This window comes from Pseudomonas sp. Lb2C2, from assembly GCF_052112205.1.
In the GTDB taxonomy this organism is placed as follows: domain Bacteria; phylum Pseudomonadota; class Gammaproteobacteria; order Pseudomonadales; family Pseudomonadaceae; genus Aquipseudomonas; species Aquipseudomonas kilonensis.
Genome location: NZ_JAUTYW010000008.1, coordinates 284,958 through 342,628 on the forward strand (window position 1 = coordinate 284,958; position 57,671 = coordinate 342,628).

The following is a 57,671-nucleotide window of genomic DNA, read 5'->3' on the forward strand; positions in this document are numbered from 1 at the left end:
CGACGATACGGCTGCGCAGCACCAGGTGGCGCTGGCTGACCTGCGCAAAGGCCTCGCGCAAGACCTCGACCTGCAACTCGCCGCGCAAGGTCAGGGCGAATGGCATGTGGTACTCGCGGGACTCCGGTACCAGGCGGCTGAGCATCCAGAACCGGCGTTGAGCCAGGCCCAGGGGCAATTGCGCCGGGCGCGGGTGTGCGCTGATCGACTCACCGGGCATGGCCGCGCGCAGATGCTCGGCCAGGGCCGCGACCGTCGGTTGGGCGAACACCAGCGGCAAGGGCAGGGAAACCCCCAGGCGTTCACGAACCCGGCTGACCAGGCGGGTGGCCAGCAAGGAATGGCCGCCGAGTTGGAAAAAGTTGTCCTCGATGCCGACTTCCGAACCACCCAGCACTTCGCTGAACAGTTCGCAGAGCACGGTTTCAGTGACCGTGCGCGGCGCGGTGCGCGGCTGGTCGCTTTGGCCCTGTGGCAGCGGCGTGGCGGCCAATGCCTTGCGGTCGAGCTTGCCGTTGCTGTTGAGCGGCAGGTGGTCGAGCTGCACGAACACGCTTGGCTGCATGTGCGCGGGCAGGCTGTCGCTCAAGTCGGCACGCAGGGTGACCTCATCGGCGTCACCGCACCAGAAACTCACCAGACGCTGGTCCAGCAACAAAGTGGCGGCGTCGCGAACACCGGCCTGCGCCAGCAGCGCAGCGTCGATTTCCCCCAGCTCGATGCGTTGACCGCGCAGCTTTACCTGATGGTCGAGACGCCCCAGGTATTCGATGTTGCCATCGGCCAGGAAGCGGCAGCGGTCGCCGGTGCGGTACAGGCGATCCCCGGCCACGAACGGGCTGGCGAGGAAGCGTTCCTCGGTCAGGTCCGGGCGTTTCAGGTAACCCCGGGCCACACCGACGCCGCCGATGTACAGCTCGCCGATGCTGCCAATCGGCAATGGCTGCATGGCCTCGTCGAGGATGTACAAGCGCAGGTTGGCGATGGGCTTGCCGATTGGCACGATCACATCGTCCGCCGAGCAGCGCCAGACCGAGACGTCGATGGCCGCTTCGGTCGGGCCGTACAGGTTGACCAGCGCTGCCGGGTGTTGACCCATGAAGCGTCGCACCAGGTCCACCGGCAAGGCCTCGCCACTGGCGAACACCTGGCGCAGGCTCTGGCAATCGACCAGGCTCGGCTCTTCGACAAAGGCACGCAGCATCGACGGGACGAAGTGCAAGGTCGTGACCCGTTCCTGCTGGATCAATTGGCTGAGGTAGGCCGGGTCGCGATGCCCGTCTGGACGGGCAACCACCAGGGTCGCGCCGGTGATCAGCGGCCAGAAGAACTCCCACACCGACACGTCGAAGCTGTACGGGGTTTTCTGCAAGACGCGGTCGTTCGGGCCAATCGGGAAGGCGTCCTGCATCCAATGCAGACGGTTCATCAAGGCGCCGTGTTCGTTCATCACGCCCTTGGGTTGGCCGGTGGAACCGGAGGTGTAGAGCACGTAGGCCAGGTCATTGGCTTCGACGTTGATCGGTTCGAACGCGGGGGCCTGGGGCAAAGTATCGAGGGTCCAGGCCTGATGCCCGACCGGCAGGCGCGACAGCCATTGCGCTTGGGTCAAGGTGACCCGGGCGTCGGCGTCTTCGATCAGGAATGCCAGGCGCGCGGCAGGCAGTTCCGGATCCAGCGGCAGCCATGCGGCGCCGGCATGGACGATGCCGAGCAAGGCCACGACCATCTCCACCGAACGCTCCATGCACAGCGGCACGATGCTGTCGGTGCCTATACCGGCGGCGCGCAGGGCACGGGCGACGGCTTGCGCCCGCTGGTCCAGCTCGGCATAGCTCAGGCGCTGGCCTTCGAACACCAGCGCCGGGGCGTTGGGGCTCAGTGTGGCCTGCTGGCTCAGGGCGGTGTGCAGGTTGGTTGGGCCGCTGTAGTGGCGCTCGGTGGCGTTCCACTCGATCAACTGGCGATGACGCTCGGCCGCTGGCAACGGTGTCCAATCCCTGAGGCGGGTTTGTGGCGTTTCGAGCATGGCTTCCAGCAGTTGTTGCCATTGTTCCAGCCAGCGCCGGGCCGTGGTTTCGCTGAACAGCGCGGCGCGGTATTCCAGCAACACCGACAGCACCTCGCCGTCGTGCACTTCCCAGTTCAGGTCGTACTTGGTGGCCTGGGCGGTCACGGCGCGTTCGCTGACCTGCAACTGCGGCCATGGCTGGCTCGACGAGTCGGCGTTCTGCATGGCGAACAGCACTTGGAACAGCGGCGTCTGGCCGAGGCTGCGCGAAGGCTTCAAGTGCTCGACGACCTGCTCGAACGGCACGTCCTGATGCTGCTGGGCATCCAGCACACGGTTGCGCACCTGGTCGAGCAAACCTTCGAAGTCCAGCGCCGGATCAAGGTCGGCACGCATGACCACGGTGTTGACGAAGCAGCCGATCAGCGGCTGCAGCTCGGCGAATGGACGCTGGGCCACCGGGCTGCCGATCCGCACGTCGCGCTGGTTGGCATAGCGGCCCAAGAGCAATTGCGCGGCACCGAGCATGAGCATGTACAGCGTGGCACCGCGTTGCTGGGCGAACTGTCGCAGGCGTTCCACCAGAACGGGCGGCAATTGCAGTTGGACCGCGCCGGCCGCCGGGGCGAGCTGGTTTGGCCGGCCCTGTTCGGTTGGCAGGTCCAGCAGGTAGTCGCCGTCCTCCAGTTGGTTGCGCCAGTATTCCAGTTGGCTGCTGAACGCGGTCTGTTGACCGGGTTCGCGCTGCCAGATGGCGTAATCGGGGTATTGCAGCGCCAGCCCTGGCAGTGCTGCCGGGGCGCCCTGGCACTGGGCGGTGTAGAGCTGTCGCAGTTCATCCAGCAGGTTCTGGCTGGAGGCATCATCGGTGGCGCAGTGGTGCACGTTGAGCAACAGCAGCGACTGGGCGGCGCCGCTGCGTTGCAATAGCGTGGCACGGACGGGTACTTCGACCGCGAGATCGAAGCGGCGGCCGGTTTCTGCGTGGATCGCCGCGTCGGTCAGTTGCAGCCATTGCTCGTCGCTGGTCGCTTGCAGTGCCGTCACCTGCAGGCTGATATCGACCTGGGGTTCGATCACCAGCGCCAACTCGCCGTCGCTATCGCGCACGATGCGGCTGCGCAGGATCTCGTGGCGTTGGACCACGCTGTTCAGGGCCGTGCGCAGGGCCTGGACGTTGAGTGCGCCGTCCAGTTGCACGGCGCTGACCACGTTGTACTCGCCACCGCCGGTGCTCAGTTGTTCAAGGAACCACAAGCGTTGCTGTTCGAACGACAGCGGCAGGCGGCTGGGCCTTGACACTCCGGTCCAAGTGGAGGCGGGAGTATCCAAAGGATCGCCGAGCTGGCTCGCGAAGGCAGACAGTGTCGGGTTTTCAAAAAGACTACGCAGTGGGGGCACCCGAGTGAACCGTTGACGCAAGCGGGTAAACAGCATCGCGGCCAACAGCGAGTGACCGCCAAGGCTGAAGAAATTATCGTGGACGCTGACATCCGAGCGTTCCAACACTTCGCAGAACAGCCTACTCAGCACCGTTTCGGTGGCGTTACGCGGTGCCACATGAGGTTGGCTGTCGTCGATGTTTGGCAGTGCGGTAGCCGCCAGGGCCTTGCGGTCGAGCTTGCCGTTGCTGTTGAGCGGCAGGTGGTCGAGCTGCACGAACAGGTTTGGCTGCATGTGCGCGGGCAGGCTGTCACTCAAGTCGGCACGCAGGGTGACCTCATCGGCGTCACCGCACCAGAAACTCACCAGACGCTGGTCCAGCAACAAGGTGGCGGCGTCGCGAACACCGACCTGCGCCAGCAGCGCAGCGTCGATTTCCCCCAGCTCGATGCGCTGGCCGCGCAACTTCACCTGATGGTCGAGACGCCCCAGGTATTCGATGTTGCCATCGGCCAGGAAGCGGCAGCGGTCGCCGGTGCGGTACAGGCGATCCCCGGCCACGAACGGGCTGGCGAGGAAGCGTTCTTCGGTCAGGTCTGGGCGTTTCAGGTAACCCCGGGCCACACCGACGCCGCCGATGTACAGCTCGCCGATGCTGCCAATCGGCAACGGTTGCATCGCCTCGTCGAGGATGTACAAGCGCAGGTTGGCGATGGGCTTGCCGATTGGCACGATCACATCGTCCGCCGAGCAGCGCCAGACCGAGACGTCGATGGCCGCTTCGGTCGGGCCATACAGGTTGACCAGCGCTGCCGGGTGTTGACCCATGAAGCGTCGCACCAGGTCCACCGGCAAGGCCTCGCCACTGGCGAACACCTGGCGCAGGCTCTGGCAATCGACCAGGCTCGGCTCTTCGACAAAGGCACGCAGCATCGACGGGACGAAGTGCAACGTCGTGACCCGTTCCTGCTGGATCAACTGGCTGAGGTAGGCCGGGTCGCGATGACCGTCCGGGCGGGCAACCACCAGGGTCGCGCCAGTGATCAGCGGCCAGAAGAACTCCCACACCGACACGTCGAAGCTGTACGGGGTTTTCTGCAAGACGCGGTCGTTCGGGCCAATCGGGAAGGCGTCTTGCATCCAGTGCAGGCGGTTCATCAAGGCGCCGTGTTCGTTCATCACGCCCTTGGGTTGGCCGGTGGAACCGGAGGTGTAGAGCACGTAGGCCAGGTTATTGGCTTCGACGTTGATCGGTTCGAACGCGGGGGCCTGGGGCAAAGTATCGAGGGTCCAGGCCTGATGCCCGACCGGCAGGCGCGACAGCCATTGCGCCTGGGTCAAGGTGACCCGGGCGTCGGCGTCTTCGATCAGGAACGCCAGGCGCGCGGCAGGCAGTTCGGGATCCAGCGGCAGCCACGCGGCGCCGGCATGGACGATGCCGAGCAAGGCCACGACCATCTCCACCGAGCGCTCCATGCACAGCGGCACGATGTTGTCGGTGCCTATACCGGCGGCGCGCAGGGCACGGGCGACGGCTTGCGCCCGCTGGTCCAGCTCGGCATAGCTCAGGCGCTGGCCTTCGAACACCAGCGCCGGGGCGTTGGGGCTCAGGGCGGCTTGCTGGCTCAGGGCGGTGTGCAGGTTAGTTGGGCCGCTGTAGTGGCTCTCGGTGGCGTTCCAATCAATCAGCGTGCGCTGATGCTCCGCAGCGCTGAGCAGAGGCAACTCGGCGATTGGCCGTTGTGGTGTAGCGATCATCCCCTCAAGTAACTGCTCCAGACGCGCCAACATTTGGCGGGCGCTGTCGGCAGAGAACAAATCCAGCGCGAACAACAGATTCAGCTGGATCGGTGCGTTGGCCGGGCACAGCACGTGCAGATCCAGGTCGCATTCGGAGTGCCGCAGCGGTGTGTCCAGGGCTTCGAATGCCAGACCGGGGAAGCGCAACCGCGACTCCATGGCCAGTTGCTGGGCGACCATCACCTGGTACAGCGGCGCATGGCTGAGGCTGCGTGGCAGTTGCAGGCTGTCCACCAGTTGCTCGAAGGGCAGGTCCTGGTGCAGCAGGCCACTGCGCAGACGCTCGGCCACTTGTTTGACCAGGACAGTGAAGTCCGCTTGCGGCTCGAAGTCCGCGCGGATCGCCAGATTGTTCAACAGGATGCCCAGCAGGCCTTCGGTGCCCGGTTGTTCACGGTGAGTGACCGGGGTGCCGACCAGCACCGTGGCGTCGCCGCTCAAGCGGTGCATCAACACGGCAAAGCCGGCGAACAGGACGGTGAACGGTGTAGTGCCGAGGCGACTGGCGAAGGCTTGCACCCGGGCGCTGAGGTCGGCGCTGAGTTCACGCGGCACGATGCCGGCGCGGTAGCTTTGTACCGATGGTCGCGGATGATCGGTGGGCAAGGCCAGCAGCGGGCTGGCGTCGCTGTCGCGCCGGTCCAGGGTGGTGGTCCAGTAATCGAGCTGGCGCTTGAGTTCGGCGCCTTGCAGGTGTTCGCGCTGCCAGAGGGCGAAGTCGGCGTATTGCAGCGGAAGGGTCGGCAGTTCGGCGGGGGCGCCGTTGCAACGGGCTCCATAACCCAGGGCCAGCTCGCGCAGGGCGATGGTGGCCGACCAGGCGTCCGAGACCAGGTGATGCAGGGCGATGCCGAGCACGTGTTCATCCGGCGCCAGGCGCAGCAAGCGCGCACGCAGCAGCGGTGGGCAGGTCAGGTCGAACGGCTGCTCGAAGGTGTCTTGCAGGGCAGTGAACTGCGCGCCAGCGCGAGCGGTGGCGGTCAGGCCCGACAAGTCTTCGAAGGGCAGCGCGATGTCCAGCGCTGGGCTGATGCGCTGGCACGGCGCGCCGTCGGTGCTGTGGATGCCGGTGCGCAGGATTTCGTGGCGCACCAGCAGGTCGTTCAGGCTGGCGTGCAGCGCCTCGACGTTGAGTTCACCCTTGAGGTGCAGGGCGAACGGGATGTTGAACAGGGTGGTGCCCGGCGTCAGTTGCTCGATGAACCACAGGCGTTGTTGCGAGAACGACAGCGGCAGCAGCGTCGGGCGTGGCTGGGCCTTGGGCACGCTGATCGTGTTGGCTTGCGGCGCGGCGGCCTCGGCCTGGCGGGCGGCGATGGCCACGGCCAGCAAGGCCACGGTCGGCTGTTCGAACAGCACCCGCAACGGCAGGTCGAGCTTGAACTGAGTGCGCAGGCGGGCAACGATCTGGGTCGCCAGCAGCGAGTGTCCGCCGAGGGTGAAAAAGTTGTCTTCCACGCCCACCGTATCGCGTCCCAGGACCTCGGCCCAGATCGACGCGACGGTGGTTTCCAGCGCGTTGCGCGGGGCGACGCTTTGCTGGGTGTCGGCCTGCCAGTCCAGCTCCCGGGCGGCCAGGGCTTTGCGATCGACCTTGCCGTTATTGTTCAGGGGCAGTTTGTCCAGGCAGACGAACGCCGCCGGCACCATGTACGGCGGCAGTTGCGTGCGCAGGTGTTCGCTCAGGCCGTCGCTGCCCAGGGTTTCGTCATGGGCCGACCAGTACGCCACCAGCCAGGCTTCGCCGACGGTATTTTCCCGCAGCAGGACGGCGGCTTCGCGTACGTTGGGGTGCTGGGCGAGACGGTGTTCGATTTCCGTCAGTTCGATCCGGTGCCCGCGCAATTTTACCTGCTGGTCGCGGCGGCCGAGGTATTCGATCACCCCGTCTGCACGCCAGCGTCCCAGGTCACCGGTGCGGTACAGGCGACCTTCGAGTTGAGGGTGGTCGATAAACGCGTCAGCGGTGCGCTGCGGGTCGAGCAGGTAACCGCGGCCAACGCCGACGCCACCGACGCAGATTTCCCCGGCCACGCCCACCGGCACTGGGCGCAGGGATTCGTCCAGCACATACAGGCGGTTGTTGGCGGTCGGCTGGCCGATGGGCATGTGGCTGACCTCGGCCCCCGGTGCGGCGAAGATCGGCTGGAAGGCCACGTCGTCGGCGCATTCGGCCGGCCCGTAGGCGTTCATCAGGGCGATGTCGGGGAACCGTGCGAACCAGTCGCGGGCCACGGTCGGCGGCAGGGCTTCGCCGGTAGGCAACACCCAGCGCAGGTCCGGCAGTTGCAAGTCGCACGGGCACAGCGCGAGCAAGGTGCGCATCAGGCTCGGGACGATTTCCAGCACGTTCAGGCGCTCGCTGGCGAGCACTTGCAACAGGCGTTGTGGGTCGTGGGCGACTTCATCCGGAAGAATGTGCACGGTGGCGCCGAGCACCGGCGCGGCGAGGAACTGCCACACCGAAATGTCGAACGCCACCGAGGCGGTCTGGGGAACCCGGTCGGCGGCGCTGAGCCCCAGGGCCGGTACTTTGCCGAAGATGTTGTTGAGCATGCCGCGCTGTTCGATCATCACGCCCTTCGGCGTGCCGGTCGAACCCGAGGTGAACAGCACGTAGGCGAGGCTGTGGGGGCCTGCGAGCATCGGCAGTGACGCGTCGTTGCCGGACGTCCAGCAGGCTTCGGCGAACAGCGCCTCGGGTGCCTGGTCGAGGCCGCTGAGCAGTTGATCGAGCAGGCCGCTGCAGGTTTCACTGGCGACCAGGAGTGGGGCGCGGGACAGCCCGAGGATTTCCCGCAGGCGCTCGGGCGGGTGATTGACTTCAAGGGGCAGCATCGCCGCACCGGCCTTGAACACCGCCAGCATCATGCTCAACAGCGCCAGGCCACGGGGGGCCACCAGCGCGACCAGTTGGTCTTCAGCAGCGCCGGCCTCCCGCAGGGCATGGGCCAGGCGCGTGGAGCGCAGGTCCAGCTCGGCGTAGGTCAGCGACTCCCCGTCGCAGGTCGCGGCGATCTGTCCTGGGCGCTGGGCGACTTGGGCGGCAAACAGCTCGGCGTAGCTTTGATCCAGCGGAAAATCATGCGGGTTGAGCGCCCACTCGCCCAGCAATTGCTGGCGTTCCTCGGCGGCCAGCAGCTCGAAGCTGGCCAACGGCGCCTCGGGTGCGGCGAGCATGCTGCGCACCAGGCTGGCGATGTGGCCCAGCAGGCGTTGCACGGTGGCGGCTTCGAAACGTTCGCGGTCATAGGAAACGCGGATGCCCAGCTGTTCGCCCGGCAGGATCACCACGGTCAAGCCGTAGTGGGTGTGCACGCTGTGGTCCATGCCTTCGAGGCTGAACTGGAAGCCGCCTTCGAGAATCTGTTCGTCGATGGGCGCGTTTTCGAATACCAGGATGCTGTCGAACAGGGTTTCGCCCCGGGGAAAATCGCTCCAGCCCTGGATGTCGGTCAACGGCGTGTGTTCGAAGTCGCGCATGTCGACGTTGAGCTTTTGCAGGTCGCCCAGCCAACTGCCGAGCGAGGCATTCGGGTCCACCGAAACCCGCAGCGGCAAGGTGTTGATGAACAGGCCGATCATTTCCGCGACACCGGTCAGGTCGGCCGGGCGCCCGGCCACGGTGACGCCGAAGACCACGTCCTGTTGCCCGCTGTAGCGTGACAGCAGCAGCGACCAGACGCCCTGGAAGAACGTGTTCGGGGTGATCCGGCGACTGCGGCAGAACACCGCCAGTGCCTGGGTTTCCTGTTCGTCGAGGTGAATCAGTTGGTCGTCCACCAGCACCGCATCGGTGTAGCGGTCGCGGGTCACGCCGTTGTCCACGGTCAGTGGCGTGGGGGCGTTGAGACCTTGCAACTGGCCGCGCCAGAACTGTTCGGCCTTGCCCGCGTCCTGGCGTTGCAGCCACTGGATGTAATCGCGAAACGGCCGAGGGCTTTTCAGCTCTGGCGTGCGGTCGTTGCACAGCGCTTCGTAGACTTTGAGGAAGTCCACGGTCACCAGGGAAATGCACCAGGCGTCCATCAGGATGTGGTGGAAGCTGCGAATGAACTCGTAGGACTCATCGCCCAGGCGCACCAACCGGAAGCGAATCAGCGGTGGCTTCGACAGGTTGAAGCCGACTTTCTGCTCGTCTTCCAGCAGCGTGCGGATTCGCGCTTCCTGCTCATGGGGGGCGAGCCCGCGCAGGTCGAGGGTGTCCAGCGGTACCTTGACCTGGCGATGGATCACCTGCACCGGTTGCTTCTGGCTTTTCCACTGGAAACTGGCGCGCAGGGAAGGGTGCAGCGCCACCACCTGGCGCCACGATTCGAGGAACGCCACTTCATCGATGGCCCCACCGATGCGGTAGCGATCCTGCATCAGGTACACACCGGAGTCTTCGTGCAGCAGGGAGTGGAACAGCATCCCTTGTTGCAACGGCGACAGCGGGTAAATGTCTTCGATCGGGTTGCCGGTGTTTTTTTCGGTGGTCATTGAAAGCGTCCTGCGTAAAAAGGGGCAACGGTGATGGCCTGGCGACGGGAGCAACCTTTCATAGGTCGGCCTCGTCCAGTTCGGCCATCAGCGCTTGCATTTCGTCATCGGACAGGCCCGAGGCGCTGAATTCGGTGCTCTCGGCTTGCGGCTCGGCGGCGCTCGGGTCCAGCGGTTGCGCGACCTCGGCCATGGCCGCGATGGTCTGGCGTTCGAAGACTTGCTTGGCCGACAGCGCGATGCCTTGCTCATGGGCCAGGGCCACCACTTGCAGGCTCAGGATCGAGTCGCCGCCGATGGCGAAGAAGTTGTCGGTGACGCTCACCGTCGAGAGCTTCAAGACCTTGGCGACGATGGCTTGCAGGGTGGTTTCCATGGCGTTGCGCGGCGCCACGTGGGCGCTTTCGTCGAACTGGTCGGGGTCGGGCAACTGCCGAGTGTCGAGCTTGCCGTTGGGCGTGCGCGGAAAGCTCGCCAGGGTCAGCACCAGGGCCGGCACCATGTACGACGGCAGGCGCTCACCGAGGAAACGCTTGATCGCTTCCGAGTCCGGCGCGTAGCCGTGGGCGGCCAGGATGTAGGCGAGCAGGCGCTTGCCGGCGGCGTGTTCCTGGACGATCACCGCGGCTTCGCGCACGTCGCTGTGGCTGCACAACTGGCGTTCGATCTCGCCCAGCTCGATGCGGTAGCCGCGCACCTTGACCTGATGATCCTTGCGCCCCAGGAACGCCAGGCGCCCGTCGGCCAACCAGCACGCCAAGTCGCCCGTACGGTAGGCGCGGGTGCCGTCGGCCAGGGTGACGAAGGCCCTGGCGGTTTCTTCGGGTTTGTGGCGATAGCCGCGGGCCAGGGTCGGGCCGGCGAGGACGATTTCCCCTGGCTCGCCAATGCCGCATCCGGTGTCGAATTCGTTCAGCAGGCGCAGGTCCATGCCGGCGATGGGGCGGCCGATGCTGACGTTGCGGTTTGGCTCCAACACCTCATAGGTGGCCCAGACGGTGGCCTCGGTGGGACCGTATTCGTTCACCAGCCGGGCGTGGGGCAGGGTCTTGCTGTGTTGCGCGATCAGCGACGGCGGGCAAGCCTCACCGGCGACGATCCAGCAGGCGAGGCTGTCGGTGCCTGCGCTGCGCTGCAGTTGGTCGAGCAGGGCCTGGTACAGCGACGGCAGCGACAGGCCGTGGCTGACCTGATGCCGGGCAATCAGTTGCGCCAGTCGGGACATTTCCAACTCTTCACCCGGGGCGGGCAAGACCAGGCGTCCGCCTTGGGCCAGGGTCCAGAAAATCCCGGCGACCGAACTGTCGAAGGCAAACGACGACAGCAGCAGGTACGCGCGCACCGGGGCTTCATAGGCGGCCATGCGCACCTGGGTCGAGAAGCTCAGTGCGCCGTGGCTGATTTCCACGGCTTTCGGCGCACCGGTAGAGCCTGAGGTGTAGATCAAGTAGGCGAGGTCGTTCGCGGCCGGCAACGGCAGCGTCGGCCAATCGCCGAGGTCCGGCGCTGCCAGGTCATCCAGCACGAAGCGTTGCAGGTTGGCCGGCACGCTGTCGGCCAGTTCGGCGCTGACCACGATGTGGGCGATGGCGCTGTCGGCGAGCATGTAGGCGCGACGGTCGGCTGGGTAGGTCGGGTCGATCGGCACGTAGGCGCCACCGGCTTTCAAGACGGCGAGCATGGCGACAATGGCCGCGTTGCTGCGGGCGAACAGGATGCCGACGGGCACCCCGGGACCGATGCCTGCGGCGACCAGTCGATGGGCCAGTTGCGTGGCGCAGGCGTCGAGGCGGCTGTAGCTCAGGTCGCCGTCCTGGTCGCTGAGGGCGATGGCGTTCGGTTGCTGGCGAACCTGACGGGCAATCAGTTCCACCAGCGTCACCTGTTCGATGGATGGCACGCTCGCGCCGGTGCCGATCAACTGTGATTGCAGCGTTCCACCCAGGGGCAGTTGGGCCCAGGCCTGTTGCGGTTCAGCCAGGGCGCCTTGCAGCAGTTGCAGCCATTGCTCGGCGAGGCAGCCTGCGGCTTCGGCGCTGAGGGCATGGCGGTCGTAGACCAGCTGCGCGTGCAGGCGGTCGGGCAACTGGCGGACGTTCAGGCACGCCTTCAGCGGGTTCATCACCGCGCTGGCATGACGCTCCCGGGCATCGCCCGAGCGCCAGGCAAAGGCATAGCCGGCGTTCATGTGGCCGGTGTAATAGTCTTGCCAGCCGACTGCCCGTTCCAGGGTGGCGGCCACTTGCGTACTTTGTTCCAGCAGGGTCGCCTGGGCATCCAGTTCGATGTTCACGGGCAGGCACTGCTCGAACAGGCCCAGGGTGCTTTCCAGTTCCGCGCCGCGACTTTCATGGATCAGGGTAAGCGGCACCTGTTGCTGGCCGACCAATCGTCCCAGCACCGCTGCCCATGCCGCCAGCAGCAGGTCCGGGGTCAGGGCCGAGTGACGGGCGAGGTCGCTCGGCAGGGTCAGGTCCAGCCGGGTCGGTGAAAAACCGCCCTCGAGGGCTGCTTCGAGCGGCAGTTGCAAGGAGGCCTGTTCGGTTTCGCCCGAGGGCTTCCAGAAGCTCACGCCCGGATGGTCCGGCGCGTCTTCAACCAGGCTCCAGCGCCATTCGGCGTAGTCGGCGTACTGCAAGGTGTCGGACAGGTCCGTGGGGTTGTCTTGCAGCAGTGCGCCGGCCAGCCATTTCAGGCTGGCGAGGTCGAAGTGGCTGCTGGCCGCCGCCAGGTCCAGGACCGCTTGTTCATCGGACAGGCGCACCAGGGTCACGCACAGTGGGGTCGTCCAGTCACGGGGCTGGTCGGCGAGCCGGGCCAGCGCGGCGTCCTGGTCGACGCGGCTGTGCTGGCGCAAGTCCTGGAGATTCACCGCCAGCGAGCCGGCTTCGTCAATCACCTGCACCGGGTGGCGCAGGCCGGGCACGGGCATCAGGCGCGTGCGCAGGATTTCACTGCCGGCCACCAGGGTTTGCAAGCGGTTGTTCAGTGCATCGACGTCCAGCGGCTGCGACAGCGACCATTGCAAATGGCAGCTGAACGGGTGCTCCGCCGCGCTGTTGATGTGGGGGTAAACCGATGCCTGTTGCGGCGAAATACGAAAACCTTGAAGTCCGCTCATGTTCATCTCGACTGGAAAAGGGCTTGAGCCTGGATCACCGCACAGACGTCGGGGCTTGCTGGACACGTGTCAGGCAAGCCTCCTGCGAACGGCGGGTGGACCCGTTGAATGTCAGACGGCAACGTCGCTCGACAGCAGGGCTTCAGCCATGCCGGTCATGATGGCGCGCTTGCCGGTAAAGGGTTCGCGACCATGCACGGCGAGCATGTTGTCGATGAACAACACGTCCCCCTGTTGCCAACTGAAGCGCACCAGTGAATCGAGGTAGGCCGCACGCAGCGATTGCAGCACGTGCGGCTCGATCGGTTCGCCATCGCCATAAAACGTGTTGGTGGGCAGGTCGAGGTCGTTGAAGTTGCTTTGCAGCGAATCGCGGATGCGTTCGGGCAGGGTGCTGATGTGGAAGAACGTGGCGTGGTTGAACCAGACCTCTTCGCCAGTGCGCGGGTGGCGCACCATGGCGGGCCCGCGTTGACGAGTGCGCAGGCGATTGTTGTCTTTCCATTCCACTTCGATGCCGACGCTGGCGCAGTAGGCCTCTACTTCGCTGCGGTCTTCGGACTGGAACACGGTCTGCCACGGCAGGCCGAAACCGTCGCCGTAGTTGCGCACGTACAACACGCCTTTTTTCCTGAACCTCGCTTCAATCTGCGGGCTGATCCTGGCCTTCACGGCGCGGGTCGAGCCAATCGGTGTTTCACCACCGGTTTCCGACGGCAGTTGGCAGTAGAAGAACAGCCGCAGCGGGAAGCGCGGCGAGTAGGAGTGTTCGTTGTGGGGGAAAATCATCTGGTCGGCCGGGTAGTCGGTCGAGGTGTAGATGTTGCCGCCGACCCTTGTCCGGGGCGAGGCGCGGAACATGTATTCCAGAGCGCCGGGGGAGAGGGCGGCGATCACTTGGTCGAACTGCTCGACGGACGCGACGTTGAAGCCGCGAAACAGCAGGGCGCCGTACTCCAGCAGTTTCTTTTCCAGCGACTCGCGTTCCCGGGTGGCCCAGGCGATCAGGTCGACGCCACTGACCGCCGGCTCGATCACGAGGGGCAGGGCGTGGTCCGGGCTGAGCAGACGCTCGGTGACCAACTGTTGTTCCGAGACGTTCATGGCTTTGCGACGCACGGCGCCGAGGGCGCGTGGCGATGGGGGCACGATAGACATAACGGCATCCGACTCGGTTAAAGGGACAAGGAGCGACGTTTGGCTTGCATCATCTGGCTGCGACCGGCCAGCGCCTGGGACTGTTGTCGCTCCCGGGCAAAGGCCTGGTCCCAGTTGTCGATGCGCTTGGCCAACGCCGGCAGCGGCTCGTCCAACAGGGTGTGTAGCTGTTCCAGCAGGCCCGTCCACAGGTGTTGCAGGCGCAGGGCACGCTGCTGGTCGAAGTATTCGCCGCGATACTTGAGGGTCGCGGCGAGGCCTTCGCTGCCGTGCACCAGGTCGAGCACCAGGTGGAAATCTCCCGGTGCCTGGGCCACGTCCAGCGTGGACAGCTGCGCGCCGGCGATGGCGGTCGGGGTCACCCGTGACGGTTGATAGTTGAGCTTGACCTGGAACAGCGGCGAGTGACCGGGGCGGCGCTGCGGCGCCAGGGCCGAGACCACCAGGTCGAAAGGCAGGCCTTGATGGGCATAGGCCAGGCGCGCTTCATCACGAACCCGCTCAAGCAGACCGGCAAGGGTCGGTTCGCCGCGCAAGTCACAGCGCAGGGTCAACTGGTTGACGAAGAAACCGATGACGTCGTTGTGCTCAGCCAGTGGCCGGCCGCTCACGTCGGTGCCCAGCAGGAACTGCTGCTGGCCTCCCAGTTGCTTGAGCACCAGTTGGTAGCTGGCCAGCAACAGCATGAACAAGGTCATGCCTTGCTCGCGGGCCAGCGCTGCCAACCGTTCGCAGCGGGCCTGGGGCACGTTGAAGTCCAGGCTGTGTTCGCCCGGGGCCTGGCCGCTGCCACCGAGTTCCAAGGTTTGCGGCATGCCGGCCAGGTGTCCGCGCCAGAAGTCCTGCTCGGTGGCGATCCGCTGTTCGCTCCAGTGCCGGGCTTCCCATTGGGCGAAATCGAGGTATTGCCCCGGGAGTGCGGCGTCCGCCGAACCCGCCAATTCCGCCAGCAATATTTGCGCCGAGCGGCCGTCGAAGGCGATGTGGTGCAGGGTCAGCAGCAGGTCATGCTGTTGGTCATGTCGGCTAAGCAACTGCGCTCGCAGCAGCGGACCGGCTTGCAGATCGACAGGGGTAGCGTGTTCGTGGGCCAGGTGCTCGCTCAGCACCTGCTGTTGCTGCGCTTCATTCTGTTCACGCAAATCATGATGGATCAGTGCTAGCGCTGTGGCCGGCAACACCTGTTGTTGCGGGCCATCGACACCGTCGCGGTACACCGTGCGCAACACGCCATGCCGCTCGACCAGCGCGTTCAAGCGCAGGGCCAGGGTCTCGATGTCCAACGGCCCTTGCAGGCGCAGATGCAGCACCAGGTTGTGGCGGGTGTCGTCCGGGTTCAGTTGGCGCAGGAACCATAGGCGACGCTGGGCGAACGACTGATGGCCCTGGCTGAGGTTGGTCTGCTCGGTCGACGCCTCGGCCATTGGTGCCGGTTCATTCAGGAAACCTTGCAGGGCCACCGCCCATTGCCCCAGGGTGGTTTCCCCGAACAAGTCCTGGGTTTCGAGGTTCCAGCCCAGGTCCCGGTGCAGGCGCGCAGCGAAGTCGGCCACGCCGATGGAGTCCAGGCCCTGGCCGATCAGGCTGCGTTCGAAGTGGGCGGACAGATACGGGTTGACCGCGTGCAGCGTCTGTTCCAGCCATTGGCGGCAGGCGACCTGGGCCTGTTGCGGCGTTTCGGCCACCAGGTGCTTGAACTGGGCAAGGTCAAGGGGCTCGCCGTTCGAGGCAGGCTGCCCACCGCTCTGGGCAATGATGCTCAACGTGCCCGCGGCCAGTTGTTTGCGTGCGCCTTGACGGGCGATCTTGCCGCTGGTGGTCATCGGGATGGTGCCGGCTTGCACCAGCACGATCTGGTCGATGCCACAGTCGGCGGCTTCGCGCACGGCGTTTTGCATCGACGCGAACAGCGCCGGGTGATGCGCCGGGTCGACGAACTTGCGTTGCGGCTCGGCGACGATCACCAGTTTCTCGCGGCCCAGTGCCGGGTCCATTTCCGAGAAAGCAGCGATGCGTCCGGTACGGATGCCCGGCTCGGCGTCGGTGATGGCGAATTCGATGTCGTGGGGATAGAGGTTGCGTCCGTTGAGAATCAGCAGGTCCTTGAGCCGTCCGCAGATCACCACCTGGCCTTCGTGCATGAAGCCCAGGTCGCCGGAGCGCAGATAATGCTCCGATGAGCCGACAATCCGTGCTTCAAAGGCTTCACGAGTGGCTTCGGGGTTCTTCCAATAGGATTCGGCGTTGCTCGGGCCCTTGAGCCAGACTTCGCCGATGCGGTCGGCGGCGCAGCGTTCGAAGGTGTGCGGGTCGACGATGGCGATGCTGTGCAAGGCTTGCGGGTAACCGCAGGCGACGAACTCCACGGCAGCGGCATCGGCCGCCGCCAGGGCCACCCGACCGCTCTCCAGCACGGCTTTGTCCAGGCGCAGTACCACTGGCAGCGCGTCGGCCGGCGTGGCGCTGACGCACAGGGTTGCTTCGGCCTGGCCATACCCGGGGCTGATGGCCAACGGGTTCAGGCCACACGCGGCAAAGCGTTGGGCGAAGGCTTCGAGGGTGCCGGGGTGGATCGGTTCGGCGCCGTTGATCGCGTGTTTCCAGGCGCTCAGGTCGAGCTGCGCGATCAGGTTGTCGCTGACCACGCGGTTGCACAGGGCATAGGCGAAGTTGGGGGCGAAACTGGCGGTGGCGCGGTAGCGACTCAACGCCTGCAACCAGGTCGACGGCGCATTGACGAAGGTCTGGGATGCCATCAGGTAGCACGGCATGCCGCTGTAGAGCGGGGCCAGCATGCCGCCGATCAGGCCCATGTCGTGGTACAGCGGCAGCCAGTTGACCATGGCCCCGTGCTCGTCGAAAGCGTAGGCCTGGCGCATCAGTTCAACGTTGGCGATCAGGTTGCGTTGACGCACCTCGACGCCTTTTGGCGAACCGGTAGAGCCCGAGGTGTATTGCAGGAAGGCCACGGTCGAACCGTCGATGGCCGGGCGTTGCCACTGGCTGGCCGGTGGCGTGCCCAGGTGTTGGACGGTCAGCACATCGACGCGTCCCTCCACCAGTTCCAGCAAGCCTTCGCAATAGTCTGCCGGTGCGAGAATCAGCGCCGGTTCGGCATCCACCACCACGTTGCGGACGCGGTCCAGGTGACGCGGTTTGCGCGACGGCGGCGGAAACAACGGTACCGCGATCAGGCCGGCATACAGGCAGGCACAGAAGGCGCGGGCGTAGTCGAGGCTGCTGGGCAGCATCAGCAGCACGCGATCACCCGGCGCATAACGCGCTTGCAGCGCGGCCGCCAGGGACTGGGATTGCTCGCGCAGTTGGGCAAAGGTCAGGGTTTCGCCGATCTCTACGCCGTCCGGCAAAAAATGCAGGGCGGCACGCTGAGGGAAGTGCTGGGCGTTGGTTTCCAGCACGTCGATCCAGTGTTCGAATGAAAACATGTGCAATTCACGCCATGGCCACGATGACTTTGCGGTCACCGGTGAAAGGATTGCGACCGTGTGCCACCAGTCGGTTGTCGAGCATCAGGATATCGCCGGGCTGCCAGGGGAAACTGATGGCAGTCTCGCGGTAGACCTCGCGCACGGTGTCGAGCATGCCGTCGGCAATCGGCGAGCCATCGCCGAAATAGACATGGCGCGGCAGGTTCTCTTCACCCACCGCCGCCAGCAGGCTGGCGCGTACGCTCGGTTCGATGGCCGAGACATGGAACAGGTGCGCCTGGTTGAACCAGACCCATTCACCGGTCTCGGGATGCTGCTGCACGGCGGCGCAACGCTGGCGGGTGCGCAGGTCGCCATCGGCTTTCCATTCCCACTCGATGTCGTTGTCCTGGCAGTAGCGTTCGACCTGGGCACGGTCCTGGGTGTTGAAGACTTTTTCCCAGGGCAGGTCCAGTGCGCCGCTGTAGTTACGCACGTAGAGCAACTCGCGGCTGGCGAACAGCTCGCGAATCTCGGCAGGCATGCGCTGGTAGATCAGGCGGCTGTCGGCAATCGGGGTCTCGCCGCCGGTTTCACTGGCCTTGATGCAGTGGAACCAGATGCGCGAAGGCCAGGGACGGGTGTAGGCCTGCTCGTTGTGCAGCGGGATGAATTGATGGGCCGGGTACTCGGTGGAGCTATAGACCCCGGCGAAGACTTTGCTGCGCGGCGTGGAACCGAATTCGTAACTGGCCAGCGGTGCACCGAAGCTGGCAGCGAAACGCTTGAAATCGATGGGCGTGGCGACGGTAAAACCGCGGAACAGCACGCCGCCAACCGTGGTCAGGGCATGGGCCAGGCTGTCGCGAATCGAGGCGTCCAGGTCGTGGATCGACTGTCCCGACGTCCCCTGCACCAGCAAGGGTAGCGATTGGGCGCTTGCATCCGTGGGCGCCATTGAAAACAGCTCGGAACGCCCGTTCAGGTGTTCGATTGAGGTCATCCTTGTGCATCCTCTTATAGCGTCTTCGACCAGTCACAAGACCTTGAAAGCAGGGCAGCGGTCAGTGTTGTAGGACTCGTCTGTAGTGTATGTAAGTCGATACAAGACGACATACTAGGTACAAATGAGATGGATTATCAATACTATTTATTTAATTTTTTTTTTGAATTAGACTCCGCTCCGCTGGCGCCAAACAGCCTTCGGCCAGCTCAAAAAACCTAAAAATATCTGTCGCAGGGGAGCGGGGCGTGAATTTCAAAAAGAATACAATTGCGTTGGCTGTAGGGTCGGCCATAGGCCTGAGCAACGGTGCTTGGGCGGCTGAAGAAGCCGGCAAGATGGAGATTGCTCCAATCACCGTGACGGGTGAAAAAATCGACCGTACCCTCGAAAAGACCCAGTCCAGCGTCGTGGTTGTCACCGACAAGAATCTGCGTGAGCACGGCGACAAGGACCTGGTGGATGTGTTTGCCCGCACGCCCGGCGTCTATAGCCAGGCCGGCAACGAGAACTGGGGGATTCGTGGCGTGCCGGTGTCCGGTTTTGACGACCAGGGCCCGGCCGCCCTCAACGGTGCGGTGTCGGTGTATGTCGACGGTGCCGTGCAGCCGAACCGCGCGCTGACCCTCAGCCCGGTCCCGCTCTGGGATGCCGAGCAGGTCGAGGTTTTTCTCGGTCCGCAATCCACCACCCAGGGTCGGAACTCCCTGGCTGGTGCGGTGGTTATCCGAACCAAGAACCCAACCTTCGAACCGAGCTTCTCGGCGCAGACCAGCGTGGGCAACTACGGTGAGCACGGTGCGGCCGTGGCGGGTGGCGGGGCCATCGTCGATGAGAAGATCGCCGGGCGTATCGCCGTGGATTATTCCGACGGTGACGGCTACATCCGCAACACCACGCTCGATAAAGATGCCAACCCGCATCGCACCAGCAACGCCCGCGGTAAGTTGCTGATCCTGCCCAATGACGACACTGACGTCTTGCTGACTTATGCCCATAACGAACATCGCCAGGGTGACCGCTCGACGATGCGCGGCGCCGATGGCAAGCCGAGCTATTACGACATCGCGTCCAATACCGAGGCCTTCGACAACCTCAAGCAAGACACTTTCAGCGCCAAGGTGGATTACCGCCTGAACGATGCCTGGTCGCTGACGAGCATGACCGCCAATACCAGTACGGACTACAGCAACCGCCTGGACTTTGACCAGACAGCGGTGGACAACGAGGTCGTTCTGCGTAAACAAGACGGCAACCTGTTCAGTCAGGAACTGCGTCTGAATTACGACTCGGACACGGTGAAGAGTTTCGTCGGTGCCTACTATGGCCACAACACCAACAACTTCCACGACCGGTTGTTGTTCGATGACGTTCTGGTTCGTACCGTCAAAGGTGATACCAAGATTGAAAACAAGGCGGTGTTCGGTGAAGTCAACTGGACATTCGCGCCGCGCTGGACGTTGATCACTGGCCTGCGTTACGACCATGAGACGAACAATACCGACATCGAGGAAGACGGCCGCTTCGTTCCCGAGAAAATCAAGAAATCGTTTGATGCCGTGCTGCCGAAACTCGGTATTGACTACGAATTGGCAACGGACCAGTACCTCGGCTTCATGGTGCAGAAGGGCTATCGCGGTGGTGGCGTCAACCTGCGCTCCGGTAGCGGTCACCAGGCCTACGATCCCGAATACACCACCAACTACGAGCTGTCCTATCGCGGTTCGTTCTTCGACAAGACCCTGCGTACTCGCGCGAACCTGTACTACACCGACTGGAAAGATCAGCAGGTCAGCGTGCGGCAGACCGGTAGCAGCGTCATTGATATCTACAACGCCGGTCGCAGTGAGATCAAGGGTCTGGAGGTCTTCGTCGAAAAAGACATCACCGAACAACTGACCCTGAACGTCGGTGGCGCCATTACCGATAGCAAATACAAGGACTTCGTCTCTGACAGTGGTCAGGACAGGAGCGGCGAGTCGTTCCTCTACTCGCCTAAATACAAGGCCTCGGTGGGTGGTGTCTATCGCTTCGACGATCGCCTGATATTCGGCACGGACATCGTCTATCAGAGCACTGCACCTTCGGAGTATGAGTTCGACACGAACGGCAAAGTCACCGGTGAGCGTAAGAGCGACGCCTATGTGCTGGTGAATTTCAACACCGAGTACAAAGTCACCAAGAACGTCGCAGTGTCTGCCTACGTGAAGAATGCGTTCGACAAGGAGTACGTCACCAACAATCGCAACGACGACATCATCGACGTCGGCGCACCGCGCACGGTGGGGATGATCCTGCGCTACGACATGTAAAACCCACGGGCGCGGGGAGGCAATCTCCCCGCGTCTGTCCTGCAACGTTTCGGATGTTTGTTTCCAGGCTGTTCGTTCCCTTCCAAACCCAGCCTCCATGGAGGAAATCATGAGTGCTTTTCCGAATGTCACAGCGGGTGGCGCGCAACAGCTACGCCTGTTGCACACCGGTCTGTCGAGTCCTTACTGCCTCGATTCGACGCCGTTGCTGGAACGTCAGCAACAGCAGGAGTCCAACGCCCGCAGTTACCCGCGACGTATTCCCCTGGTGCTTGAAAGGGCCCATGGCATTTATGTGCAGGACAGCCGAGGGCAAGTGTTCATCGATTGCCTGGCCGGCGCCGGGACCCTGGCGTTGGGGCACAACCACCCGGTGATCATCGAAGCCATCACCCAGGTCATGGCGGCCGGTGTGCCGATGCACACCCTGGACCTCATGACCCCTGTAAAGGACGCATTTGTCCAAGAAATTTTCGCTTGCCTGCCCAGCGAGTTCGCTCGCCATGCACGCATCCAGTTCTGCGGCCCGAGTGGCGCCGATGCGGTCGAGGCCGCGCTCAAGCTGACCCGTACCGCCACCGGGCGGCACTCGGTCCTGGCGTTCGAAGGGGCCTATCACGGGATGACCCTGGGCACGCTGGCCATCAGCGGCAACCTGTCGCCGAAAAATGCCCTCGGTGCATTGATGCCCGGGGTACAGCGTCTGCCGTTCCCTCATGATTATCGTTGCCCGTTCGGGGTGGCCGGCGATCAAGCGGTCACGTTGAACGTGCGCTACCTCGAGCACTTGCTCAACGACCCGGAAAGCGGGGTGACTGCACCGGCGGCAATGATCCTGGAGCCGATCCAGGGCGAGGGCGGGGTAATTGCCGCGCCGGACCGCTGGCTGCAGGAACTGCGCCGGTTGACCCAGGCCCACGGCATTCCGCTGATCGTCGACGAGATCCAGTGCGGCATTGCCCGCAGCGGGCGGATGTTCGGCTTCGAGCAGTCGGGCATCACGCCGGATGTCATCACCCTGTCCAAAGCCATCGGCGGCGGGTTGCCGCTGTCGGTCATGGTCTACCACGAGTCGCTGGACGTCTGGCAACCGGGTGCCCACGCTGGCACGTTCCGCGGTAATCAACTGGCGATGGCGGCGGGTACCGCGACCTTGCGTTTTATCCGCGATCAAGGCCTGGTCCAGCACGCCGAAACGGTGGGCGCCCACTTGCAAAAACAATTGCAGGCACTGCAAAACGAGTTCGCCTGGATCGGCGATGTGCGTGGACGCGGCCTGATGCTCGGCATGGAAATCGTCGATCCGCAGGGCGCCCGTGATGTCCAAGGCCATCCGCCGGTGGACACGGCACGGGCCAAGGCTTTCCAGCAGGCATGCCTGAAGCACGGCTTGATCGTTGAACTGGGCGGACGCCACGGCGCGACCGTACGCTTCCTGCCGCCGCTGATCATCACCGAACAGGAAATCGATTTCGTCGCGAAAATCCTGTTCCAGGCCGCGAGCACAATCAACGAGCGCCCCGCAAGCTGATCATCCAGGTTCGGAGCAGTATCCAGACACAACACCAAACCCTGTGGGAGCGGGCTTGCTCGCGAAGGCGCCGGCCCATCCAACATCACCACAAGCAGACCCACCGCTATCGCGAGCAAGCTCGCTCCCACAATGGATTGCGGGTGCCCACAGCATTCGGACTCAATACAAAACCCTGTGGCAGTTACTCAAGCACTGGCGTGAGTCAGCCCCGTCAAGGTGTCCGCGATGGCCTTGGTGCGTTGCGCGGTGCCTTCGGTGGTGCGGCTGGAGTCTTCCAGGGCATCGAGCATCTCGCGCAGGGCGCTGACGGCGACGGACTGGTCTTCGATCTGTTGGGCGACGCCTTGGATCTCCGTCGAGAGCAGGTCAATGTCCACGCCGATTTCCGCAGCATTCTTGCGGGTGATTTCCGCGAGCTTGCGGACCTCATCAGCCACCACCGCAAACCCTCTGCCCATCTCACCGGCACGCGCTGCTTCGATGGCGGCGTTGAGGGCCAACAGGTTGGTCTGTCCGGCGATTTGCTGGATGACCTGCACGATCGACTGAATACGCAGGCTCGAACTGGCGAGCGCACGGGCGCCGACCACCGCTTCACCCGCTTGCGTGGCGAGCTGTTCGACGGTCGTGCCGGCCTGCTCGGCGACGCTGTTTTGCCGGTCGATCGTGCCCGTCAGGTCATCCATCGACAGGTGTAGCTCACCTGAGTAGTGCTTGATTTGCGTCGCCATCAGCGCTTGGTGCTGGCTGGCCTGGGCCAATACCTGGCCCAGATCGGTCAGACCGTCGAACACCGGCAGGATGGTGTTATCCAGGCCGCGAGTGTCCAGGGCGCTGCTGAAATCATTCATCTTGAACGCCATGATCTGCTTGACCACGACATGGTTCAGGCCTGCCAGTTTCTTGATCTGGCGGCGCAGAAAAAACGCCTTGAACTCGCCATAGTGGGCGATGAAGTTATCGACGTACTCATCGACAAATTGGGCGCCCTTGGTGACTCTGAAGAAGAAAATCGCCGTGAGTGTCTGGTTAAGGTTCAAACCGAGGATTTCACCAAACGTCGAGAAGCCGGCCAGAGGCACATCCCCGAAAATACCGGCCATGCTACCCAGGTCGCTGCTGTTGTTGAGCCGCCGCAGGATGCAATCGTTGAGAATAGCGGCCACCGGACGACCGCCCTTGCCCTTGAGGAATTTCTCGTAGTCGAGTCGGGTCGCCTCGCGAAGGGGCGTGCGCTTGACCATCACCAGCTCTTCGCCGGGCGCCACGTCGCAGAACAGCTGGATGATCTGCTGCTGATAGTCGATGCGGGCAATGGAGCGTACGAACAGCTCATCGCCCACACGGATGGCGAATGAATAATCGGCCAGCTTCTTTTCCAGCGCCTGCGCACTGCACTCGAATGCATCGCACAGTGCCTGGACCATGCTCTTGATGTTCCCCCGGCTGTCGATGACCTGGTCGATGGTGCGGTCTTCGACCGACGCGGTCAGCACGCTGAACGTCAGCCCGGCAGGTTGGAAGTTCTGGCTCTTGAACACCCCGAAGCGCACATCCGCCGCGGTTTTCAGGAAGACAATCTGCGCATGATTCTGATAACTGCGCTGCCCGTCACTGATCAGGGTTTTTTTGAAATCCGTCTTGCCTCCGGCCGATCCGCCAACGAACAGGCAAGGGAAACGCCCCGACTCATAGAGCGCCTCCATAAAGAACGACTCGGAAGCCGAAAGACCATCGAACACCACATAGGCCAAGGTATCGCGGTGGTCAATGGGCGTGCTCACTTGCGCCTGCTTGATGTTAGTCACCAACCTGGCGATTCGCTCACGCATGGCCAGGCGCTTGCCGCCACCGCGAATGTCCTCGCACTCCAGCGGCACCATCACCACCTCGGCCGACACAATCACACTGGCGTCAAACAGCTGCAGCACCACCCGATCCCAGGTCTCGCCGGTCTGGCAATACAGCGTGTTCGCACCGTTGCACAACTCACCCGACGTCGTGCACAGGCTGATGGCGCTGTGGGCGAAGCGCTTCTTGACCTTGGCGGCGACCTGGTCGATGTCCAGGTGAGGGGAGACGAATCCGGTGATCAGCACTGGGGTGATACGTGCGTCGGCCAACGCCTGGTCCAGCTCAGCAGAGGTGCAGGCCACGCTGACAGCCCCTTGAGTGCGGGCTCGGGCTGTGTTGAAGAGGTTCAGTAGGTTCATGGCTGGACTCGGTTGAGCGCGACGTGACGCGTACGAGGTATGCGTGCAGAGTTCTTTTTCTGTAGCGGTCACGGCTGGAGGGGTTGTATGGACGCGAGCTTGTGCTATTTCCGGGGGTAGTCCACAGGGTCTTTTGGTTGGGGTTTACTCCGTCTGTAGATCAGCGACTTTCGTATAGGTCCCCGGTGCGCTCGATGAAAAAACAGTCACTGCCCCCTAGACGCAAATTTATTCGCATAGCCTTATGTAGCGACGACTCATGAATAAATACAACGTTATAGAGAACTCCCCGCTTTTCCACAGGAAGTAACTGGGCTTCAGTAAGATTCACGCAGTGTGATTAATGAACAGAGCAAGGCACTGTAAATTACTTGTCTTTGCTCAAGAGCGCCTTGAGGAGTGGGCTGAAAGGACATTCTGTTGCACCCCTTCAATAGTTTTCGTTACTATGGGTTGGGTGATGGCAGTCTGCTATGTGGCTTGGGCGTGTTGACGGTCAGCTATATCGTGACGAGAAGCTCAATAGTTAACGAGAAAGCTTCTAGCCGGCGTTCACGCAGTAACGTAGTGTCAAGCAGATTTGGCGTTCGGTGTCGTTTCAAAGGCCTTGAGCCCGTTGGGTCATTGGAAGATTTGGAGTTAATGTAAATGGTCGCTGTTGATGCTGTTGTAGAAGAGTTTGTGCAACTGCTTGATGTCGCAATTTTTATTGCAAAAAAAATGAAAATCGACAGTCGAGACCCCTTTATCATCCAGGCGGCTGAAGTAACGGTGAAGAACCTCAAAGGTTTTCGAAAGTTGGCACTTTCTGGCGGGCTTCCGAGGCCATCAAGCGGTGATTTTTCTCAGGGGACGAGTCTTGGATTGAGTCACGGAATTGGCGAGTGGGCGGAGGGTGGGGATTTGCTTGACGCTGTTTTAAAGGTGGAAAATCACTATAAAAATTCCATGTAAGTTTACTTGGAATACTCGCAGTACGCAGATGACCAGTACCCAGGCAGTTGGCCAAATTGAACAACGGGGGGAGTACGTTTTCTGCGGGGGGCAGGGAAAGCGCTCACTGCCTTAGTTGGAAAACATACCCAGTCTCCACTTTCAGTCCCGTCTCCACTTCCCCGATGAAAAAATCAGCTCTATGACGCCTGGACGGCAAAGCGACACCCGCTATGCTATCGACGATGGCGTCTTGCCATTTACCACGCCCACCACAACCCCAGGCGCGAGACGAGAACCTGCTCATCATCGCCCTTTGCAGAGACGACCCATGAATAAATACAAAGCCGTGTCCGGAGTGGCCTGGGGTGTCTTGTTGGGTTGTATCGGCCAGGCCAACGCTTTTCAGCTCTCGCCGAATGGCACCGTGGCTGAGCGGGAGATGGCTAAAAAATATGGGGTTTCCTACAAGGCGACGGTGCCTTTCGCCAGTTTTGCGCTGCATAATTTTTCCGACCCTGCCCATGAGGCGCTGACGCAGAAGATCTATGGGTGCGACGGGGATTGGCAGGATTGCAGCAATCCCAATCTGGAGAATGCCGGCGCCTACATCATTGCCGGGGTTCGCTGGAACGATGATCCGGTGTTCATGCCAGGCGCTGAAGATGCCAAGACCAAGGGCTGCGATGGGCGTTATTCGGTTGGTTTTATCTCGCAGACGCGGTGCTGGGTAAATCTCTTCGAGAAAGCCGAGAGCAAAAGTGCTTCTGATCCGATGGCGTTCATGGGCGCGGGAAACTACATCTCTCGTTCGCATTTCGGCGACCTACAGTTCTTGCACTCCATGGCTTCCCAAGAGGGCGCCGCGCCAAAACAGACCAAGCGTGAAATCATGATGTGGGCCGAGTTCTCTTGGGGTGTCGCCGATGGGACTTACCCGATCAATACCTATTTGAGAGACATCAAGATCGAAGGCTGGGAGCAGCATTTCAATAACGGCCAGACGGTGCAGGATCTCTTTGCGGTCGGGCGTCCATGGTTGCGGGCGAATGTGAATCAAGTGGCGTTTGGCAGTTTGCTTCACCTTGTCCAGGACAGCTTTGCCGGTGGGCATGCGCAGCGGCGCGAAGAGGTACTGGGCGACAAGTGCATGGGCGGTGCCGAGGCTGTGTTGGGGCGAATCGAGGAGTTTCACTCTTACGCCCGGCAGGATCATGCCAAGCACAAGGCCAATGACGCCAGTTCAGTCGCCAGGATCATGCTGATGGCCCATGAACCGGATGTCGTGGATGCTGGCAAGAAGCTGAGAGGGTTTATCGCCGATCGCAAGAAATGGGCGGACGTCAGGCCTTATCTGGACGAGTGTGTTTTTGCACTGGCCAATGAAACGACTCCGGCGTCGGCGGGTGATGGGTACAAGCTGGAAGCCAGCCGCTGAACACCGGATAACAAACTGTGGGAGCGAGCTTGCTCGCGATGACGTCGGCACATCCAGCGTCAATGCCAACTGATCCACCGCCATCGCGAGCAAGCTCGCTCCCACAGGGGGCTGTGCTGGTCGAAAAACAGGGGTTTACCACCGATCCGACGTGCGATCCGCCCTCAGCCCAAATCCCCAGCCTCATGCCGCTCCGGCACCTGGCTCGCTTCGTCACCCCAGGTACGGTTGACCCGCTGTCCGCGCTGGACGGCGGGGCGCTTGGCAATTTCTTCTGCCCAGCGCTGCACATGGGTGTATTCGTGGGCACTCAGGAATTCGGCGGCGCCGTACACGTTGTTGCGCACCAGTTGGCCATACCAGGGCCAGACCGCGATGTCGGCGATGGTGTAGTCATCGCCTGCCAGGTATTGGCTTTCGCCAAGACGGCGGTCCAGGACGTCGAGTTGACGCTTGGCTTCCATGGTGAAGCGATTGATCGGGTATTCGAGTTTCTCCGGCGCATAGGCGTAGAAATGCCCGAAGCCACCGCCCAGGTACGGGGCGGAGCCCATCTGCCAGAACAGCCAGTTCAATGTTTCGGTACGACCTGCCAGGTCGGTGGGCAGGAAGGCGCCGAATTTTTCCGCCAGGTACAGCAGGATCGAACCGGACTCGAAGACCCGGATGCCGGGCTCCACGCTGCGATCCAGCAGGGCCGGGATCTTGGAGTTGGGGTTTATCTCGACAAAACCGCTGGAGAACTGGTCGCCTTCGCTGATGCGGATCAGCCAGGCGTCGTATTCCGCGCCCGTATGACCCAGCGCCAGCAGTTCCTCCAGCAGGATGGTCACCTTCACGCCATTGGGCGTGGCCAGGGAGTAGAGCTGCAGCGGGTGTTTACCAATCGGCAAGGTTTTTTCATGGGTCGGCCCGGCGATAGGGCGGTTGATGCTGGCGAACTGGCCGCCAGACGGGGCGTCGTTTTTCCAGACCTTGGGCGGAACGTAGGACGCTTTACTCATCGGGACATACCTCATCGTTTGCTTGTGGTGTGATCCCCCAGAGTCTACCGCTGTTCGTTCATGATCCGCGCCACTTCACCGGAAGCCTTGAGCTGCTCGAAAGCGCGCTGGGCCTTGGCGACGACTTCATCCGGCGTGCTCAGGCTGAAGGCCAGGTGGACCCTGTGGGGTTGCTCGTCGAGGGTATAGACCTCTTCCAGCGAAGTGAAATCCACTTGGGCATCTTTGCTCATCAGGCGCGCGGTGTTCTCCGGCATCGGCAGCAACTGGATCTGGCGATTCAGCAGTTTTTGAAAGTTGTCGTGGTTGTTGGCCGAGATGACCAGCCGGGTAAACCCACGCTGTTGCAGGTAAATCTGCTTGGCGTCGTTTCGCACCACGCCGATGCTGTACTGCTTGGCCTCCTCGAGGTTGTTGACGGCTATGTCTTTATTGTCACGCAGCTTATAGAGCCGGCTCGCCACCCGATGTATTTCACCCACCCATTTGAACAGTTGCTCGCGGGCCGGGGTGCGGTCCAACGGGAAGATCAGCACGTTAGGTTCGTGCAGGGCTTTTTCGTAGGCCCGGGCCCACGGGTACAGCGACAGGCTGTAGTCGGTGAGCTGCGCGCTTTTCAGGGTTTCTTCGGCGATTCGACTGCCCGGCCCGATGACCTTGTCGTCACGCTGGTAGGCGTAGAGGGAGTCTTCGGTCACGACTTCGATCGTCTCGGCATGGCTTTGCAGGCTGATCGAGGTGAGGAGCAAACACGAGCAGAGTATCAGGCGATAATGCATATACAGACCTCATGGCACGCGATGGTTTTTACAGAGCGACGCAATCGCGTCCCTGGTGTTTGGCTCGGTACAACGCCTGGTCGGCGCGTTGCAGCAGTTGATCGAAATGGTCCATGGTCTCCGGGTCCAACTCGGCGACGCCGATGCTCACGGTGACAAACGGCGATACCTTGGAACCGCTGTGGGGCAGTTCACGTTCGGCCAGGCTTGTACGGAAACGTTGGGCGGCCTCGCAGGCCTGGGCGGCGTCGATGTTGGGCAGGACCACCACGAACTCTTCGCCGCCTACGCGCGCGGTCAGTTCGCCAGAGCGGCCGAACACGCTGCGCAAGGTCTCGGCGATCTCTTTCAAGCACAAGTCGCCCTGCATGTGGCCGTAGGTGTCGTTGTAGATCTTGAAGAAATCGACATCGCACATGAGCACCGCCAGCGGGGTCTTGTGGCGGATCGCCCGACGAAACTCGATGTCTTTCAACTCGTCGAAATAGCGGCGGTTGGCCAGGCCCGTCAAGGCATCGTGACGTGACAGCGCTTCGAGTGACTGGTTGGCGGCCTTCAATTCTGCGGTGCGGGCCTCGACCAGTTCGGCCATTTGGTCGCGGCTGGCGGCAAGGGCCAGTTCGTCCGAATGCTGGCGCTCCAAATGGGCGTGGAGATTGTCCTGGAGCGCATTCACCTGGAATTCGAGCAGGCTCAGTTCGTCCTGACGCTGCACTGCCCGTTGCAGCTTGAGGTGATGCTTGAGGGTTGGCGGCGCCAGTTCGCCCAGGTGACGGGCGATATGCACCACATGCACGGTCACCAGGCGATTGAACACGGTCATGACCAACCCAGCCAGCAGCAAGGACTGGATGAGCTGGGTGATGACGATGCTGCGGGCTTCGCCCCAGAGGCGCTCCCACAGTAGCTTATTGTCGCCTTCGATGGTCAGCTCGCCGACTTTTTCATGGGCCCCGGCGTAGGGATGCGCGATAAGCTCTCGACGCAGCACCGGCACCACGCCCGATTGACCGGCGGGGTATCGATTGAGTTCGATGACTTCAGGCGCTTGCCCGGGGCGCAGGATGTTCAACACCAGGCGTCCCACGGGCGCTGCCATGGCGACGCTGGTGATTTGCTGGTCGAGGGATTCACGGTCCAGTTCCCAAATGGCATGGGCCAGGGTGTTCTGGAACACCTGGTCGATCAGGGCCAGCTCCGAATTCATTTCCGCCAGATTGTTTTCCCAGGCCAACCAGGTACGCCAGGTGACCATCGCCAGGGTAAAGAGCAGGCAGAACAACAGCGTTGCCAGTACCAGGCGGCGCCCTAGGGAGCTGAACGCCTTGGTCTGTGGTTGCAAGGAGGAGGCCCTACGGAAATTGGCATCCATGTCACAACCATTTGCGCAGGATGGCATCGTAGACGCCATTGCGCCGGATGGTCTCCAGGCCCGCACGGAACTTTGCCACCGTATCGGCCGGCGTCTTGCGGCTGAATGCCATGCTCAGGCCGTCGGCGCTGCTCAGCTCGGGCAGCGCCAGCGAGCGGATCAGCAATTTGTCCGGGTCTTCGCCATTCTGGCGCGTCAGGTACAGCGCGTTGAGCTCGTTGGAAATCCACAGCTCCACGTGATCGACCTTGAGCTTGCGGTAGTTGTGTTCGTACTTGGTGCTCGACTGCAGTTCCTCGCCGATGCGAAAGCCCTTCGAGACCAGGTATTGCTCGCCCACGTCCTGATTGACCGTGGCGATCTGGTGCCCGTGGGCATCGGCCAGCGAGTCGAGTTTCACCGGCCGGTCCGCCAGCGAGTAAATGTACCACTGCGTCGGGCCGATGCTGCCGACCCACTGGAAAAGCGGTTCACGTGCAGGCGTGCGGACGATCGAGTAGATCAACACGTTGCTTTCATTGAGCGCCAGTTCGTAGGCCCGGGCCCAGGGCATGGAGTGGATAGGTGCGTCCATGCCGACCTCCTTGAGCACGGCCTGGACCACCTCGGTGCTCATGCCGGTCATTCGGCCGTTCTGCGTCATGTTGTAGGGCGGCAGTTCCTCCGTCACGATGCGCAGCGGTGCCTCTGCCGCATAAGCGCTTGCAGCGAGGAACATCAGGACGCCCCACATCAGCAGGCGATTCAGCGGCCAACCCATTGATCATTACCCTACGCAACTTGCAGGTCTCGGCGAGGCCTGGGAGCTATCACTGATAGGGTTATCGGCTGGGCTGGCGGCTGCTTGAATATCAACCGTTCAACAACGTCATCGTCTGCGCCTGGTATCGGTCGCCCGCCACCACGCCTTCGCCGGTGAAAATCCCATCCAGCTGGGCCAATTCGTCAGCGCCCAACACCACCGAAGCCGCCGCGACATTGCTCTCCAGGTACTTGCGCTGCTTGGTGCCCGGGATCGGAATGACATGGTCACCCTGGGCCAATACCCAAGCCAGGGCCAGTTGCGAGGCGCTGATGCCCTTGTCCAAGGCGAGTGCCTTGACCCGCTCTACCAGCGCCAGGTTGCGATTGAAGTTGTCGGCCTGGAAGCGTGGGTTGAAGCGGCGATAGTCATCGGCGGCGAAGTCCTCCGGTGATTTCAGCTCGCCGGTCAAAAAGCCCCGGCCCAAGGGACTGTAGGCGACGAATGCAATGCCCAGGCGTTGGCAGGTATCGAGCACGCCATTGTGTTCAGGCTCACGGGACCACAGCGAGTATTCGCTTTGTACCGCTGCCAGGGGATGGACGGCGTGGGCCCGCTGGATGGTCTCGGCGCTGGCTTCCGAAATCCCGATGTGGCGGACCTTGCCGGCCTTGACCAGCTCGGCCATGGCGCCGATGGTTTCTTCGACGGGCACTTCAGGGTCGATGCGATGCTGGTAGTAGAGGTCCAGGTAATCGGTGTCGAGGCGCTTGAGGCTGCCATCGACAGATTGCCGAACGTATTCGGGACGGCCATTGACGCCACGGGCATGGGGATCGCTGCTGCGCACCAAGCCGAACTTGCTCGCCAGGTACAGGCCGTCACGCTTGCCACGCAGGGCCCGTCCGAGCAGTTCTTCGTTGGTATGCGGCCCGTACATGTCGGCGGTGTCGAACAGCGTCACGCCCAATTCCACGGCGCGGTGGAGCGTGGCAATCGCTTCTCGCTCGTCCACGCCCGTGGTGTAGAAATCCGACATGCCCATGCAGCCCAGGCCGATGGAGGAAACGTGAGGGCCGCGATGGCCGAGTTGGCGAGTTTTCATGCTGGTAGCTCCTGGAAATGAACGACCTGTGCAGTCTCTATCAGGCGGTTTCCTGGATAAATCCACGATTATTGGTTTAACTATTCGTGATATCTAAATAGTGAGGCGCGACATTGGACCGATTACAGGCCATGCAGGTGTTCCGGCGCATCGTTGAGCTGGGTGGTTTTGGCAAGGCGGCCGATGACCTTGGGCTGCCCCGGGCCACCGTCAGCCTGCTGATCCAGCAGTTGGAAGCCCATCTGGGCGTGCAACTGTTGCAGCGCACCACCCGGCAGGTGCGCGCAACGCTGGATGGGCAAGCGTATTACCAGCGCAGCGGCCAGTTGCTGGACGACCTCGATGACCTGGAAAGTTCGTTGTCGACACAACGCAGCCAACCGCGCGGCACCTTGAAAGTGGACATGCCCATCGCATTTGGCTGCACCTGGATCCTGCCGCGCCTGGCGGACTTTTATCGTCGTTACCCGGCATTGCAACTGGACATTGGCTTCCATGATCGCCAGGTCCATCTGCAGCGCGAGGGCGTGGATTGTGCAATCCGCGCCGGCAATGTCGTCGACCAGGCGTTGGTGGCGCGCCCCATCGTGCGCCTGCATCAACTGACGTGCGCCAGCCCTGGCTATCTGGCCCGTGCCGGCACGCCTGGGCGGTTGGAGGATTTGACGGCGCACAAGGCCATTGGCTTTGCGTCCGGCAATGGGCGGTTCTTCCCGTTCGAATTCGAGGTGGCGGGTCGGGTGCGCGAAATGCAATTGCCCAGTGACTTGAACGTCAACAATGCCGACGCTTATGTGACGGCCTGTGAAGCGGGATTCGGCTTGATCCAGGCGCCGCGTTACCATGTGCAACAGCAGTTGGCCGAGGGCAGGCTGGTTCAGGTACTTGAAAACTACAGCGTGCCGACGTGGCCGATCTCAGCGGTGTACCCGCCCCATCGACAGTTGTCGCCCAGGGTGCGGGTGTTTATCGACTGGGTGATCGAGCTTTTGCAGGGCGAGGCGGATGCGCAGGGGGCGCTGATGGATAGGGTGTAGAACCATGCCAGAACCCTGTGTGCGGGCTTGCTCGCGATGGCATCGGCACATCCAGTATCACCGCAAACTGGCCCTCCGCTATCGCGAGCAAGCTCGCACACAAGGGGAATTTTTGCTGGGTAGGGCTCTGAGGGTTGTCCCAGAGCCCTTGAAGGTCAGTAGCGGATCATCACCGACTTCAGTTCGGTGTAGTCGTCGATGAATGCACTGCCGAATTCACGGCCTATCCCTGAAGATTTGCTGCCGCCAAAAGGCACCGCCGGGTCGAGCAGGGTGTGCATGTTCACCCAGACCGTGCCAGCTTCGATGGCGGGGACCATGCGCAGGGCTTTGCCCAGGTCGTTGGTCCAGAGGCTGGCGCTCAGGCCGTAGGGGGTGTCGTTCATCAGCTCCAGCAGTTCCTCCTCAGTGTCGTAAGGGAAGAACGTGGCGATCGGGCCGAAGGTTTCTTCGTTGAGCAGGCTGTCGTCGCGGCGATTGGCGAGAATGATGGTCGGCTCGACATAGCAACCCGGCCCATCGATCAGCTTGCCACCGTGGACGATGGTGTTGTTCTGTGCGCGGGCCTTGGCGAAGAATTCCGCGAGTTTGTGCTGGTGCTGACGGTTGGTTACCGGGCCGAATTCGGTGCGCTCGTCCAGGGGCGAGCCGATGGTGAGTTTGCTCAGGCGCTGGGCCAGTTTGTCCATGATCGACTCGATCTGCGAGCGATGGACAAAGAACCGTTCCGCGGCAGCGCAGATTTGTCCCGAATGCAGAAAGCCCGCCTCGATGATGCCGTTGACCGCCACCTCGGGATCGATATCGCGCAGGAACCCCGCCGCATTCTTCCCACCCAGTTCCAAGGTTGCACGGGTCAACCCGGCGCCCATGGCCGCTTGGCCCACCGCCAGGCCGGTGGGCACGGAACCGGTGAATGAGACCTTGTTGGTGCCCGGGTGTTCGATCAGCCCTTTGCCCACCAGGCCGCCGCCGGTCAACACATTCAGGGCACCGGCTGGAAGGCCGGCCTCGATGGCCAGTTCAGCGATGCGCAGGATGGTCAGCGGGGTGAACTCGCTGGGCTTGATGATGATGCTGCAACCGGTCACCAGGGCTGAGGCCAGTTTCCAGATGGCGATCATGGTGGAGAAATTCCACGGCACGATACCGACCACCACCCCGACCGGTTCGCGCAAGGTAAATGCGGTGTAGCGTTCGCCAGCGAAGGAGGGCAGTGATGGGGTGATCGTCTCGCCGTTGAGCTTGGTCGCCCAGCCAGCGTAGTAACGCAGGAAATGAGCGGCCTGATCGACTTCGAAGGCCCGGGAGATATGGATGATCTTCCCCGACTGGCAGGTTTCGATCTGCGCCAGCTCCTCGCGGTTGCGCTCCAGCAGGTCCGCCAACTTGAGCAGCACATGACCGCGCACCGCCGGCGCTGTTTGAGACCACTGCTTGAAGCCGCGACGGGACGATTGCACCGCCGCATCGATGTCGCCGGGAGTGGCGTCGCTGACCTGGGCGATGACTTGGCCGGTGGCAGGGTTTACGACGTCCAGCGTCTGGCTGCTCTGGCTTTCGACGTAACCACCGTCGATGAACAGGGCGTGATGTCTACCGAGGAAGGTTTCGACCTGAGGCAGCAGGGCAATATCGCTCATGAGGGTTTCCTGATCGCGAATGGGAAAGCCCGGAGGGTAATCCCGGCAGGACCGTCCAGCTTGACTGTGCCTGCCGCGCCGTATGTCTGTGGCTGCCAGCCTGGGTGGTTGGCAGCCAGGAGCAAGGCCCGGTGCAGGCAGGGACAAGCCAGCCTGGCCGGTTTGCGATCAGATCCGGGTTTCGACTTGATGGCATAGGGGCAGGCGATGTTTCTCCAGACCAACAAACAGAAACGGGCGTTGATCGCACAGGTGCAGCGCGTACTGGCCGGCGAAACGGAGGACACGCCGCTGCTCGACGCGTATCCGCCACTGCGCACCGTCCTTGAGCAGCATGCACGGCAGGTGGCGAGCGCGACTGCACATGTGCATCAGGTCGAGGCACAAGTGGAGACGCAAACCCTGCGCTGGCAGCAAAGCGAGCATGAGTTGCACAAGGTTCGCCAGCAATTGGAGCAAACCCTTGAGCGCGAGCAGGTGCTTGAAATACGTCTGGGCGAACTCAGCCAGCAGCTGCTGCAACAACGCCAGGATGCGCAGATATGGGAGCTGCTGCAGTCGACCCTGACAGAAGGCTGCTGGGATATCACGGTCGTCAACGGTGACCTTCAGCACCCGGCCAGTGGCATGCGCTTTTCCAGCCAGTTCCGTGCGCTGCTGGGTTATGGACCGGATGACTTGCCCGATGGCTGGGATGCCCAGGTCGGCATCACCCACCCGGACGACCTGCCCAAGATCATGGCCATTTTCGACCGGGAAATCCTTGGCTCCCAGGGCAGCGGTGAATACGTCTTTGAATACCGGATGCGCCACAAGACTCGGGATTACATCTGGTGTCGTGAGCGCGGTCGGGCGGTACGCGACTCGCATGGGCTACTGGTGCGAGTCATTGGTGCGGTGCGTGATATCAGCGATGAGCGCTCGGCCCAGTCCACCCATCAGCGCATGCTCGAACAGAACCAGGTGACCTACGCCCAGATTGCCACGGTGGTGGGGGTGATCAAGGGCATTGCCGACCAGACCAATCTGCTCGCCTTGAACGCCGCGATTGAGGCGGCCAGGGCCGGAGATGTCGGGCGCGGTTTCTCGGTGGTGGCCGATGAAGTGCGCAAGCTGGCGCAGAGCACCCGGCAGGCGACCCATCAGATCCAGACCATGTTGCATCAGCACAAGTAGGAGCTGCCGAAGGCTGTGATCTTTTTACGGCCCATTGAATCTGGAGCGGAAAAGATCGCAGCCTGGGGCCGCTCCTACAGATGTCTGTCAGAACGGAACCGCCACCACCAACTGGCTATAGACGTTGGTGCCATTGCCGCCAACCTGATTGCCACCGCTGTCCGCATCCTTCTCAGGCTTGTACAGGCCCACCAGCGGCGTGACGATCAGATGTTCATTCACCGCCCATTCCACGTACAGGTCCAGCTCCTGTGCATCGAGGTTCAGCGCTTCGCGGGTGTGCAAGGTCTGGTAGTCGAAGAACAGCGCGCCAATGGTCACGTTTTCCGCTGGCTTGAGTTTGAGGCCAACGTGCTGGATGGCGGTGTTGCTGTTGAATGGGCCAGCATAGTTGCCCGCCACTTCACCCTGGAACCAGGTGCCATAGCCGCGGTTCTGGCCGTTGAACATCGAGTCCCAATCCTTGGAATAGCGACTGTAGCGATAGGTCAGGTCCGGCGTCCAGGGCAGGTCGGCGAAGGTGTAGCCGGCTTCGGTGTACCAGGCTTTCTCCGGGCCCGCGTCCTTGTCCTGCCAGGCATACTCGAAGGCGAAGTGGGCATTCTCGATGCCAGCATTCCCGGCGCCGCGCAGGCTGTAGATGTCCATGCCTTCGCGCTGTTTCTGGAAGTCGCTGGCGTAGCGGTCATCGACTTTGATGCCGTGGATGTAGGTCAGCCCCAGGGTGCCAGGCGCGGCGGTGTATTCCAGGGTGCCAGCGGCCATTTCGGTGTTGGCTTGGGCGCGGTTGTCGGACTTGATCCACATCAGGCTGCCATGCACGCCTTCCTTGCCACCCAGGCGCACGACAGCGGTCTCGTCGAAGGCATGCCGGGCCGCCAGGTAATAGGCGCCACCGCGATTGAGCTCGCCATCGGCCACGCCTTTGCCCAGGTTCAGGCCATCGTCGTTGATGATGAAACCGTCGCCGAGGGTGATCACCTGGCGGCCGTAGGACAGGTCGACACCGTCCTTGCCCAGCGCCGGGAACAGGTCCCCCGAACGCCAGCCGGCAAAGGCTTCATCGAACTTGGTGGTGCGCTCGGAGCCGTCGCTCAAGCCGGCTGCGTCGCCATCGCCCCAAGTGCCGGAGCTGACCAGGTTGGCCGTCCCGTAGACACTGCCCAGGCCGCCGAGTGTCTGGTCGATACTCAGGCCATACTTGATGAAACCTTCGCGCCAGCTCGAACCGCCGGCGGTGCCGTCGTAGTTCTTGCGGCTGTTGAACAGCCCGTAGACCGCGAGGAAGTTGCCGGTGACGGTGGTGTCTTCGTCGGTGTAAAGCTCATAGGCCTGGGCTGATGAATCGGCGACCAGCAGGGCAATGCCCAGGCCGATGGCGTTGCGCAGCAAAGGTGTACGACGTGTGTGCTCCATGGTGGATTCCCCAGTGTTATAGGACAGTAGAGCGCGCATTAAGGGGAGTGGTACCCGGGGAAGTCTTTCACCTGCCTGCCATGGAGTTGACTCAGGCCGCCAGTGCAGCGGTGTTGGCAGGCAGCAACAAAACCGGCGGCAGACATGGGCAAGACGCCCGGGACGGGGCGGCGCAGAGTAAGGCTGCACGCAACGCCGTTTCGATCAGGGACTGGTTGGGGAAGGCATGATCGCCGGTTCCTGGACGGCTGTGGCATCCATACTAAAAATCCGCTTTCGAGGATCTGCACCATGTCGATCAATGACAGGCTCACCGAGCACTTGAACCGGGGTTCGGTGGGCTTTCCCACCGCGTTGGCCAGCACCATTGGCCTGATCATGGCAAGCCCCGTGATTCTCACCGCGACCATGGGTTTTGGCATTGGCGGCAGCGCCTTTGCCGTGGCGATGCTGATCGCCGTGGTAATGATGCTGGCCCAGGCGACGACGTTTGCCGAGGCAGCGTCGATGCTCCCGACCACCGGCTCGGTCTATGACTACATCAACTGTGGCATGGGCCGCTTCTTCGCGATTACCGGGACGTTGTCGGCCTATCTGATTGTCCATGTGTTCGCCGGCACCGCCGAGACCATCCTCGCCGGTGTCATGGCCCTGGTGAACTTCGAACACCTCAACACCCTGGCCGAATCGGCAGGCGGCTCCTGGTTGCTGGGCGTAGGGTTCGTGGTGGTCTTTGGCGTGCTCAACGCGTTTGGCGTCAGTGCCTTTGGCCGGGCCGAAATCATCCTGACGTTCGGCATGTGGACCACCCTGATGGTGTTCGGCGTGCTGGGCCTGATCGCCGCGCCGGCGGTGGAGCTGGAGGGCTGGTTCGGCGCGTCCGTGGTGGGCACCGATCTGGTCACGGTGCTGTCGCTGGTGGGCATGGCTATGTTCATGTTTGTCGGCTGCGAATTCGTCACGCCGCTGGCGCCGGACCTGCGCCAGTCCGCGCGGACCATGCCCCGGGCGATGATGCTGGGCTTGTTCAGCGTCGCCACCTGCATGTTCATCTACGGTGCGGCGATGAAGCGCCAGGTGGAAAACGTGCTGCTCGATGCCACCAGCGGTGTGCATCTACTCGACACCCCCATGGCGATTCCACGCTTCGCCGAACAGGTCATGGGCGATATCGGCCCGATGTGGCTGGGGATCGGCTTTCTGTTTGCCGGTGCGGCGACCATCAACACCCTGATGGCTGGCGTACCGCGGATTCTCTACGGCATGGCGGTGGACGGTGCTCTGCCGAAAGTCTTCACCTATCTGCACCCACGCTTCAAGACGCCGTTGCTGTGCATCCTGGTGGCGATGTTGATTCCGTGCCTGCATGCGTGGTGGCTGGGCGGCAATACCGACAACATCATGCACCTGGTATTGGCTGCGGTGTGCGCCTGGAGTTTTGCCTACCTGTTGGTGACCGTGTCGGTGGTCAGCCTGCGGATTCGTCGCCCCGATCTGCCGCGGGCCTATCGCTCGCCGTGGTTCCCGTTGCCACAGATCCTGTCCAGTGTCGGCATTGTGTTGGGCATGTGGTTCATCACCCCGCCCGGCATGAATCCGGCAGACATCTACGTGCCCTTCGCGGTGATGCTCGGTGGCACGGCAGCGTACGCTTTGTTCTGGACCCTGGTGGTGCAGAAGGTCAATCCATTCAAGCCAGCGTCGGTAGAAGACGTGCTGGCCAAGGAGTTCTCCCATGAGCCAGGGCAACCTGCGGGCGAGTTTGTCGACCCTGCTGCAAAAACTGTCTGAGTTGTTCAGCGCCCAGCGCGCCCCGGCCGGCTATCGGCCTGGGGCGACCCTGGAACACTTGCGACGCAACCTGGCGCTGGCGCGATTCGAGGTGGTGGGTCCGGCTACGGCGACGGCAGCCACCGACGACGGCAGCTTGCAGTTGGAGATTGTCGAACGCACCGAGTCGCAGTTGTTGATGCATCTGGTGATGACCGAGTTCGTCCTGCGCGTGCCTGCTACTCAAGAGGGCACGGCGCGCCTGGAACTGCACCACAGCGGGGCTGTCCGGCGTAGCGGCATTCGCTGCCGGCAGCGGGACGGGCGCAGTGACCTGGCGGCCCGGTTGCAGGCGGCTGTGGAGCAGGATCTTGTGCTGTATCAGGCCCTCATGCCGCTGGATTTCAAACGTCTGCGCATCGATCTGCAAGGACGCCAGTGGTGCGTGCGTCTGGAACACATGGGCGGTAGCGAAGTGGTCAATCGCATGCCGGCCTTTCGTCGCTATATCCCGTTGAGCCGGGAGCAGCGCACTGTCTTGCTGGCGACCTTGAGCGGCCTGCAGCGGGTGTTGGCAACGCTCTGATTCCTTTGTTCTACCCTGGCATCATTCCTGCTACTGCTCTGGCGATCAGGTACTTGTTGCGTGCATATAGATAACATGTTAACTATTGCCGCACAAAAACAAAAAGCCACTGCGGAGAATGCCATGAGCATGCAACAGGTTGGGCAGGACGGTCTGGACACTTGGAACCGGGATCTGCGGGCGACTTGCGGCCACTTCGATACCGAGCTGGCCTTCAATCGTTCGCTGTTTATCGGTGAAGTGTCGAACTTCCATCGGGGTGGCCTTGCCCTCGCGAACCTGCGCACCAACGCCGGTAACATCAAGCGTCACTCGCCCAACGCCGATCACGATGATGACCAGGATTGCTTCCTGGTCAGCCAGCGTAGCGGCTACTGCCGCATTACCCAGAACGGCCTGAGCCTCCAATTGGCGCCCGGTGAACTGTTGTTGATGGATTCCGTGGGCGCGCTTGAGATAAGCCCGTTCGGCCTGATCGAGCACGCGGTGCTGTCCTTGTCTCGCCAGGACGTGTCGCGGCAACTGGGCGGGGACGCCAAGACCTTCGGCAAGGTTTCGTCGAGCAAGGCGTGTGGGCGGATGCTGCATGTCTTGATGGATCAGCTGTGCAGGGACACACCGGACGGCGAGGGCGCGGTGGGCGAAGGTGAAGCCTTGCAGAGTGCCTTCGTTTCGCTGTTGGGCTCGGCCCTGGAACAGGGTAGCGATGGCCGTGACGAAGGAGTGGCGTTGCAGGGTAGTCACTTGCGCAGCTACGTGCAGAAGGTCATCGACGAATCACTGACCCAGCCCGGCCTCAGCCCGGTGGGCCTGGCCAATCGGCTGAATATTTCGGTGCGGCATCTGTATCGCTTGTTCGAAGAGCAGGATGACAGCGTTTGCCGCTACATCCAGCGCGCCCGGCTCAAGCGCAGCGCTGATGACCTGACCAATCCGTTCCTGCGGGACGAGTCCATTACCTCGATTGCCTACAAATGGGGCTTTACCGATTCGGCGCATTTCAGCCGTTCGTTCAAGAAGCAGTTCGAGCTGTCGCCCAAGGAGTTTCGTTCCAGCCGTTTGCAGGTGGGGCAGGGGGTGGCTTGAGCAAGGTCGTCGCTGGCTGGACGACCGCCATCGCGAGCAAGCTCCACACACAGTGAGGGCTGATGGGGTGGATAAAATGTGGGAGCGAGCTTGCTCGCGATGACGGTGGTACATCCACCCTCACCGCAAGCTGACTCACCCCCACACAGGTTCACACCTCCGGCAAAGTCGAACCCCCATCGACTACCAAAGTCTGCCCGGTCACATAACTGGCCAGGCTCGACGCCAGGAACAGCATGGCGCCGGCGATGTCGCTCGGTTGGCCCAATCGACCCAGCGGCACCCGGCGGGCGATGTCCTGGTTGACCTCATCGTCGCCAAGATTGGCCATGGCCGGTGTTGCAATCATGCCCGGCTCGACGCCATTGACGCGGACATTCTCGGCCGCCAGCTCCAGCGCGGCGTTGCGAATGAAACCATTGACCCCGGCCTTGGAGGCCGCGTAGTGGCTGAGCCCTGGATACGCCACCCGCGGGCCGGTGACCGAGGAGGTCACCAGCACGCAGCCTTGGCCCTGGCGCCGGAACATCGGCAACGCCGCCTGGGTCAGCCAGAACAGCGCCGACAAGTTCACCGCCAGCGTTCGTTCAAGCATCGACGGGGTGATCTCGGCGAACGGTGTCAGCGGAAAATACCCGGCGTTGTGCACCAGGATGTCCAGCCTCCCCAAGCGTTGCTCCAGCTCGACCATCATCCCGAAGACCGCCGTTGCGTCGGCCAGGTCAACCCCCAGCGCTTGCACCTGACAGCCCCCAGCGGTCAATTCGTCGGCCACGGCCTCGGCGCGCGCCAGGCCCAGGTCGGCGATGACCACGTGGGCCCCGCGCAGGGCAAACGCTTCGACGATGGCCCGGCCAATGCCCTGGGCGCCGCCAGTGACCAGTACGGTCTGGCCGCTGAAATCCAGATCCTCAGGCATCGCTGACCTCCATCCGGCTGAAGGCCAGTGTCGGTACGTCGACAATGCTGGAGCCGCCATCGGCCACCAGCGTCGCCCCGGTGATGATCGCCGCCTCGGGCGAGGCCAGGAAACGGCAGACGTTAGCGATTTCCTGCGCACTGGCCGGCCTGCGCAACGGCACGTCGGCGCAGACCCGGTCATAGGCCTGTTGCAACGTTTCGCCATGGAACTGCATCAATGCCTGCATTTCTTCATCGGCCATGGGCGTGCGGACCCAACCTGGGCAGATCGCATTGACTCGTACGCCGTGGGGGCCGTAATCCCTTGCCAGGGAGCGGTTGAGGCCCAACAGCGCATGTTTGGCGGTGGTGTAGCCGCACACGTGCGGGCCTGCCGCCAAGGAAGCAATGGAGGCGATCAGTACAATGTTGCCGGCGCTTTCCTTCAGCAGCGGCAGGCACGCCCGGGCGCTGTAGAAGGCACTGTCGAGATTGCTGCGCAGGGCCGCTTCCCAGGCCGATGGCTGAGTCTCGGTGGCGCTGCCCATGCCCAAGCCACCGGCACAGGCCAGCAGCACGTCGAGTCGGCCATAACGCGTGCGAATCTGCTCCACGAAGCTGTCCCAGGTGGCCGGGCAGGCTGCATCGCCCACCAGCACCAGGCCGCCGATGTCCTCGGCGAGTGCTTCCAAGGGCTCGCGGCGTCGACCGATCAGCACCAGGTTGGCGCCTTCGGCGGCATACAGGCGGGCGCAGGCCGCACCGATACCGGTGCCGGCGCCCGTGATCACGACGGTGCGTAATTCAGGCATCGGGATACTCCGTCTGGTTGAGCACCTGGCAGTACGAACTGACCGGGAAATTGGAGAACTCATCGAACGACGCACCGGCGTAGCCGAAGATCTTGCCGTCGCTGCGATGCTGTTGCAGGTCGATCAGCACCAGGCCCAGGGTTGGGATGATCTTTTCTCGCCACACGAACAGGTACAGCTGATCGGCGATCTTGTAGGTGTCGCAGCGATCGGTGTCGCACAGGCCTTGTTCAACACCCTTGAGGCACTGCCACGAGTAGAACTGGTCGTTGAGGTAAATGTGTTCGTAGACTTCGCTCGGGCTGTAGCGATACAGGTTGCGCAGCCCCACCAGTTCGGTGGTCGGTGCGTGCGGGCACAGGCCAGGCTGCCAGGGACGATCGAGGCTGCCGTGCAGGAACTGCGCTTGAACCGAGGTCAGGGGCTTGCCGGTCAACGCGCGGCTGTAGAGGCCTTCGCCGGTTTCTTGCTGGCTTGGCATGCGGCCGATCACGGCGGTGAAGGACGCGCTGGCGGTATCGAGCACAAGGCTTATCGACGACGTCAGTTCGCCTTCGCGCTTGATGAAGTCCACCAGGTACAGGCCCGGGCGTACGGATGTGGCCCGGTAGGTCGCGGTGCCGCTGGAGTGCCCATCGGCGGCGTTCCAGGACACGGTGTCCTGCTCGAAGCGATGCTCGATCTGCCAGCCATTGGCGAAATGCAGGCTGAAGGTCTTGCCGTCCAGGTCGGCCAGGTTTGGCAGGATGAAGGCTTCGGGGGCAAAGCCATCGGCCAGGGCGCCGACGGTGATCCAGTCTGAAGATGTGCTCATTGCAAGGCTCCGGTGGTTGAATTAGCCACTCGGATCATGCGGTGCCGGGCAACGGCGGCCTATCAACCAAATGGTTGATCAGAGGAACAGTGCGCTGACCAACTCGGTACGGCTGCTCACGCCAACCTTGCGAAACAGGTGGATCAGGTGAGTCTTGATGGTCGGCAAGCCCACCTCCAGCTCCCGGGCCAATTGCTTGTTGCTGACGCCTTGGCGCAGCAGCCAGGCAATCTGGCGCTCCTTGGGCGTCAAGTCGCCCAGTGGGTCCTCATGGCCAGGCAAATGGGCCACGGCCAGTTGCAGCAAGGCCTGCAACGCGCTGAGTTGATTCAACTGCTGGCCGGTGAAGACACCTTGCTCGGCAGTGCGCAGCAACGAAATCGCGGCTTGGGGCTGACCGTCTCGATGGGCGAAGACTTCCACCACGTCGACCACGCCGTAGCGCTGCAGGAAGTCGTGATAACGATGGTTGTCACGTCGCGGTTGGCGGGCCATCGCCAGGCCCAACGGCACCACGGCCAACTCGCTGGATACGCAGTGGCGCGGGTGCAGCGGGTCGAACTGACGGTAGTTGTCCAGGTAGTCGCGGTGCATCTCGCCGCTCATCCTATGCAGGCTGAAGTCATGGACCTGCAGCTGCCGATCAACGCAGTAGAACGCCGCCCGGCTGACGGGAACCAGCTGGGTAAAGGCGTGCAGGCACTGGCCGGCTATGTCCTGGGTGGGGATGACGTTCATGGTCGCACCTTCGCCAAGAGGGCTGCCGGTGGGGCCGGCAGCCAAGTCCGATCAGGCTACCGCGAAGTAGTGTTTGACGAAACTCTCGCTGACCACTTCCCACAGCACTGGCGTGCCCTTGGTCACGAACCAGCTGTCGCCGGCCTTGTAGCGGGTGCTCTGGCCGGTGGCCTCGTCGGTGAGCACTACTTCACCGGTGACCACGGTGGCTTGTTCGGCGAAGGGGTAGACCATCCGGAACTTGCCTTGGGTGGTGCCGAAGTAGGCGCTGCTGACGGGATCGGTCGGTGCGCCGAAGGTCATCTTGCCGAAGGCTTTGACTTCGCCTTCGAGAATCTGCGAACCGAGATCGGTGACGGTGCCCCAGGCGTCCAGGTCGGACAGCTGGATGTCTTTTTCGAGGGTGATAAGGGGCATGGCAGTGACTCCTGATGATTAAAAAAAGCAGAGGTGGGATGTGTCCAGTGCCAGTCATTTCAACTTCGGCCCCTGTGGGAGCGAGCTTGCTCGCGATAGCGGTGGATCAGGCACCATTGAGGTTGACTGTTGCGCCGTCTTCGCGAGCAAGCTCGCTCCCACAGAGGTTTCGCTTGACTGACTGGCAGCATGGCCATCAGCGACGGCCGTTCCAGTAGCCCGACAGCTGATGCCAGGACTTGCCGGCGGTCAGCAGCAATGGGCGAATGGCGTCTTTGCCGATGATGGTCGGGCGATGGATCGAGCTGACCAGGTCGTAGCGCGCCGAGCCTTCGCTCATGCCTTCGGCCAGCACCTTGCAGATGATGTGGCTCGGCGTGACGCCAAAGCCTGAGTAACCCTGGACGAAAAACGCGTTGTTGCGGCCGGGCAGGGTGCCGATCTGTGGGAACAGGTTCGGGCTGCAGGCCATCGGGCCGCCCCAGGCCAGGTCGATCTTCACGTCCTTGAGGTACGGGAAAATCTTCAGCATCAGGCGCCGGTTCCAGGCCTTCAGATCTTGGGGGATGTGCTCCACCAACGGTGTCGCGGCACCGAACAGCAGGCGGTTTTCGTTGGTGACGCGGTAGTAGTCGATCACCGGGCGAATATCACTGTAGGCACCGCGAATCGGGCTGATGCGCTGGATCAGTTCGTCCGACAACGGCTCGGTCATCATCTGGAAAGCGTAGGTGTTGATGGTCGAGCGGTGCAGTTCCGGTTCCAGCTTGTTGAGGAAACTGTCGCAGGCCCACAACAGCTTGCTGGCCCTGACCGAGCCACGCCCGGTACGCACGGTGATGCGCTCGCCATAACTGACTTCCAGGGCCGGGCTGTTCTCGAAGATCCGCACGCCGTGGCTGACCAGGGCCTTGGCCTCACCCAGTAACAGGTTCAACGAGTGCACGTGCCCGCCGCCCATGTGCAGCAATGCGCTGCCGTAGGCCTTGGAGCCGATGATCTGCTGCACGTCGGAGCCGCCGAGAAAGCGGATCTCGTGTTTGCTGTTGACTGACTTGAAGTCTTTTTCCCAGGCCCGCAGGGTTTTCTCCTGGCGCGCGTTGAAGCCCATGTAGCCGTAGCCGTGGCAGAAGTCGGCATCGATGGCGTACTTGGCGATACGGTCCTTGATGATGTCGGCGCCCAGGTCGCTGATCTCGAAGATCTGGCGCAGGCCGTCTTCACCCACGTCCTTCTTGATCTTTTCCAGGTCATGACCGATGCCGGCCATGATCTGCCCGCCATTGCGCCCGGTGCCGCCGAACCCCAGGTAACGCGCCTCCAGCACCACGATGTTGGTGATGCCTTTTTCGGCGAGCTCCAGCGCGGTATTGATGCCGGAGAAACCGCCGCCAATGACCACAACATCGGCGTCCACGTCCTGTTCCAGCGTGGGGAAGCTGAGGTTGTATTTCTTGGTGGCCGTGTAATAGGTGGGCGTTTCGATATTGATCATGACGCAACCTGAGAAAGTGAAAGGAAACTCCGTTGCAACGCCTATGCAAGGCATTGCAGGGGATGGCCCTATTAAGAGCCCGGATGGGGGCGCCTGTCTTGATCATCCGTGCCGGGGTATTTGACCGAGCGCGCCATGGAGCCGAAACCTGCCCATGAAAAGTACAATCTTGGATCTGGAAGGTGCATTTTTCACCCGCCTGTGATTGCCCATACTGGACCGGCCTTAATCACTGATCCCGCTGTTTGTGCAACCTCAGGTTGCCGGGCAGAGGCGGGATTGGCAGATGCCAATAATAAAAGAGCCCGTCCATGAAAAAGCCAAACCCGCTGCTCGAAGACCTCAAGCCCATCCTGCCGGTCATTGCCGCCAACGCCTTCCAGGCGGAGAAAGACCGTAGCGTGCCTGCCGAGAATATAGCCTTGCTCAAAAGCATCGGCATGCACCGGGCCTTCCAACCGAAACCCTACGGTGGCATGGAGATGTCCCTGCCGCAGTTCGCCGATTGCATCGCGCTGCTGGCCGGTGCCTGTGCCAGCACGGCCTGGGCCATGAGCCTGTTGTGCACCCACAGCCATCAGTTGGCAATGTTCCCGGCCAAGGCCCAGCAGGAAGTCTGGGGCGATGATCCCGATGCCACCGTCAGCAGCAGCATCGCGCCGTTTGGCCGCACCGAGGAAGTCGACGGCGGTGTGATGTTCAGCGGTGAAATGGGCTGGAGCAGCGGCTGCGATCATGCCGAATGGGCGATCGTGGGGTTTCGCCGGAAAAACGCCGAAGGCACCCAGGACTATTGCTTTGCGGTGCTGCCGCGCAGCGACTATGCGATTCGCGATGACTGGTTCGCGGTGGGCATGCGCGGCAGTGGCAGCAAGACGTTGATCATCGACAACGCTTTCGTGCCGGAACACCGGATCCAGAAAGCCAAGGACATGATGGAGGGCAAGTCCGGCGGATTCGGCCTGTACCCCGACAGCAAGATTTTCTACTCGCCATACCGACCCTACTTCGCCAGTGGTTTCTCCACGGTCAGCCTGGGCGTGGCCGAACGCATGCTGGAGGTCTTTCGCGAGAAAACCCGCAACCGTGTGCGGGCCTACACCGGTGCGGCAGTCGGTGCCGCTACCCCGGCGTTGATGCGCCTGGCCGAGTCGACTCATCAGGTGGCGGCGGCCCGTGCCTTTCTGGAGAAAACCTGGCAGGAACACGCCGAATACGGCGAGCGCCACGAATACCCCAGCCGGGAAACCCTGGCGTTCTGGAGGACCAACCAGGGCTACGCCACCAAGATGTGCATCCAGGCCGTCGATCGCTTGATGGAGGCGGCCGGCGGTGGCGCCTGGTTCGAAAGCAATGAGTTGCAACGGCTGTTCCGCGACGCCCACCTGACCGGCGCCCATGCCTATACCGACTACGACGTCTGTGCGCAGATTCTCGGTCGTGAGTTGATGGGCCTTGAGCCTGATCCTTCCATGGTTTGACCGCCTGTGCGCTGAACCCTAGAACAATAATCGAGGCCGTCGCTCGAGGCGGCCGGGAGTCTTGCATGTCCAGTCTTTGTGATACCGCTTTCGATACCCGCGCGTTCCGCCGGGCCCTGGGTAACTTCGCCACCGGTGTGACCGTGGTCACCGCTGCCACTGAAGATGGCCGCAAGGTCGGCGTGACGGCCAACAGTTTCAACTCGGTATCCCTGGACCCGCCATTGATCCTGTGGAGCATCGACAAGCGTTCGAGCAGCCATGGCGTGTTCGAAGCCTCCAGCCACTTTGCGGTGAATGTGCTGGCCGCCGACCAGATCGACCTGTCGAACAACTTCGCACGACCCAAGGAGGACCGCTTCGCTGAAATCGAATTCGAGGCCGGCGAAGGCGGCGCCCCGGTGTTTGTCGATTGCTCGGCGCGTTTTCACTGTGAAAAATTCCAGCAGGTCGATGGCGGCGATCACTGGATCATGATCGGCAAGGTCGTGGCGTTTGACGATTTCGGACGCTCGCCGTTGCTCTATCACCAGGGGGCCTACTCGATGGTGCTGCCTCACACGCGCATGACCAAACGGGAAGAGGGCCAGTCCCCCAGCAGTCACTTCCAGGGGCGCTTGAGCCACAACCTGTATTACCTGATGACCCAGGCACTGCGGGCCTATCAGGCCAGCTACCAGCCGCGTCAGTTGTCCACCGGCTTGCGCACCAGTGAGGCGCGGATGTTGATGGTGCTGGAGAACGACGCCGGGCTGAATCTGTGCGACCTGCAGCGGGAAGTGGCGATGCCGGCGCGAGAGATCGAAGAAGCCGTGGCCAACCTCAAGCGCAAGGGCCTGGTGAGCGATGAAGGCGAGCGGGTACGCCTGACTGCCAAGGGTATCGATGAGACTGAAGGGCTCTGGGCGATTGCCAAGGAGCAGCAGGACAAGGTGTTCGGCAAGTTCAGCGAGGAACAGGTCGAGCATTTCAAGCAAGTGCTCAAGGGCGTGATCAAGGGCGCTTGAGCGACATTCAGTAAAGACTGGCATTCACCCCTTGTGGCGAGAGATGTGTTGTGGGAGCAAAGCTTGCTCGCGACATAGGCGACTCGATTTCTGAAAGACTTTCATTGCCTGTATCGCGAGCAAGCTTTGCTCCCACAATGAGTCCCCTCGCCGCAGGTAACTCGGCATCGAAAATGATAAGATTTAGTTAACTCATTAACTAAATCCCTCTCGCGAACATACTCATGCCCAAGCTGCGCCAATCCTTGACCCTGACCCTGCTCCAGGCCCGTGAAGCGGCCATGGGGTTTTTCCGGCCTTCCCTCAATCAACATGGCTTGACCGAGCAGCAATGGCGGGTCATCCGTATCCTTAGCCAGCACGACGAGCTGGAGATCAATCGCCTGGCCGAACTGGCCTGCATCCTCAAGCCCAGCATGACCGGCGTGTTGGTGCGCATGGAAGCGGCGGGCATGGTGGTGCGGCGCAAGGCTGAACAGGATCAGCGGCGAGTGCTGGTGCGCCTGGCGCCGCAAGGGCAGGCGAGCTTCGATTCGATGAGCCAGAGCATGGAAGAGAATTACCAGCGTCTGCAGGACAAGTTAGGGGAGGAAAAATTGCAGGCGCTGCTGGGGTTGCTCAATGACCTGAAGGCGATCAGGCGCTGAGAACCCGGGCTGGTTGTTTTCTGTGGGAGCAAGCTTTGCTCCCACAGATCCCCTTGCCACAAGGCATTTGATACCGATCAGTACACGCCGCCAGCGGCAGGTTTTGGTGTGTCCTTGAACGTTGCCGCCAGCGTCTGCAAGCCCCGCATCAACACCGTGGTATCCACGCCCACCGCGACAAACGCCGCGCCGAGTTCGATATAGCGCCGGGCCAGTTTTTCATCGGCGCTGAGAATCCCGGCTGCCTTGCCGGCCTGGCGGATGCGGGCGATGGCGTCTTCGATGGCCGCTTGCACATCCGGGTGACCGGGGTTGCCGCGAAAACCCATGGACGCGCTCAGGTCCGCCGGGCCGATAAAAACCCCATCCACACCGTCCACTGCCGCAATGGCATCCAGGTTGGCCAGGCCCTCGCGGCTTTCGATCTGGACCAACAGGCACATCTGTTCATCGGCCTTGTCGAGGTAGCCGGGGATGCTGTTCCAGCGTGACGCCCGGGCCAGTGCGCTGCCGACACCGCGTACGCCATGGGGCGGGTAGTGGATGGCGCGCACCAGTTCGCGCGCCTGGTCGGCGCTTTCCACCATCGGCACCAGCAGGGTCTGCACGGCAATATCGAGCACTTGCTTGATCAGCGCCGTGTCACCGATCACCGGGCGTATCACCGGCTGGCTGGGGTAGGGTGCCACGGCCTGGAGCTGGCCGAGCAAGGTGCGCAAGTCGTTGGGTGCGTGTTCACCGTCGATCAGCAGCCAGTCGAAGCCGGCGTTGGCCGCCAGTTCCGCACAGTAGGCATCGGCCAACCCCAGCCACAGGCCGATCTGCGCCTCGCCGCTGCGCAGGCGTTGCTTGAAGGTATTGATGGGCATGTCCATGAAGCGGTCTCCGATCAGACGAAACGGCAGGCGATGGAACCGAGCATGTCGTAGTCGACATGGAAGGTGTCGCCGGGGTTGGCTGCCACCGGGCGGGTGAAGGAACCCCCGAGGATGATCTGTCCCGGTTGCAGGGTGACGTCATAGGCCGCCAGCTTGTTCGCCAGCCAGGCCACGCCTTTGGCCGGGTGATTGAGCACCGCCGCCGAGACGCCGGACTCTTCGATCACACCGTTGCGGTAGAGCACCGCCGGCACCTTGCGCAGGTCGATCTCGGTCGGGCGTACGGCGCGACCGCCCATGACCACGCCGGCATTGGCGGCGTTGTCGGAGATGGTGTCGAACACCTTGCGGGTCGCCTTGGTCTGCGGGTCGATCTGCTGGATGCGCGCATCGATGATTTCCAGTGCCGGGATCACCCATTCGGTGGCCTCGAGGACGTCGAACACCGTCACGTTCGGGCCCTTCAACGGCTTGCCGAGAATGAACGCCAGCTCCACTTCCACCCGCGGCACGATGAAACGCTCGAACGGGATGTCGGTGCCTTCGTCGAAGAACATGTCGTCCAGAAGCGCGCCGTAGTCCGGTTCGGTGATGTTCGACGACACCTGCATGGCCCGGGAGGTCAGGCCGATCTTGTGGCCGACCAGCTTGCGGCCGTCCTTGATTTTCTGCGCGACCCAGGCGCGCTGGATGGCATAGGCATCTTCGATGGTAATGTCCGGGTGATCGAGGGAAAACTGCCGCACCTGCTCGCGGGAGCGTTCGGCATGGTCGAGGCGGGCAGCGGCTTGCTGGATGAGATTCTGGTCGAGCATGGCAAGGGTCTCTTATTGAGGGTTGACGATGGCGGCCCGGGTGCGCAGCACCAGCAAGCCGCCAAGGGCGATGAGCAGGGCCAGCACATACAAGGCGAGGCTGGCGCTCTGGGTGGTGTCGCGCATCCAGCCGATCAGGTAGGGCGCGAAGAATGAGGCGATGCTGCCGAAGGAACTGATCAGCGCGATGCCGGCGGCCTGGGTGCCGTTGGACAGGAAGGCTGGCGGCAATTGCCAGAACATCGGCAGCGCCGCGCTGGCGCCCATGCCGGCGACAATCAGGCCGCTGAGCACCAGGGTCGGATTGCCAGGTGAGAGCCCGGTGACCGCAATGCCCAGAGCTGCCATCAACAGCGGCACGCACAGGTGCCAGCGGCGTTCGCGATGGCGGTCGGAGGAACGCCCGCAGCCGATCATGAAGAAACAGCCGGCCAGGTAGGGTACTGCGCTGAGCAGCCCGACCTTGCCGTCGCTGCCGATGCCGGCGCCATGGATCAGGGTGGGCATCCAGAAGGCCAGGGTGTTCACGGCCAGCATCACGGCGAAGTACACCGCCACCAACAACCACACCTGCGGATTGTTGAGGATCGCCGAAAACGAGGTGATGGATTTGCGCTGTTCTTCAAGGCTCAGTTGTTCGCGCAGTTGTTGCTTGGCGTGCGGTGTGAGCCACTTGACCGTCTCGAAACTGTCCGGCAGGCACTTGAGCACCACCAGGCCGAGCAGGATCACCGGCAGCCCTTCGATGACGAACATCCATTGCCAGCCGCGCAGGCCGCCAAGGTCATGGAAGTGCTCGAGAATGCCGCCGGACAATGGTCCGCCAATCACCCCGGCCATTGGCACGGCGATGGCAAACAACGCGGTCACCTGGGCCCTGCGCCGGGCCGGATACCAGCGGTTGAGAAAGACCAGGATGCCAGGAAAGAAACCGGCCTCGGCCACGCCCAGCAGAAAGCGCAACACGTAGAAGCCGGCGGCGCTGTCGATAAGGAACATGCCGGTGGACAAGGCGCCCCAGACCACCATCAGCGTGGCGATCCAGCGCCGCGGACCGACCCGGTCCAGGGCCATGTTGCTGGGCACCCCAAACAGCGCATAGGCGATGAAGAACAGCCCTGCGCCGAAACCGTAGACCGTGTCGCTGAACTGCAGGTCGGCGCTCATCTGCATCTTGGCGAAGCCGATGTTGATGCGGTCCAGGTGGGCAAAGAGGTAACAGACCAGCAACAGCGGCATCAGCCGCCAGGTGATGGTGGCATGGGTGCGGTCGTGCGCGACGGTGCCGGCAGTGTCGGCGGTATTGGCTGTGCTCATGATCTTGTACTTTTTGTCAGAGAGGCCGATGGGGAGAGTGGGGCAGACGGATTCAGCTGGCCTGGCCCTTGAGGAAGGCGTGGACGTTGTTGGCCTTGAAGTTGAGCTGTTCGTGCAGCTCGATCATCTCGAACGACAGGGCCAAGAGGCGTTGAGCCTGGAGCTCGGCGAAGTGCGCGGTGATCACCTCGAAGAGCTTTTCCGCGACTTTCTGGCGGGTGGCCAGGTCACGGCCGTGGCCGACTTTCAAGGTCATGTGCACGAAAGCGTAGTCGTGCTTGCCGTCGGCCATGCGCCAGGTGTCCAGGCGCACCCCGCGGCTGCGGATGCCGCCCAGGGGAAACACGCCGCTGTCGCCCAGCAAGGCGTGGACTTTTTCAAACAGGCCGGGCAGGTCGGCTTGTTGTTCGATGTTGTCGGTGTATTCAGCGATGAAATGGGGCATGAACGGCTCCTTCAGGCCGTACGGGGATGCCGTACGGCCGCAGTGTCAAACAGGGAAGACAGCGTTGATCTGTCCAGTGCCGGAGCTGCCGAAAGGCTCGGTGATGATTTCGGCAGGCTTGTCGTAGTCCGGCCCGCCGAGCAACCCCAGCAGCATCGCCGTGTCATGCATCTTGCCTTCGCCGAAGCAGTGTTCGGCGTAGTCCGGGAGCATGGCGCAGAACTCTTTCCAGCGGCCCTGGCGCCACATCTCGACGACGTGCAGATCGACCTGCTTGTCGAATTCCCGCGTCCAGTTGTGGATGTTGGCTTCAGCGTTGCGATCGTCGGAGAAACGGTGCGACAGCGAGCCGGAGGCGAGCACCAGTACCTTGCGGTCGCTTTTTTCGATGGCCCGGCGCACGGCGGCGCCGAAGGTGAAGCTGTCTTGCAGGCGGTGCCAGGCGCACCAGGCGGCAATCGACACAACGTTGAATTTCTGTTCCTGAGGGACATCCATGTGCATGTAGCGCATGGGCACCAGCGTGCCGTATTCCAGTTCAAGACTCGGGATGTTGTGGGCCAGGGTGCGCACCTCGGCGGCATTGGCCTCGGCGGCGATCAGCTCGCCCAGTTCCGGGGCGCCTGAGTATTCGTACTCCATGTTCTTGATGAAGTGCGGCAACTCGTTGCTGGTGTAGATGCCTTTGAAGTGCGCGCCGCTATTGACGTGATAGGCGCTGTTGACCAGCCAGTGCACGTCGAACACCACGGCGGTATCGGCCCCCAGTTCCCGGGCGCGGCGACCGATTTCCTTGTGGCCGGCAATCGCGGCGGCGCGGCAACCGTGGTGCTTGCCGGGCAGCTCCGACAGGTACATCGAAGGAACGTGGCAGATTTTCGCAGCCAGGACGACTTCGCCCATGATGATTCTCCTGAAAAATTGTTCTTGTTGAATCTTGGATAACGGGTGAATCCGGTCTCGATGATGAACCGTGGCGAGGGAGCTTGCTCCCGCTCGATTGCGCAGCAATCGCCAGGAAAAGCGGGGCCGCTTCGCAGCCCAACGGGAGCAAGCTCCCTCGCCACAAGGTGTATCTCTTGCCACAGATGCATCACCTGCTACAGAGGGATCACCCGGCCTGGGTCATACACCCCAGCGCGGTATGTGATGACTGCCCATGGAGATGCAAACGTTCTTGATCTCGGCAAACACTTCAAAGCTGTACTGTCCGCCTTCGCGGCCGGTTCCGGAACCCTTTACGCCGCCGAAAGGCTGGCGCAGGTCGCGCACGTTCTGGCTGTTGATGAACACCATGCCGGCCTCGATGCCATGGGCCAGGCGATGGGCCTTGCCGATGTCCTGGGTCCAGATGTACGAGGCCAGGCCGTATTCGGTGTCGTTGGCCAATTGCAGGGCTTGGGCTTCGTCCTTGAACGGGATCAGGCACACCACCGGGCCGAAGATTTCTTCCTGGGCGATGCGCATGTTGTTGTTCACGTCGGCGAACACCGTTGGCTGGATGAACTGGCCGCGGCTCAAGTGCGCCGGCAAATTGGCCGGACGTTCCAGGCCGCCGGCCAGGAGGGTGGCGCCTTCTTCGAGGCCGATCTTGATGTAGCCGGTGACCTTGTCGTAGTGGGCCTGGGTGATCATCGAGCCGACCTGGGTTTTCGGGTCCTGCGGATCACCGACGATCAGGCGCTTGGCGCGGGCGGCGAACTCGGCCACGAACTGCGGGTAGACGCTTTCCTGGATGAAGATCCGGCTGCCGGCGGTGCAGCGTTCGCCATTGAGGGAAAAAATCGTGAACAGCGCGGCGTCGAGGGCGCGTTCGAGGTCGGCGTCTTCGAAAATCAGCACCGGCGACTTGCCGCCCAGTTCCATCGAATACTTCTTCAACCCGGCGGTCTGCATGATTTTCTTGCCGGTGGCGGTGCCGCCGGTGAAGGAGATCGCCCGCACATCCGGATGGCGCACCAGCGCATCGCCGGCGGTTGCACCGTAACCCTGGATCACGTTCAACACGCCATTGGGCAGGCCAGCCTCGACCGCCAGGCGACCCAGTTCGTTGGCGGTCAGCGGCGACAGCTCGGACATCTTCAGCACGGCCGTGTTGCCCAGGGCCAGGCACGGCGCGGTCTTCCAGGTCGCGGTCATGAACGGTACGTTCCAGGGCGATACCAGCGCGCAGACACCCACCGGTTGGTACAGGGTGTAGTTGAGCATCTGATCATCGACCGGATAGGTGTGACCGTCCATCCGCGTGCAGACTTCGGCAAAGAAATCGAAGTTGTGGGAGGCACGGGGGATCAGCACGTTCTTGGTCTGGTGGATCGGCAAGCCCGTGTCGAGGGTTTCCAGTTCGGCCAGTTTCGGCACGTTCTGCTCGATCAGTTCACCGAGCTTGCGCATCAATCGGGCGCGTTCCTTGGCGGGCGTATTGGCCCACTTCGGGAAGGCCTCCTTGGCCGCAGCCACGGCTTGGGCGACTTCCTCGGCACCGCCGCTGGCGACTTCACCGATGGCCTCGCCGGTGGCCGGGTTGTAGTTGACGAAGACGTCTTTGCTTTCGACCTCACGGCCGTTGATCCAGTGTTTGATCATGTTGCTCAAGCCTCTTTACGGGATGCGAAGAACTCGGCTTCGCTGACAATTCGATTGACCAGACGGCCGACGCCTTCCACTTCCACCACCACTTCATCACCGGGCACCACGTCCGCCAGGCCTTCCGGGGTGCCGGTGGCGATCATGTCGCCGGGTTGCAAGGTCATGAAGCTGGACAGGTATTCGATCAGGTACGGGATATCGAAAATCATGTCCTTGGTGCTGCCTTCCTGGCGCAGTTCGCCATTGATCCAGGTGCGCAGCGTCAGGTTGCTCGGGTCAGGCACATCGGCCACATCGACGATCCATGGGCCGATGGGGGTGGTGGCATCGCGGTTCTTCACCCGCAGGTTGGGGCGGTAGTAGTTTTCCAGGTAATCGCGGATCGCGTAGTCGTTGCACACGGTGTAGCCGGCCAGGTATTGCAACGCATCCTCGCGCTTGACGTTGCGCGCGGCTTTGCCAATGACCGCCACGAGCTCGCACTCGTAGTGCATGTAGGCGACGTTGTCGGGACGCCAGGTCGCCTGGTTGTGGCCGGTGTAGGTGCCGGGGGACTTGATGAATGCCAGGGGCTCGGTCGGCGGCTTGAACGCCAGTTCGGCGGCGTGATCGGCATAGTTCAGGCCCAGGGCGAACATGCTGCCGGTGGCCGGTGGCAGCCACTGGACCTGGTCCTCGGCCAGCAGGCGGCCGTCGGCCAGGCGTACGGCGTTGTGAGCTTCAACGGTGACGGCTTGATCCTGGCCTTCAAAACGAATGCGTGCGTGTTTCATGAACCTGCTCCTGTTTCCTCGGCCACGATGGTATTGACCAGACGGCCCAGGCCACTGATGTCCACTTCGACACGGTCACCGGGCAGTACGTCGACCCGGCCTTCAGGCGTACCGGTGATCAGCACGTCGCCGGCATGCAGGGTCATGAATTCGCTGATCTCGGCAATCAGTTGGGGAATGTTGCGAACGAAGTTGGCCGTGCTGTTCTGCTGGCGAACCTCGCCGTTGACGTACAGCGTGATCGCCAGGCTGTGAGGGTCGGCCACCTGGGTGGTGGGCACCAGTTCCGGGCCGATGGCGCAGAAGCCGTCCCGGCACTTGGCCTTGACGGCGGGGCGGTAATAGCTGTCTTCCGGGAGGCTGAATTCATTGACGATGGTGTAGCCGGCCACGTAGTCCAGGGCTTCGGCGGTGCTGACGCGACTGGCTGACTTGCCCATGACCACGCCAAGCGCCGGCCCTGGTTGCAGTGTTTCGCCGCGACCGGGGTGAATCACCTCGGCACCGTGCCGGTTGCGGGTGTTGGGGGTCTTGATGAACAGCACGGGCTTGAGCGGCGGCTTCTGGTAGGGCGGTTGCTCGAACTCGGCGAGGCGCTGTTTCAGCAGCCCCTGGTAGTTCAGCGCGACCCCGAACAGGGTGCCGGTCGCGACGTCATGCAGGGCACGGCTCATGCTTGTCTCCTGGCGATGCAGAGGGGTGAGTGCTCTGCGGTTATTGTTAATGTGTTAACAGTTATAATTAAGATGTTAACTATCGTCAAGCGTGACAGAATGAGCGGGCACTGGTTGCCTTGCCGGATTCGGTGCAGGATGGGTGCGGCAGGTGCCTGGACCAGAATAAGAAAACGAGTACTGCGTGATGACTGACCGTCAGCCGATCCCCAACATCAACATTGGTCAGGTGTACGACCAGCGCTACAGCGACGCCGAAGTGCATTACGATCGACTCGCCAACCTGGCGGATTTTTTCGGTCGCAACATGCCGGTTCATCGCCACGACCGGTTCTTCCAGGTGCACTACGTCAAGAGCGGCACCGTGCGGGTGTATCTCGATGACCAGCAGTACGTCGAATCCGGCCCGATGTTCTTCCTCACACCGCCGACCATTCCCCATTCCTTCGTGACCGAGGCTGACAGTGACGGGCATGTGCTGACGGTGCGCCAGCAATTGGTGTGGCAGTTGATCGACGCCGACCCGAGCCTGGCGCCGGCGGGCGTGCAAATGCCGGCGGCCTGCGTTGCGCTGGCGCAACTGGGGCCCGGGCAGGCGGGGGAGGTGCGGCGGTTGGAATACCTGTTCGAGGAATTGAGCGAGGAGGTGACGGCCGGGCGCCCAGGGCGCAGCGCAGCATTGGACGCTTTGACGCGGCTGATCATGATCAGCCTGTTGCGGCTGTGTTCCAACTCCCTGGAAGCCAGGCCGGCCCGGCATGAAGACCTGAAGATCTTTCACCGTTTCAACGAGTTGATCGAGGCCCACTACCTGCAGCATTGGCCGCTGTCGCGCTACGCCGAAGGCATCGGCGTGACCGAGGCGCGCCTCAATGACGTGTGTCGACGCATCGCCGACCTGCCTTCCAAGCGCCTGATCATGGAGCGGCTGATGCAGGAGGCCAAGCGCCTGTTGTTGTTCACCGGCAGCTCGGCCAATGAAATCTGCTACCAGCTCGGGTTCAAGGACCCGGCGTATTTCAGTCGGTTTTTCCAGCGTTACGCCCAGCTCACGCCGGGGGAGTATCGCCAGCGGCAGTCGGGGCTGCGCTGAGCGCTTGCAGCGCTGTGATAGCGACACTAAGCTGCCGACTCGCCCATCCACACAGTTCGAACATGGCCAACCCCAGACCTTCACTGACCCTGACGCTGTTGCAAGCCCGCGAAGCGGCGATGGCTTTTTTTCGCCCGGCGCTGAACCAGCATGACCTCACGGAACAGCAATGGCGGGTGATCCGTATCCTGCATCAGCAAGGGGAGCTGGAAAGCCATCAGCTCGCTCACCAGGCGTGCATCCT

The 57,671-nt window shown here is 62.4% G+C and carries 40 protein-coding genes and 3 pseudogenes (2 of these 43 cut by a window edge); 15 read left to right on the forward strand and 28 right to left on the reverse strand.

Annotated elements, in window-relative coordinates:
* The 5 genes from Q7F16_RS24345 to Q7F16_RS24365 form a co-directional block, all read right to left on the reverse strand.
* Nucleotides 1-9,676: the 5' portion of a non-ribosomal peptide synthase/polyketide synthase gene (locus Q7F16_RS24345; RefSeq protein ID WP_409556630.1), read on the reverse strand. Its footprint begins 4,217 nt before the window's first position; 9,676 of the gene's 13,893 nt are visible here — the first part of the coding sequence; it begins with the start codon at nt 9,674-9,676; its stop codon lies beyond the left edge, outside the window.
* A gap of 58 nt (nt 9,677-9,734) precedes the next feature.
* The gene (locus Q7F16_RS24350) at nt 9,735-12,797 is read right to left on the reverse strand and encodes a non-ribosomal peptide synthetase (protein ID WP_409556631.1); all 3,063 of its coding nucleotides are present in this window, start codon (nt 12,795-12,797) and stop codon (nt 9,735-9,737) included.
* 111 nt (nt 12,798-12,908) lie between these two features.
* Nucleotides 12,909-13,955, reverse strand: coding sequence for a TauD/TfdA family dioxygenase (locus tag Q7F16_RS24355; RefSeq protein WP_409556632.1), 1,047 nt, complete (start codon nt 13,953-13,955; stop codon nt 12,909-12,911).
* Nucleotides 13,956-13,972: 17 nt separating this feature from the next.
* Nucleotides 13,973-17,401, reverse strand: a complete 3,429-nt coding sequence (locus Q7F16_RS24360) for a condensation domain-containing protein (protein ID WP_409556633.1) — start codon at nt 17,399-17,401, stop codon at nt 13,973-13,975.
* 7 nt (nt 17,402-17,408) lie between these two features.
* Nucleotides 17,409-18,386 (reverse strand): TauD/TfdA family dioxygenase, encoded by a 978-nt coding sequence (locus Q7F16_RS24365; protein ID WP_082098053.1) that lies wholly within the window; start codon nt 18,384-18,386, stop codon nt 17,409-17,411.
* Nucleotides 18,387-18,634: 248 nt separating this feature from the next.
* On the opposite strand from Q7F16_RS24365, the gene Q7F16_RS24370 reads away from it, so the two are divergent.
* A complete protein-coding gene (locus tag Q7F16_RS24370) occupies nt 18,635-20,698 on the forward strand; it encodes a TonB-dependent receptor (protein ID WP_046065493.1) in 2,064 nt (687 codons plus the stop codon).
* 109 nt (nt 20,699-20,807) lie between these two features.
* Nucleotides 20,808-22,229, forward strand: a complete 1,422-nt coding sequence (locus Q7F16_RS24375) for a diaminobutyrate--2-oxoglutarate transaminase (protein ID WP_082098052.1) — start codon at nt 20,808-20,810, stop codon at nt 22,227-22,229.
* A 188-nt stretch (nt 22,230-22,417) separates the two neighbouring features.
* Here Q7F16_RS24375 and Q7F16_RS24380 read toward each other — a convergent pair whose 3' ends face one another.
* Entirely contained in the window at nt 22,418-23,095 is a 678-nt protein-coding gene (locus Q7F16_RS24380; RefSeq protein WP_373419647.1) for a methyl-accepting chemotaxis protein, read from the reverse strand.
* Nucleotides 23,096-23,290: 195 nt separating this feature from the next.
* A pseudogene (locus Q7F16_RS24385) lies at nt 23,291-24,445 on the reverse strand (FIST signal transduction protein); the annotation flags it as partial.
* A 648-nt stretch (nt 24,446-25,093) separates the two neighbouring features.
* Here Q7F16_RS24385 and Q7F16_RS24390 point away from each other — a divergent pair.
* Both Q7F16_RS24390 and Q7F16_RS24395 read left to right on the forward strand, forming a co-directional pair.
* Complete coding sequence (locus Q7F16_RS24390; RefSeq protein ID WP_046065491.1) at nt 25,094-25,399, forward strand: hypothetical protein; 306 nt, start codon at nt 25,094-25,096, stop codon at nt 25,397-25,399.
* A gap of 310 nt (nt 25,400-25,709) precedes the next feature.
* Nucleotides 25,710-26,816: a hypothetical protein gene (locus tag Q7F16_RS24395; RefSeq protein WP_046065490.1), complete on the forward strand. Its 1,107-nt coding sequence runs from the start codon at nt 25,710-25,712 to the stop codon at nt 26,814-26,816.
* Between the two features lie 164 nt (nt 26,817-26,980).
* On the opposite strand, the gene yghU is transcribed toward Q7F16_RS24395, so the two are convergent.
* The 5 genes from yghU to Q7F16_RS24420 form a co-directional block, all read right to left on the reverse strand.
* Nucleotides 26,981-27,820, reverse strand: coding sequence for a glutathione-dependent disulfide-bond oxidoreductase (gene yghU, locus Q7F16_RS24400; protein ID WP_409556634.1), 840 nt, complete (start codon nt 27,818-27,820; stop codon nt 26,981-26,983).
* A 44-nt stretch (nt 27,821-27,864) separates the two neighbouring features.
* The gene (locus Q7F16_RS24405; protein ID WP_204128172.1) at nt 27,865-28,599 is read right to left on the reverse strand and encodes a substrate-binding periplasmic protein; all 735 of its coding nucleotides are present in this window, start codon (nt 28,597-28,599) and stop codon (nt 27,865-27,867) included.
* Between the two features lie 28 nt (nt 28,600-28,627).
* Complete coding sequence (locus tag Q7F16_RS24410) at nt 28,628-29,971, reverse strand: diguanylate cyclase domain-containing protein (RefSeq protein ID WP_409556635.1); 1,344 nt, start codon at nt 29,969-29,971, stop codon at nt 28,628-28,630.
* A 1-nt stretch (nt 29,972) separates the two neighbouring features.
* Nucleotides 29,973-30,731, reverse strand: a complete 759-nt coding sequence (locus tag Q7F16_RS24415) for a substrate-binding periplasmic protein (RefSeq protein ID WP_204128170.1) — start codon at nt 30,729-30,731, stop codon at nt 29,973-29,975.
* Between the two features lie 91 nt (nt 30,732-30,822).
* Nucleotides 30,823-31,818: an aldo/keto reductase gene (locus Q7F16_RS24420; protein WP_409556636.1), complete on the reverse strand. Its 996-nt coding sequence runs from the start codon at nt 31,816-31,818 to the stop codon at nt 30,823-30,825.
* A gap of 113 nt (nt 31,819-31,931) precedes the next feature.
* Between Q7F16_RS24420 and Q7F16_RS24425 the strand changes: the two genes are divergently transcribed.
* Nucleotides 31,932-32,855 carry a LysR family transcriptional regulator gene (locus tag Q7F16_RS24425; RefSeq protein ID WP_409556637.1) on the forward strand — a complete coding sequence of 308 codons (924 nt, stop codon included), beginning with the start codon at nt 31,932-31,934 and terminating at the stop codon, nt 32,853-32,855.
* A 155-nt stretch (nt 32,856-33,010) separates the two neighbouring features.
* On the opposite strand, the gene Q7F16_RS24430 is transcribed toward Q7F16_RS24425, so the two are convergent.
* The gene (locus Q7F16_RS24430) at nt 33,011-34,498 is read right to left on the reverse strand and encodes an aldehyde dehydrogenase family protein (protein WP_046065483.1); all 1,488 of its coding nucleotides are present in this window, start codon (nt 34,496-34,498) and stop codon (nt 33,011-33,013) included.
* A gap of 627 nt (nt 34,499-35,125) precedes the next feature.
* Between Q7F16_RS24430 and Q7F16_RS24435 the strand changes: the two are divergent.
* Both Q7F16_RS24435 and Q7F16_RS24440 read left to right on the forward strand, forming a co-directional pair.
* Nucleotides 35,126-35,401: pseudogene (locus Q7F16_RS24435) on the forward strand (PAS domain-containing protein); the annotation flags it as partial.
* Nucleotides 35,396-35,665: pseudogene (locus Q7F16_RS24440) on the forward strand (methyl-accepting chemotaxis protein); the annotation flags it as partial. The pseudogenes Q7F16_RS24435 and Q7F16_RS24440, both read left to right, overlap by 6 nt.
* A 96-nt stretch (nt 35,666-35,761) precedes the next feature.
* Here Q7F16_RS24440 and Q7F16_RS24445 read toward each other — a convergent pair.
* Nucleotides 35,762-37,090 carry an alginate export family protein gene (locus Q7F16_RS24445; RefSeq protein ID WP_079304056.1) on the reverse strand — a complete coding sequence of 443 codons (1,329 nt, stop codon included), beginning with the start codon at nt 37,088-37,090 and terminating at the stop codon, nt 35,762-35,764.
* Nucleotides 37,091-37,381: 291 nt separating this feature from the next.
* Between Q7F16_RS24445 and Q7F16_RS24450 the strand changes: the two genes are divergently transcribed.
* The 3 genes from Q7F16_RS24450 to feaR all read left to right on the forward strand — a co-directional run bounded on the left by Q7F16_RS24450 (nt 37,382) and on the right by feaR (nt 40,532).
* On the forward strand, nt 37,382-38,881 hold the full coding sequence (locus Q7F16_RS24450; protein ID WP_046065480.1) for an APC family permease: 1,500 nt from the start codon (nt 37,382-37,384) through the stop codon (nt 38,879-38,881).
* A complete protein-coding gene (locus tag Q7F16_RS24455) occupies nt 38,826-39,446 on the forward strand; it encodes a DUF3156 family protein (RefSeq protein ID WP_409556638.1) in 621 nt (206 codons plus the stop codon). Before Q7F16_RS24450 ends, Q7F16_RS24455 begins: the two co-directional genes overlap by 56 nt.
* A 123-nt stretch (nt 39,447-39,569) precedes the next feature.
* Complete coding sequence (feaR, locus tag Q7F16_RS24460) at nt 39,570-40,532, forward strand: transcriptional regulator FeaR (protein WP_409556639.1); 963 nt, start codon at nt 39,570-39,572, stop codon at nt 40,530-40,532.
* Nucleotides 40,533-40,683: 151 nt separating this feature from the next.
* Here feaR and Q7F16_RS24465 read toward each other — a convergent pair whose 3' ends face one another.
* From Q7F16_RS24465 to Q7F16_RS24490, 6 genes are all read right to left on the reverse strand, one after another.
* The gene (locus Q7F16_RS24465; RefSeq protein WP_409556640.1) at nt 40,684-41,451 is read right to left on the reverse strand and encodes an SDR family oxidoreductase; all 768 of its coding nucleotides are present in this window, start codon (nt 41,449-41,451) and stop codon (nt 40,684-40,686) included.
* Nucleotides 41,444-42,244, reverse strand: a complete 801-nt coding sequence (locus Q7F16_RS24470; protein ID WP_046065476.1) for an SDR family NAD(P)-dependent oxidoreductase — start codon at nt 42,242-42,244, stop codon at nt 41,444-41,446. The genes Q7F16_RS24465 and Q7F16_RS24470 overlap by 8 nt, the downstream gene beginning before the upstream one ends.
* A complete protein-coding gene (locus Q7F16_RS24475; RefSeq protein ID WP_409556641.1) occupies nt 42,237-43,058 on the reverse strand; it encodes a molybdenum cofactor biosynthesis F family protein in 822 nt (273 codons plus the stop codon). Before Q7F16_RS24475 ends, Q7F16_RS24470 begins: the two co-directional genes overlap by 8 nt.
* A 78-nt stretch (nt 43,059-43,136) precedes the next feature.
* Nucleotides 43,137-43,796, reverse strand: coding sequence for a helix-turn-helix transcriptional regulator (locus tag Q7F16_RS24480; protein WP_046065474.1), 660 nt, complete (start codon nt 43,794-43,796; stop codon nt 43,137-43,139).
* 51 nt (nt 43,797-43,847) lie between these two features.
* The gene (locus Q7F16_RS24485) at nt 43,848-44,213 is read right to left on the reverse strand and encodes a cupin domain-containing protein (RefSeq protein ID WP_409556642.1); all 366 of its coding nucleotides are present in this window, start codon (nt 44,211-44,213) and stop codon (nt 43,848-43,850) included.
* Between the two features lie 196 nt (nt 44,214-44,409).
* Complete coding sequence (locus Q7F16_RS24490) at nt 44,410-45,708, reverse strand: NAD(P)/FAD-dependent oxidoreductase (RefSeq protein WP_409556643.1); 1,299 nt, start codon at nt 45,706-45,708, stop codon at nt 44,410-44,412.
* Between the two features lie 311 nt (nt 45,709-46,019).
* On the opposite strand from Q7F16_RS24490, the gene Q7F16_RS24495 reads away from it, so the two are divergent.
* From Q7F16_RS24495 to hpaR (Q7F16_RS24505), 3 genes are all read left to right on the forward strand, one after another.
* Nucleotides 46,020-47,189 (forward strand): p-hydroxyphenylacetate 3-hydroxylase oxygenase component, encoded by a 1,170-nt coding sequence (locus tag Q7F16_RS24495; RefSeq protein ID WP_409556644.1) that lies wholly within the window; start codon nt 46,020-46,022, stop codon nt 47,187-47,189.
* A 65-nt stretch (nt 47,190-47,254) separates the two neighbouring features.
* Entirely contained in the window at nt 47,255-48,196 is a 942-nt protein-coding gene (locus tag Q7F16_RS24500; protein ID WP_409556645.1) for a p-hydroxyphenylacetate 3-hydroxylase reductase component, read from the forward strand.
* A 224-nt stretch (nt 48,197-48,420) separates the two neighbouring features.
* Nucleotides 48,421-48,843, forward strand: a complete 423-nt coding sequence (hpaR, locus tag Q7F16_RS24505; protein WP_095962509.1) for a homoprotocatechuate degradation operon regulator HpaR — start codon at nt 48,421-48,423, stop codon at nt 48,841-48,843.
* Between the two features lie 77 nt (nt 48,844-48,920).
* Here the strand turns inward: hpaR (Q7F16_RS24505) and hpaI are convergent, their stop codons facing one another.
* From hpaI to Q7F16_RS24545, 8 genes are all read right to left on the reverse strand, one after another.
* Nucleotides 48,921-49,718, reverse strand: coding sequence for a 4-hydroxy-2-oxoheptanedioate aldolase (gene hpaI, locus Q7F16_RS24510; RefSeq protein WP_409556646.1), 798 nt, complete (start codon nt 49,716-49,718; stop codon nt 48,921-48,923).
* Between the two features lie 14 nt (nt 49,719-49,732).
* Nucleotides 49,733-50,536, reverse strand: coding sequence for a 2-oxo-hept-4-ene-1,7-dioate hydratase (gene hpaH / locus Q7F16_RS24515; protein ID WP_409556647.1), 804 nt, complete (start codon nt 50,534-50,536; stop codon nt 49,733-49,735).
* Between the two features lie 12 nt (nt 50,537-50,548).
* Nucleotides 50,549-51,853 carry an MFS transporter gene (locus tag Q7F16_RS24520; protein WP_046065467.1) on the reverse strand — a complete coding sequence of 435 codons (1,305 nt, stop codon included), beginning with the start codon at nt 51,851-51,853 and terminating at the stop codon, nt 50,549-50,551.
* A gap of 52 nt (nt 51,854-51,905) precedes the next feature.
* Entirely contained in the window at nt 51,906-52,298 is a 393-nt protein-coding gene (locus Q7F16_RS24525) for a 5-carboxymethyl-2-hydroxymuconate Delta-isomerase (RefSeq protein ID WP_046065466.1), read from the reverse strand.
* A 45-nt stretch (nt 52,299-52,343) separates the two neighbouring features.
* Entirely contained in the window at nt 52,344-53,201 is an 858-nt protein-coding gene (gene hpaD, locus Q7F16_RS24530; RefSeq protein ID WP_409556648.1) for a 3,4-dihydroxyphenylacetate 2,3-dioxygenase, read from the reverse strand.
* A gap of 222 nt (nt 53,202-53,423) precedes the next feature.
* On the reverse strand, nt 53,424-54,884 hold the full coding sequence (hpaE, locus tag Q7F16_RS24535; protein WP_014338032.1) for a 5-carboxymethyl-2-hydroxymuconate semialdehyde dehydrogenase: 1,461 nt from the start codon (nt 54,882-54,884) through the stop codon (nt 53,424-53,426).
* Between the two features lie 5 nt (nt 54,885-54,889).
* The gene (locus tag Q7F16_RS24540) at nt 54,890-55,660 is read right to left on the reverse strand and encodes a fumarylacetoacetate hydrolase family protein (protein ID WP_014338033.1); all 771 of its coding nucleotides are present in this window, start codon (nt 55,658-55,660) and stop codon (nt 54,890-54,892) included.
* Nucleotides 55,657-56,334, reverse strand: a complete 678-nt coding sequence (locus Q7F16_RS24545; protein ID WP_079304086.1) for a fumarylacetoacetate hydrolase family protein — start codon at nt 56,332-56,334, stop codon at nt 55,657-55,659. Before Q7F16_RS24545 ends, Q7F16_RS24540 begins: the two co-directional genes overlap by 4 nt.
* 187 nt (nt 56,335-56,521) lie before the next feature.
* Here Q7F16_RS24545 and hpaA point away from each other — a divergent pair, with 187 nt between their 5' ends.
* The gene (gene hpaA / locus Q7F16_RS24550) at nt 56,522-57,427 is read left to right on the forward strand and encodes a 4-hydroxyphenylacetate catabolism regulatory protein HpaA (RefSeq protein WP_003201623.1); all 906 of its coding nucleotides are present in this window, start codon (nt 56,522-56,524) and stop codon (nt 57,425-57,427) included.
* A 62-nt stretch (nt 57,428-57,489) separates the two neighbouring features.
* Nucleotides 57,490-57,671, forward strand: the beginning of a protein-coding gene (hpaR, locus tag Q7F16_RS24555; protein ID WP_003201625.1) for a homoprotocatechuate degradation operon regulator HpaR. Its footprint extends 241 nt past the window's final position; 182 of the gene's 423 nt are visible here — the first part of the coding sequence; the start codon lies at nt 57,490-57,492; its stop codon lies beyond the right edge, outside the window.

Coding starts and splice junctions, on each gene's coding strand:
- Q7F16_RS24350 (WP_409556631.1), bottom strand. CDS start 12,797: ATGAGCGGACTTCAAGGTTTTCGTATTTCGCCGCAACAGGCATCGGTT.
- Q7F16_RS24355 (WP_409556632.1), bottom strand. CDS start 13,955: ATGTCTATCGTGCCCCCATCGCCACGCGCCCTCGGCGCCGTGCGTCGC.
- Q7F16_RS24360 (WP_409556633.1), bottom strand. CDS start 17,401: ATGTTTTCATTCGAACACTGGATCGACGTGCTGGAAACCAACGCCCAG.
- Q7F16_RS24365 (WP_082098053.1), bottom strand. CDS start 18,386: ATGACCTCAATCGAACACCTGAACGGGCGTTCCGAGCTGTTTTCAATG.
- Q7F16_RS24375 (WP_082098052.1), top strand. CDS start 20,808: ATGAGTGCTTTTCCGAATGTCACAGCGGGTGGCGCGCAACAGCTACGC.
- Q7F16_RS24380 (WP_373419647.1), bottom strand. CDS start 23,095: ATGGCGTTCAAGATGAATGATTTCAGCAGCGCCCTGGACACTCGCGGC.
- Q7F16_RS24390 (WP_046065491.1), top strand. CDS start 25,094: ATGGTCGCTGTTGATGCTGTTGTAGAAGAGTTTGTGCAACTGCTTGAT.
- Q7F16_RS24395 (WP_046065490.1), top strand. CDS start 25,710: ATGAATAAATACAAAGCCGTGTCCGGAGTGGCCTGGGGTGTCTTGTTG.
- yghU (WP_409556634.1), bottom strand. CDS start 27,820: ATGAGTAAAGCGTCCTACGTTCCGCCCAAGGTCTGGAAAAACGACGCC.
- Q7F16_RS24405 (WP_204128172.1), bottom strand. CDS start 28,599: ATGCATTATCGCCTGATACTCTGCTCGTGTTTGCTCCTCACCTCGATC.
- Q7F16_RS24410 (WP_409556635.1), bottom strand. CDS start 29,971: ATGGATGCCAATTTCCGTAGGGCCTCCTCCTTGCAACCACAGACCAAG.
- Q7F16_RS24415 (WP_204128170.1), bottom strand. CDS start 30,731: ATGGGTTGGCCGCTGAATCGCCTGCTGATGTGGGGCGTCCTGATGTTC.
- Q7F16_RS24420 (WP_409556636.1), bottom strand. CDS start 31,818: ATGAAAACTCGCCAACTCGGCCATCGCGGCCCTCACGTTTCCTCCATC.
- Q7F16_RS24430 (WP_046065483.1), bottom strand. CDS start 34,498: ATGAGCGATATTGCCCTGCTGCCTCAGGTCGAAACCTTCCTCGGTAGA.
- Q7F16_RS24445 (WP_079304056.1), bottom strand. CDS start 37,090: ATGGAGCACACACGTCGTACACCTTTGCTGCGCAACGCCATCGGCCTG.
- Q7F16_RS24450 (WP_046065480.1), top strand. CDS start 37,382: ATGTCGATCAATGACAGGCTCACCGAGCACTTGAACCGGGGTTCGGTG.
- Q7F16_RS24455 (WP_409556638.1), top strand. CDS start 38,826: ATGAGCCAGGGCAACCTGCGGGCGAGTTTGTCGACCCTGCTGCAAAAA.
- feaR (WP_409556639.1), top strand. CDS start 39,570: ATGAGCATGCAACAGGTTGGGCAGGACGGTCTGGACACTTGGAACCGG.
- Q7F16_RS24465 (WP_409556640.1), bottom strand. CDS start 41,451: ATGCCTGAGGATCTGGATTTCAGCGGCCAGACCGTACTGGTCACTGGC.
- Q7F16_RS24470 (WP_046065476.1), bottom strand. CDS start 42,244: ATGCCTGAATTACGCACCGTCGTGATCACGGGCGCCGGCACCGGTATC.
- Q7F16_RS24475 (WP_409556641.1), bottom strand. CDS start 43,058: ATGAGCACATCTTCAGACTGGATCACCGTCGGCGCCCTGGCCGATGGC.
- Q7F16_RS24480 (WP_046065474.1), bottom strand. CDS start 43,796: ATGAACGTCATCCCCACCCAGGACATAGCCGGCCAGTGCCTGCACGCC.
- Q7F16_RS24485 (WP_409556642.1), bottom strand. CDS start 44,213: ATGCCCCTTATCACCCTCGAAAAAGACATCCAGCTGTCCGACCTGGAC.
- Q7F16_RS24490 (WP_409556643.1), bottom strand. CDS start 45,708: ATGATCAATATCGAAACGCCCACCTATTACACGGCCACCAAGAAATAC.
- Q7F16_RS24495 (WP_409556644.1), top strand. CDS start 46,020: ATGAAAAAGCCAAACCCGCTGCTCGAAGACCTCAAGCCCATCCTGCCG.
- Q7F16_RS24500 (WP_409556645.1), top strand. CDS start 47,255: ATGTCCAGTCTTTGTGATACCGCTTTCGATACCCGCGCGTTCCGCCGG.
- hpaR (WP_095962509.1), top strand. CDS start 48,421: ATGCCCAAGCTGCGCCAATCCTTGACCCTGACCCTGCTCCAGGCCCGT.
- hpaI (WP_409556646.1), bottom strand. CDS start 49,718: ATGGACATGCCCATCAATACCTTCAAGCAACGCCTGCGCAGCGGCGAG.
- hpaH (WP_409556647.1), bottom strand. CDS start 50,536: ATGCTCGACCAGAATCTCATCCAGCAAGCCGCTGCCCGCCTCGACCAT.
- Q7F16_RS24520 (WP_046065467.1), bottom strand. CDS start 51,853: ATGAGCACAGCCAATACCGCCGACACTGCCGGCACCGTCGCGCACGAC.
- Q7F16_RS24525 (WP_046065466.1), bottom strand. CDS start 52,298: ATGCCCCATTTCATCGCTGAATACACCGACAACATCGAACAACAAGCC.
- hpaD (WP_409556648.1), bottom strand. CDS start 53,201: ATGGGCGAAGTCGTCCTGGCTGCGAAAATCTGCCACGTTCCTTCGATG.
- hpaE (WP_014338032.1), bottom strand. CDS start 54,884: ATGATCAAACACTGGATCAACGGCCGTGAGGTCGAAAGCAAAGACGTC.
- Q7F16_RS24540 (WP_014338033.1), bottom strand. CDS start 55,660: ATGAAACACGCACGCATTCGTTTTGAAGGCCAGGATCAAGCCGTCACC.
- Q7F16_RS24545 (WP_079304086.1), bottom strand. CDS start 56,334: ATGAGCCGTGCCCTGCATGACGTCGCGACCGGCACCCTGTTCGGGGTC.
- hpaA (WP_003201623.1), top strand. CDS start 56,522: ATGACTGACCGTCAGCCGATCCCCAACATCAACATTGGTCAGGTGTAC.